The organism is Novosphingobium sp., from assembly GCF_049240505.1.
Taxonomy (GTDB): Bacteria; Pseudomonadota; Alphaproteobacteria; order Sphingomonadales; family Sphingomonadaceae; genus Novosphingobium.
This window is the reverse complement of sequence record NZ_JBMLSM010000093.1, coordinates 5,460-45,886: the sequence shown is the minus strand read 5'-3', so window position 1 is coordinate 45,886 and position 40,427 is coordinate 5,460. Positions and strand designations below refer to the sequence as shown.

The following is a 40,427-nucleotide window of genomic DNA, read 5'->3' as shown; positions in this document are numbered from 1 at the left end:
GCCAGATCATCTCGACCTTCTCGAAGAAGCCGGTGTTCGGCTACCTCGGCATGGCTTACGCGATGGTTGCCATCGGCGTGGTCGGGTTCATCGTGTGGGCGCACCACATGTACACCACCGGTCTCGACGTGAACACGAAGATGTACTTCACGGCCGCAACGATGGTGATCGCGGTGCCGACCGGCATCAAGATCTTCTCGTGGATTGCGACGATGTGGGGCGGCAGCCTTGAGTTCAAGTCGCCGATGGTCTGGGCGATCGGCTTCATCTTCCTGTTCACCGTGGGCGGCGTGACCGGCGTCGTGCTGGCGAACGGTGGCGTGGACGACAACCTGCACGACACCTACTACGTTGTGGCGCACTTCCACTACGTGCTGTCGCTGGGTGCGGTGACCTCGCTCTTCGCCGGGTTCTACTACTGGTTCCCGAAGATGAGCGGCCGGATGCACTCCGAGTTCCTCAGTCACCTGCAGTTCTGGGTGTTCTTCGTCGGCGTGAACCTGATCTTCTTCCCCATGCACTTCCTTGGGGTTCAGGGTATGCCGCGTCGTTATCCCGACTATGCGCTGGCTTACTCTTACTGGAATGAAATCGCCTCGAACGGCTACCTCATCATGGCTGCTTCGATCGTGATCTTCTTCATCAACATCGCTTACGCGTTCCTCGCCGGCAAGAAGGCTGAAGCCAACTACTGGGGTGAAGGTGCGACGACGCTGGAATGGACCCTGTCCTCGCCGCCGCCGTTCCACCAGTTCGAGACGCTACCGGTGATCGACGACACTGCTCACGCACACTGAGCAAGCTGTCGGCCAGCGGGCTGAAACAAGAGGGCCTCCGGGGAAATCCGGGGGCCTTTTTTGTTGCGGAAGATCGCGCAATAACGCCTCGTCCCGTTTTGCTTCCCATGAGCATCACCTGCGCGTATAGGCCCGGCCAATCATGGATTCAGCAAAGCCCCTTGGCCCGGATGTAGCCCTGCCTGCAGAGTGGCGCGATTTCTTCGCGCTGACCAAGCCGCGCGTGATGACGCTGGTGATTTTCAGCGGCCTGTGCGGTCTGCTGGCTGCGCCGGGCACTATTCACCCGGTCATCGCATTCACGGCGATCCTGTGCATCGCCGTGGGCGCGGGCGGGGCTGCGGCGCTGAACATGTGGTGGGAAGCCGATATCGACAGCGGGATGAAGCGCACTGCCGCCCGTCCGCTGCCAGCAGGCCGCATGGACCGTACTTCTGCGCGCGACTTCGGTGTGGCGCTTGCAGCGGGTTCGGTGATGGTCATGGGCCTCGGCGTCAATTGGCTGGCCGCCGGCATTCTTGCCTTTTCGATCTTCTACTACGCGTGGATCTACACCGTCTGGCTGAAACCGCGCACGCCGCAGAACATCGTGATCGGTGGCGGGGCAGGAGCGTTTCCGCCGATGATTGGCTGGGTTGCGGTAACGGGCGACATCACCCTGATGCCGGTCCTGCTGTTTCTGATCATCTTCATGTGGACACCACCGCACTTCTGGGCACTCGCGCTGTTCGTGCAGACCGATTACGCCAAGGTCGGCATCCCGATGATGCCGGTTGTTGCGGGCGAAAAGTCGACCCGGCGGCAAATCCTGATCTACGCAATCCTGCTGCTGCCGGTGACGCTGGCACCCTGGTGGATTGGCGGGACCGGTGCGATCTATGGCTGGTCGGCGCTTGCGCTCGGCCTGATTTTCGTGGCGCTTTCGGCCAAGGTTGGTCTGCGGGATGCCACACCGGATGATGCCATGCGGCCTGAAAAGCGGCTGTTTGCCTATTCCGTGCTCTATCTTTTCGTCCTTTTCGGCGTGCTGGCGGGGGACCGCATCGCCACTGTGCAAGGCTGGCAATGATGAACAATGCCCAAGACAATGCCCCGAATGCTGCCGGAGGCCCTGATCGTCTGTCCAAAGAGCAGACCGATCTCTATCGCGCGCGCCAGCGTGGGCGGAACAAGGTTCTCGGAATTGTGCTGGGGTCGCTCGCGATTCTGTTCTTCGCTATTTCGATCGTGAAGATCGCGGCACAGGCAACCGGAGCGCACTGACATGGCAACCACCGTTGTACCTGATACCGCCAAGAACCGCAGGGTCGGCATTCTTGCTGCTGGCGGCGCGCTTGCCATGTTGGGGCTGGGCTATGCCTCGGTGCCGCTCTATCGCCTGTTCTGCCAGGTTACGGGATACGGTGGCACGACGCAGCGCGCAGACGCCGTGACGGCGGCAGGGGTCAAGATCGCCGGGAAAGTCGTGACGGTCCGTTTCGATGCGAATGTCGCGCGCGACATGCCGTGGGAATTCAAGCCCATGCAGGTCAAGCAGGAAGTGCGCATTGGGGAGCGCCAGATCGCCCGCTATTACGCGCGCAATCTGGCAAACCGGAAGGTCACGGGTACGGCGATCTTCAACGTCTCGCCCGAACAGGCAGGCAAATATTTCAACAAGATCGAGTGCTTCTGCTTTACCGAGCAGACGTTGCAGGCGGGGCAGGATGTGCCGATGCCGGTGATCTACTATGTGGACCCGGCGATTCTCGATGATCCGGCAGCGAAGGACATCGAAGAGATCACGTTGAGCTATACTTTCAACGAAACGCACGAAAGCCTTGCTGCGGCGGCGCAAAAGCCTGTTTCGCAACCGATGGAAAAGCCTCTGGACCCGGCGCGAGCGCGGCGATAAAGGCCAATTTGAACTGCGCGCCGGGCGTAATGCCGGGCGATGCACATATGACCAGACCTGACTGGGGGATTTCGACGATCATGGCCGGCGCTAAGAACCACGATTATCACATTCTGCCGCCCGATATCTGGCCGTTCGTCGGCGCGATGTCGGCACTGACGATGGCCGTTGGCGGCGTCTTCTGGATGCACGAAATGGCCGGTGGCACTGCTGTGTTCCTGCTTGGCCTGCTGGGCGTGATCGTCACGTTCTTTTCGTGGTTCGGAAAGATCATCAAGGAAGCTCACGCGGGTGACCATACCCCGGTGGTGCAGCTTCACCAGCGTTACGGCATGATCCTGTTCATCGCTTCGGAAGTGATGTTCTTTGTTGGCTGGTTCTGGGCGTTCTTCGACTTTTCGCTGTTCCCGTCGGAACTGGCAGAGGTCGTGGCCGGCCAGTGGCCGCCCAAGGCGATCGAAGCGGTCATGGACCCGTTCGACCTGCCGCTGCTCAACACGCTCATCCTGCTTTGCTCGGGCACGACGTTGACCTGGGCGCACCACGCGCTGATCCACGGTGATCGCGACGGGCTGAAGAAGGGCCTCTGGGCAACGATCCTGCTCGGTGCGGTTTTCTCGGCCATTCAGGCTTACGAATACGGCGCAGCGCCGTTTGCGTTCGGCACCAACACGTTCGGTTCGTCGTTCTACATGGCGACCGGCTTCCACGGCTTCCACGTGATTGTCGGTACGATCTTCCTGATCGTCTGCCTGATCCGCGTCTACAAGGGCCACTTCACCCCGCGCCAGCACTTCGGCTTCGAAGCGGCAGCGTGGTACTGGCACTTCGTTGACGTGGTGTGGCTGTTCCTGTTTGTTGCGATCTATGTGTGGGGCAGCTGGGGCTATCCTACCCACTGATGAGCGATCATTCGTGAATCAGGGCGATAGCCAAGATACGAAAGGGCAGTCCGGGCTTACCGCGACTGCCCTTTTCGGTTTGTGTCCACGCTGCGCGACCAAGGGGGCTTGGGCCGGGCCGGGCGCGCTGGCGGCGCGATGTGGAGCCTGCGGGCTTGAGCTTGAACGGTATGAACCGCGCGGGCGTGCGATGTATCTGGTGGTTCTGCCGGTGACGATCCTGCTGGTGCTGGCAGCGCTGAAGCTGGACGAACTGGTGCAACTCCCGGTCTGGGCGTTGATCGCGCTGTGGGGTGTGATTGTGCCGCTGGTGGTGACCGTGGCGCTGCGCTTTGCCAAGGCAGCAGCGTTGATCGCGCGACTCGAGAAGGAAGGCCTGATCTGATGCGGCGCGTGCCAATTGTTTCGACGCTTATCGTGATTGGCGCGGTGCTGACCATGATCGGGCTTGGTGTGTGGCAATTGCAGCGACTGGATGAAAAGCAGGCGATGCTGGCCCGCTATGCCGCTGCGGTGGTTGATGGGGCCTCGGTCGCCTATCCTGCGGATGACAAGGCGGCGATCGAACTGGCGCTGTTCCATCGTGCGGAAGTGGATTGCCGGTCGATCTCCGGTCCGTGGAATTCGATTGCCGGGCGCAATGCGTCCGGGGAGACAGGTTATGTCCATCTCGCAAATTGCGCGATTGGCGGCGGGCAAACCGCGTGGGTGCAGGCTGGCTGGACCAAGAGGCCGCAGCACCCGGATTGGACCGGAGGCAAGGTCATAGGGCTGATCGCCCCTTATATTGATGGCACGGCGCGGCTGATCGCCGATCCACCTGCGCCGGGCTTTGCGAAGAGTGCGCGCCCCGATCCCGCCGATGTGCCCAACAACCACCTCGCTTACGCGGTGCAATGGTTCTTCTTCGCAGGCGTGGCGCTGATCATCTATGGTTTGGCTTTGCGCAAACGTTGGCGGGAGAGGTGAACGGCCCTCCCCGTTGATGGGGGCCGCAAGCTCTGTGCTTGGCCCTTCACCCCCACCCAACTCCGACTAGGCAGCAAGCTGCCAAGTCTCCGTATCCCTCCCCCATCGAGGGGGAGGGCTGGCCGTGCCAGAATCCTTGCCACATCGGTCTGTGGCCGCTAACCGCGCAAACCCATGAAGTACGTCAGCACACGGGGGCAGGCACCCTCGCTCGATTTTCAGGGCGTCACGCTCGCAGGCCTTGCCTCGGACGGGGGCCTTTATGTGCCCGAGACCTGGCCGCAGTTCAGTGCGGACGAGATCGCAGGCATGGCCGGGCTGCCCTACGCCAAGCTGGCGCAGACCATCATGCAGCCCTTTGTGGGTGATTGCCTGACGCCCGAACGGTTGTTGGAACTGTGTGAGCAGGCCTATGGCCGTTTCGCGCACGCTGGCGTCACGCCGCTGCGCCAGCTGGACGAGACGCAGTGGGTGCTGGAGTTGTTCCACGGCCCGACGCTGGCGTTCAAGGACGTGGCCCTGCAATTGCTCGGCCTGTTGTTCGAAGAATTTCTGGCGAAAGGTGACGATCACCTGACCATCGTCGGCGCGACGTCTGGCGATACCGGCTCAGCAGCGATAGATGCCGTGGCAGGGCGCGCGAAGGTCGACATCTTCATGCTCCATCCACATGGCCGCGTTTCCGATGTGCAGCGTCGCCAGATGACGACGGTGATTGCGCCCAACGTTCACAACATCGCCATTGATGGCAGCTTTGACGATGCGCAGGCGATGGTGAAGCGCATGTTCAATGATGCTGCGATGACCGGACGGTTCGGTATTGCGGCGGTCAATTCGATCAACTGGGCGCGACTGATGGCGCAGGTGGTCTATTACTTCTACGCCGCGCTGCAGCTGGGCGCGCCGCACCGCAAGGTTGCGTTCTCGGTACCGACCGGGAATTTTGGCGACGTGTTTGCGGGTTATGTCGCGGCCAAGATGGGCCTGCCTATCGAGCGGCTGATTGTCGCCACAAACGTCAACGACATTCTCCACCGCGCGCTGTCGAGCGGCGACTATTCGGCCAGCACCGTAACGCCGACGGCGGCACCGTCGATGGACATTCAGGTTTCGTCGAACTTCGAACGCCTGCTGTTTGATGGCTGCGGTCGCGATGGCGCTGCGCTTGCCGCGCAGATGAAGGCCTTTGAAGAAGCCAAGGCCATGCAGCTGACCAATGCGCAGCGCGAATCGGCGGCGGCGCTGTTCACGTCGGCCCGCGCCGATGCAGGCGATATGGCCAATGCGATGCGCTGGGCGTTCGAGGAATGCGGCGAGGTGCTCGATCCGCACACGGCCATCGGTCTTCACGCCGCGCGTGCGGCGGAAGGCATTCCGGCAGGCGTGCCGATCGTCACGCTGGCAACGGCGCACCCGGCCAAGTTCGTCGACGCGGTTGAGCGCGCTACCGGCGTCCGTCCCGGCCTGCCCGCGCGCGTGGGCGACCTGTTCGAGCGGGAAGAGCGCTGTGATCGCCTGCCTGGCGAATATGAAGCTGTTGCCGCTTATGTGGCCGAACGCGCGACGCTGAAACATGGCTGAACTCGATCTCCAGCCAAAGCTGATGGTTGGCGAGGGCTGGGCGGACTTTGCCCTGCTCGATTCCGGGCATGGGCGGAAGCTGGAGCAATACGGACGGCATCGCTTCATCCGCCCAGAGGCTCAGGCGATGTGGACGCCGCGCCTCACCGATTGGCAGGCCGATGGTGAGTTCGTACCGGGATCGGACGAGGATGGCGGCGGGCGCTGGGTATTCGATCGCCCGGTGCCACGCGAAGGCTGGGAACTGGGTTGGAACGATGTGCGGTTTACCGCATCGTGCACGCCGTTTCGCCATCTCGGCTTCTTCCCGGACATGGCCCCCGTGTGGGACTGGATGGGGGAGAGGCTGAATGGAAAAGACCAAGCGCAGACGCTGAACCTCTTTGGCTATACCGGCGTCGGTACGCTTGCGCTGTCGCAATACGGTCCGGTGACGCATGTCGATGCGTCGAAGAAATCCGTTGCGCAGGCGCGCAGCAACGCGCAGCTTTCGGGCATGGACAGCCGCCCGGTGCGCTGGATCGTTGACGATGCGGCCAAGTTTACCGCGCGCGAAGTGCGGCGTGGGCGGCGGTATGACGGGATCATCCTTGACCCTCCCAAATTTGGTCGCGGGCCTGATGGTGAGGTCTGGCGGCTTGAGGAAAGCCTGCCGGGGCTGGTGGCCGATTGTGCGCAGCTTCTGGATGCCGACAGCCGGTTCCTGTTCCTGACGGTCTATGCCGTGCGTATGTCCTCGCTTGCGATTGCCGGTCTGCTGGCCGAAGCACTGAAGGATCTGGGCGGCACGATTGAACACGGGGATCTGGCCATCCGCGAGGCGGGCGAGGGCGGGCGACATCTGCCAACCGCGATCTTCGCACGGTGGAAAAACTGAAACCCTTGCAGCGCGGTGGACTCGTCCGCGCGCCAGTGCCAAAGGCCGGACCATGACCGACAGCCTGATCCTTGAAGTCGCCAACCTCGAAACCGACGTTCTCACCGGGATTTACTCGGAAGAGACCGGGCGGCCGCAGCCGCTGCGCATCACCATGCGCGTCGGGCTGAAGTATCAGGATCGCTACACGCCTGACTGTCCGCTGGCGGCCAGCAAGAATTACATGGACCTCAAGTTCGCGGCGACCGAAGGCCTGCCCAAGGGGGTCCATTTCAAGCTGATCGAGGCCGTGGCAGACCACATCATCGAAACGCTGCTGTTGCAGGATGATAGGGTGACGTGGGTGGAAGTGAAGATCGTGAAGCTGGCGATCAGTGAGAACGGCGAAGAGATCGGCATTACCCTGAAGCGCGAACGACGCGGCGGGGCTTTCGCCTGATGGCCCGTCCGCTGGCGCTGATTACCGGAGGGTGGCGGCGGATCGGCGGGGCGATTGCGCGCAAGCTGGCAAGCGAAGGTTGGGATCTGGCGCTGCACGCGCACCGACCGGATACTTTCGACGCAGAGTTCAAGGCGCAGCTCGAATGGCTTGGTGCCGCCGTCCATCCGGTTGCCGGTGATCTGGAAGACCCGGCATTCCCGCCCGTGCTGATGGCGCAAGTGGCAGCCACCGCAGGCCGTTCGCCAGACCTTCTGGTCAACTGTGCTTCGCTGTTTCACGACGATACGGTCGATACCATCACGCCTGATGCGCTGGAGCAGCACTTCAGGGTGAACCTGTTTGCGCCGCTGCTGCTGACGCGCGCGTTTGCCGAAGCGCTGGGGGAGCGGACGGGGTCCGTGGTCAACATCCTTGATCAACGTGTGATCAATCCGGTGCCTGACCAGATCAGCTACACGATCTCCAAGCAGGCGCTCCACGCCTCGGTGCGTACATTGTCACGTGCGATGGCGCCGAAAGTACGCGTCAATGGCGTGGCGCCGGGCCTGATTCTGCCGACCGTCGATTACGATGCCGAGCAATGGCGGCGGCTTGAAGAGGTGATGCCGCTCAAGCGACTGCCGGGTGCGGATGAAATTGCCGATGCGGTCCACTATCTGGCCAGCGCCGCCTCGGTGACGGGGCAGACTTTGTTTGTCGATGCGGGCGCAAGCCTTGAATCTTACCCCCGTGACTTCGTATACATGGGCAAGTGAGCAGCGCATCGCCCTTGATTGACAGGTTCGCACGGCGAATCACCTACCTCCGGCTTTCGGTGACCGACCGGTGCGATCTGCGTTGCGCCTATTGTATGCCCGAACGGATGGAGTTTCTGCCCAAGGCCGAAGTGCTCAGCCTTGAAGAATTGCACCGCCTGTCGCTGCACTTCATCGCGCGGGGCGTGCGCAAGCTGCGGCTGACCGGGGGCGAGCCGCTGGTGCGGCGCGACATGATCGATCTGGTGCGGGCGCTTGGGCGCAAGCTGGGGGACGGGCTGGACGAACTCACGCTGACCACCAATGGAACGCGATTGGCCGAGTTTGCCGATGACCTGGCGGCTGCCGGCGTGAAGCGGATCAATGTGTCGCTCGATACGCTGGATCGCGCCGCCTTTGCCAAACTCTCGCGCCGCGACATGCTGCCGCAGGTGCTGGAAGGCATCGCGGCGGCAAAGGAAGCGGGGCTGAAGGTCAAGATCAACGCAGTTGCACTGAAAGACATCAACGAGGCCGAATTGCCCTCGCTGATCGCATGGGCGCATGGCGCGGGCCATGACATGACGCTGATCGAGGTCATGCCGCTGGGAGAGGTGGAGGGGGATCGCTTCGATCACTATCTGCCGCTTGATGCGGTGCGGCGCGATCTGGAAAGGCGCTGGACGCTGACGGCTAGCGATGCGCGTTCGGGTGGCCCCGCGCGCTATGTCGATATTGCCGAGACGGGCGGGCGACTTGGATTCATTACGCCGTTGACCGGCAATTTCTGCGATGGTTGCAACCGCGTGCGGGTGACGGCAACGGGGCAGCTTTACATGTGCCTCGGCGGAGAAGGGCGCGTCGATTTGCGTGCGGCGCTGCGTTCGGACGATCCCGATGGGGCTTTGGCCGAATGCTTTGCCCGCGCGATGGGGGAAAAGCAGCAGCGCCACAGCTTCGTCATCGACAAGCCCGGCGGCGCGCCTGCCGTTTCCCGCCATATGTCGACCACAGGCGGCTGATCCTGATGACGAAGCTGGTGTTCATGGGGCGTCTGGAAGACGTGGCGGGCACGGGCGAGATGTCCGTTGCGCCCGGTCCGGTGGAGCAGATACTTGCCGCGCTTGATCCGGCGCTGGCGGTGGAACTGCTGGGCGAGAAAGTGCGGATGGCCATCAACGGCAAGTTGCTGACCGACATGGGCGGCATCGTGCTGGGTGAAGGTGATGAGCTGGCGTTTCTGCCCCCGGTCAGCGGTGGCTGAGGTCCGTCTCGCGCTTTCGCCGTTCAATCCTGCGGCGGAGATTGCCGCATTCAATGCGCTCCATCCCTGCGCGGGTGGTATTGTCACGTTTCTGGGGCAAGTCCGCGATGGCGGTGGGGTAGAGGCGCTGGAACTGCAGCACTACGCGCCGATGACCTTGCCAGGCATGGAAGAACTGGCGCGCATAACGCAGACGCGCTGGCCGGTAGACGGTCTTCTGATTCTCCACCGCAGCGGCGTGATGTATCCGGGCGATGCTATCGTGCTGGTCTGCGCGGCGGCGCGCCACCGCCGGGATGCCTTTGCCGCGGCGGATTTCGCGATGGACCATCTGAAGAGCGAATCATGGTTCTGGAAGCGGGAGAAGACCGCGCAGGGCTGGCGCTGGATCGAACCGCGCACAGAGGACCGTGAGGATCTGTCGCGCTGGGGTAATACCAACCTGCAGTGATTCCGACCTATGAGGATTGCCTGTTTCCGTTTGCTGGCTAGGAGGAGTCGCAGCGGCGATGTGGTTCATCGTCGCAAGGCTGCGACGACGACCAGCGAGCGGGAACAGGCAACCCTGCGCCCCTTGGCGCAGTTTACCCTGAGCGGCTGGCTTGCCAGCCAGCCGAAGGGGGCGGTTTCTGGCGGCCCTCGGACAGCGGCGCGTCCTCGGTATGATGAACCACATCACCCCTTCGGACGCTTCTTGCCGAGAACCGCCAAAAACCGTCCTCATAGGTCGGGATCACTGCAGGTTGGTATTAGGCGCCAAGCTTTGTCTTGAGTTGGTCGATGCTCTGCGTTTCAGCTTGCACCAGCGCTTCCACTTCCACTCGCGCGGCCCGAACTGCCTTCAGATCGGCGTCCGAGCCATCCACCGCGCGGTTGCTGGCTTCCGCTTCAAGCCGGTCAAGATCGGCCAGCGGCAGGGCGACAAGCGAGCGCGCCGCCTCAAGACCGGCGAGCGCGACCGAGGCCACAGACCAGCTTTCGCTGCCTTTTGTGGAACCGCCTGCGGCGTTGATGGTGCGAGTCGCAGAAGGGAGGCGCGATTCGAATGTTGTGTGGCCCTCGGTGGCTTTCGCAACAAGCGAAGTGAGGCGCTCTTCAAGGCCTTCACTCATGATTGAGGGCGGCGGTGAAGCCGGACGGGCCGCTGACGCTGATTGGTAGGCATCCTCGGCTGGTCTGCGGGCGAGCGAAGGGAACTGGCTGCGGTCGGCGCAGCCGCCGATCAGCAGGGCAATTGCTGGTGCGGCCATTGCGGCAAGGGCGGGAATGCGCTTTATCATTCCCGCGCCATAGCATGACGGGCAACGCTCGCCAGCGTTCGCGTGCAGGGTCGGTGCAAAGAGGCCTGATTTCAGGCAAGATCGCATTGACACGAGGCCCGGCTTTGATTATCCGCGCCCTTCTTTCCGGGACCCTGCACATAGCGGGGAAACGGTGCTTTGCCCGTTGTCAGCGATTCGCAGGCGTAGGGCGCCTCATTTGGAATCGCCTCGGGCAACCGCAGGCTTTTGGAACGGATACACAGAACGATGTTCGCAATCGTGCGCACGGGCGGCAAGCAGTATCGGGTCGCCGCCGGAGACAAGATCGCGGTCGAGAAGCTGGCAGGCGAAGCCGGCGACAAGATCACGCTGGGTGAAGTCCTCCTCGCCGGTGAAGGCGATTCGTTGGCTGACGCCGCGAAGGTCACTGTTTCGGCAGAGATCATCGCTCAGGCGAAGTCGGAGAAGGTGATCGTGTTCAAGAAGCGCCGTCGCCACAACTATCGTCGCCGCAACGGTCACCGCCAGCAGATGACTCTGCTGCGCATCGTGTCGGTCGCCTGAGCGCAAACGGAATTCGGAGTAATCTGAGATGGCACATAAAAAAGCAGGCGGCTCTTCGCGCAACGGTCGCGACTCAGCAGGCCGCCGCCTTGGCGTGAAGAAGTTCGGCGGTCAGGAAGTGATTGGCGGCAACATCATCATCCGTCAGCGCGGAACCCGCGTGTACCCCGGTGCCAATGTTGGCATGGGTAAGGATCACACCCTGTTCGCGCTGGCCGAAGGCCGCGTGCGCTTCCACGCCGGAAAGCTTGGCCGCAAGTACGTGTCGGTCGATATGATGGCCGAAGCGGCAGAATAACCGGATGGTCATTCAAAGGGCCGTCCTGATGGGATGGCCCCGCCAGCTTTTCGGAGCTGGCCGATAGAGGGGGAGGGCCAGGCCCATCTCCCTCTTTTCATGTCTCCCTCGGACATCAACCCGCTTCCTCGCAATCGGACGCTTCTCGCGCCCGATCTGGCGCAGGGCGCAATACCTCTGTCACGTCAGCAGCTTAGTTGCGCGTTGGCAGAGGGGCCGAGAATGGAGACTTGAGATGTTCATTCGCAGCGAACGGTTGTTCCTGCGGCCGGGCTGGCCGGAGGATTGGGCCGAACTCCACGCCTTGATCGATGATGAGGCCGTGGTCCGCAACCTCGCGCGGGCACCGTGGCCCTATGGCCCTGACGATGCCCGCAACTTTGCCGCCCTTCCGCAGGCGGACAGGCATCCGCACTTTTTCGTGACGCTGCCTGGCGCCCACGGATCGCGGCTTGTCGGTTGTGTCGGGCTGGTAGAAGCCGGTGGCGATGCCGAACTGGGGTACTGGATCGCGCAGCGCCACTGGGGACAGGGCTATGCTACCGAAGCAGTGCGCGCCTTGCTTTCCTTTGCGCGGACGCTTGGACATCGGCGCGTGATTGCCACACCTTTTGCCGACAATGCGGCGTCTGCGCGCGTATTGGCCAAGGCCGGTTTCCGTCCAACCGGAGAAGTGCGCCAGTTACGCAGTCCGGCACGCAACGCGCCGACTGCGGCGCTTGTCCATGCCGTCAACCTTGTGGCACCGGTAGACGCCGACGGGCCTGAGGATGGCGGTTTCGAGCCGATGCGACGGGCAGCGTAATCAACAAAAAGGGCTTCCCGCAGGAAGCCCTTTTTCGTTCAGCCCCGCATCACGGCATCGGGAAATTCGCTGTCGGCCTTGCCGATCAATGCCCTGTCGTCATGCTGCCAAGGATGGAAGCCCGGCAGGAAATAGCTGAGCCATGCGGGCAGGATGCGACGGATAACGCCCGGCTTCCACAGCAGATAGGCCGCCAGCTTCCACTTCCATTTCGCGCCGGTCAGGCCATCCTGCGCCAACAGGTCCAGCGTGTCCTCCACGCGGTGGGTGATGAAGTTCTTGGTCACCACCACCATCATCAGCGATTTGACCTTCCACCGCTTCCACCGGCTCCAGTCGCGTGTGGCGTGCGCCCAGGTGTCATAGGCGACGCCCTTGTGTTCGATCTCTTCGATCGCGTGCCAGCGCCACATATTTGCAGCTTCCTCCTCAGCCCCGGCGAAATGCGCGGGGTTGGCAAGGAATTCGTGCGCCATCATCGCGGTGTAGTGCTCCAACGCCATCGTTGCAGCAAGGTTGAGGATGATGGGGCGGTCCTTGGTGAGCGCCAGCATCTCTTCAACGCGCTTGTCGATCCGCGCGATGTCATAGCCAGCGTTTTCCGCTGCGCGGTTGAACGCAACATGCTCGCGCGTGTGGTTGATTTCCTGGCGCACGAAGGCGCGGATTTCAGCTTCCAGCTTGGGCGGCACGCCATCGCGATGGGCTTTCACCGCTTCGATGAAGAACGCCTCGCCGCGCGGAAAGGTGGCCGACAGCGCATTGTGCCACGCTGTTGCGACCGGATCATTGTTCAGCCACCAGCGGCCCGCCGGTTCATTGCGGCCAAAGCGACGGTCGCGGATCGTGATCGTCAGGTCGGCGGGCGTAGGCGCAACCTTGCCGTTCGCGGCGCTGCGCTCTAGTGCGATAGTTTGGGTCATGGCTGTCATGGGTCACAATCTAGGCGTGCTTACATCAATGTCAATAAGGAAGCGTCTGCCGCCAGAAGAAAGCCGCATGGCCGCGCTCGAAGCCGCGCGCGCGTTGCTGGTCGAGACGGGGCCGCAGGCCGTGACGCTCAAGGCCGTGGCAGGGCGAATCGGGCGCACGCACGCCAATCTCCTGCACCATTTCGGGTCGGCAGCAGGTCTGCAAAAGGCGCTTGCGAAGCATCTGGCTGAAACCATCTGCGCCACGATCCGGGAAGCGGTGATTGCCAGCCGTTCCGGTATCGGCTGCCCGCGCGATGTGGTGGACCTGACGTTCGACGCTTTCGACAAGGAAGGCGCAGGCGCGCTCGCTTCGTGGATGCTGCTTTCGGGCAATGAAGATGCGCTCGATCCGATCGTTGATACGATCCACGATCTGGTCGTCGATCTCGACGAATATCAGTCCGGGGCACAGCGCAGCACCACGCTGGCGCTCACGCTGATGGCGCTGGGCGATGCGCTGATGGGCGGGCCACTGGCCCAAGCGCTCGATCTGCCGCGCACGGCTGCGCGGGACCGTGCCGAACAGATGCTGATTGAGGGGATTGCCGCGCAGGCTACTCAGGCGCCGTAAGCGACATCCATGCCGGGGCGAGGGCGGGTGAAATGTCCTCGACCCGCCGATGGTCCACGGCAAGGCCAAGATCGGGATAGGCTACCCTTTGTCGCGCCGGGTCCGAATCGGCCAGTGGCACGACCACCAGTCTGCGATTGACCTTCTGCCGCCAGTTCATCCGGGCGGTGTTTTCCTGCCCCACATAGCAGCCCTTGGTGAAGCTGACGCCGTTCAGGTCCACCGCGTTGCATTCCAGCCATAGAACGTCGGAATTGCCGAGTTCGGCCTGTCCTTCGGCCACACCGAGCGAAAGCCGATGCGCGCGCCACGCATTGTCTGCACCCTTGTCTTCCACAGAAACGGGCGCAATCCAGCGTTGGCCCAATGCGGCAAGGCGGGGGTCGGCCGCGCCACCATCACCAGTGTGTGCTTCCCAGAACACGCCAAGGTCTTCGGCCCGCTCGATGCCGATTTTCCGGCGCAGCCGGTAAAGCGTCAGCCGCTTGGCCAGCGCGTCTGCCTGCGCGGCTTCGCAATCGATCAGCAAGCCATCAAGCCCGTCCGGCCAGACGAGGAAATCGAACATCACCTTGCCTTGGGGCGTCAACAGGGCTGTCCATACCGGCAACGTGCCTTTGACGTCGTTGGTGACGAGGCCTTGCAGAAAAGCGGCTACGTCTTCGCCGGATTCCAGCGGCTTGAGACGAACAAGTGCGCGTTCGAACAGGCGGGAAGAGGTTTCGGTCATGGGCTGGTAGATAGGGAGTGCCACGGCTAAGGGGAAGGCCATGACGACCACGACTCTTACGATCCGCCGCCCTGACGATTGGCATGTTCACCTTCGTGACCGCGATGTGCTGGCGGGCGTTGCGCCCTATACCGCGCGGCAGTTCGCGCGCGCGATTGTCATGCCGAACCTTTCGCCACCGATGACCGATGTGGCGGGCGTTGCGGCCTATCGTGATCGGATTCTGGCAGCTCTGCCACAGGACAGCGATTTCACGCCGTTGATGACGCTGTACCTTACCGATTCGACCGACGTGGCCGAAGTCGAGCGTGGGTTTGTCGACGGCGTATTCGTCGCGGCCAAGCTTTATCCTGCACACGCCACCACCGGGTCGGCGCATGGCGTCACTGACATTCGCAATATCTATCCGGTGCTCGAAGTTATGCAGCGCATCGGAATGCCCCTGCTGATTCACGGCGAAGTGACCGATGCCCACGTCGATATCTTTGATCGTGAGGCTGTGTTTATCGAACGCACGCTGGCCCGGCTCGTGGCCGATATGCCGGACCTTCGCGTTGTGTTCGAACATATCACCACCGAAGAGGCCGCGCAGTTTGTGGAAAGTGCCGGACCGAACATCGCAGCCACGATCACGCCACAGCACCTGCACATCAATCGCAATGCCATGCTGGTGGGTGGGATCCGTCCGCACGCCTTCTGCCTGCCCGTGGCCAAACGCGAGAAGCACCGCCTTGCGCTGCGCAAACTCGCGACGTCCGGGTGCGGGCGGGTGTTTCTGGGCACCGACACAGCGCCCCATGCCAAGCACCTGAAGGAAGCGGCCTGCGGCTGTGCCGGCATTTTCAACGCGCCCTTCGCGCTGGAAAGCTATGTGACCGTGTTTGATGAGGAGGACGCGCTCGACAAGTTCGAAGCCTTCGCCTCGCTCAATGGACCCGCGTTCTATCGGATGCCCGTGAACGAAGGCACGATCACGCTGGAGAAAAGCCCGGTCGAAGTGCCTGAAGTCGTGGACTGCAACGGCACCATGATCGTGCCATTTCACGCAGGAGAAACGCTGGGTTGGCGTATCGCCTAACTGGCGTTGCGTGTCCGTTTCACCATGTCCCAGCTATAGAGCGCGATTGCCGTCCAGATCAGCGCGAAGCACGCAAGACGTGTAACGTCGAGCGATTCGCCAAACACTGTCAGCCCCAGAATGAAGCTGATGGTGGGCGCAAGGAACTGGACGAAGCCCAGCGTCGACAGCGGCAACCGACGCGCAGCAACGGCAAAGAGCAGCAGCGGAATCGCAGTTACCACGCCCGATATCAGCAGCATCGGCGTGATGTGGCCGCCCATGCCAAGGCTCGATCCTTGCGGGGAAATTCCTGCAATCCATACGATCGCCACGCCCGGTGCAACCAGCAACATCGTCTCGATCGTCAGGCCGGGCACCGCGCCCACCGGAGCTTTCTTGCGCACGAAGCCATAGAATGCGAAGGTGAAGGCAAGCGATAGCGCAACCGCCAGAGTATCCACCGCGCCGCCCAGCAGCAGCGCGATACCCGCACCAGCCAACGCCACCGCCGCCCACTGCACCCGCGTCAGCCGTTCACCCAGAAAGACTGTGCCCAGAACCACGTTGATCAGCGGGTTGATGTAATAACCCAGGCTCGTGGCGAGGACGTGACCGCTGTTGATTGCGATGACGTAGATCAGCCAGTTCGATCCGATGAGCAGCGCGCTCAACACGAGCAGGCCAAGCACATGCCGGCTGCCCAGCGCTGCATGCACATCTGGCCATTGTTTGCGCAGCGAAATGATCACGAGGCACACGGGCACCGTAAAGATCACGCGCCAGCCTACCAGTTCAAGCGGTGGCACCGGACGCAGAGCGTGGAAGAACAGCGGCAGCAGCCCCCAGCACACATAAGCAGCGAGAGCTGCGATGAGTCCTCTGCGCAAAGTCGTGGATTCGTTCATATTGTGCGCCCTGCCAGCAATGTGAGGCACGGCCAAGCCCCTCAATCCAATCGTTTCATCGGTGACCAGCTTCGACCTGTCGCAAAATCCGAATCTGACGCTGCGGTTGCTATCTGTTCAGGTTGACAGGCTTAAACCTTAACCAACGAAACAACAGGACCAGACTCCGAACGGTGCGGTCCTCTGAAATGAGGAGAACGATGATGTTCAACCTTAGGAATGCCGCGCTGGCCCTTGTCGCCGCCTCGACCGTCGCCACCGCAGTTCCGGCCGCCGCTGCCGTGCTGCCGCAGAGCCAGCCTGCCACTTCGATGAACACGCAGTGGAACGAGGGCTGGGATGGTGAGCGCTGGGAACATGGCCGTGATCGCCGCGATTGGCGCAATGATCGCTACTATGGCCGCGGCGATCGCAACTATTATCGCAGCAATGACCGCCGTTACTATGGTGGCGATCCGGTCTATCGCAACACCCGCGTGTGGCGCGGCAACGATGGTCGTTACTACTGCCGCCGTTCAAACGGCACGACCGGCCTGCTGATCGGTGGTGCTGCCGGTGCCCTGCTTGGCCGCGAGGTTGCAGGCAACTACGGTGACCGCACGCTGGGCGCGATCCTTGGTGCCGCTGGTGGCGCGCTGCTGGGCCGGGAAGTCGACCGTGGCGGTTCGCGCTGTCGCTGATTTGGGTCGTTAACACAAATTGACCGCCCTTCGGGTCGCACTGAAAGGTCGGCAAGGGAGCGCTCCACTGCGGTGGGGCGCTCCCTTTTTCTTAACCACGGTGCGCTAAGCGGGACTTATGCGTTTGCGCCGCTTCGCAATTCCCGGGCTTTGCCTTTCCCTCGCAGCTTGCGGTTCGCCGCAGGTCGAGCAGGATGGCGCGCCGCTGGATCCGGTCATGGCCGAGGCATTGCAGGGCCAACTCATGGTCGATCCCGACCTCAGCCAGCAGAACATGCGCAATCTGGCCATCGTGCCCGGCGGGCCGATTGACCCGGCTCTGCCTCTATCCGATCCGCAAGGTTGAACGGCTATTCGCTGCGTAGCCCGACGCCAATGCTGGCGCGCGGCTGTTCCATCTCGCTCGACGCGACCGGATAGGCGCAATAATCCGCAGCGTAATAGGCGCTGGGCCGGTGATTGCCCGAAAGGCCCACACCGCCGAACGGAGCAGCCGACGAGGCCCCGTTGGTCGGGCGATTCCAGTTTACCACACCTGCGCGGATGTTTGCCCAGAAACGGTTGTAATCCTGCGGATCTCCGCCAATCAGCGATGCAGAGAGGCCAAAGCGGGTGTTGTTGGCCTCGGCAATGGCGGCATCGAAATCATCGACTTTCACCACCTGCAGCAGCGGACCAAACAGTTCCACATCGGGCCGTTCGGCCACGCCGGTCACATCGATGATCGCGGGCGAAAGAAAGGGTAGATCTTCTTTCAATCGCACCATGTGCTTGATCGGACGACCACCGGAAGACAGCAGATAGACGAAACTCTCGGTCAGCCCATCCGCCGTGCGATTGTCGATCACCGGTCCCATGAACGGGGATGGTTCGTCGAACGGTGCGCCCACGATTATGCGGTCGGCCAGACGCTTCACTTCGCCGACAACCTCGTCATACATTGATGCCTTGACGATCAGCCGCCGCGCAGCGGTGCAGCGTTGCCCGGCGCTGGTGAAGGCCGATTGCACGATCAGCGTGGCCGCGTCCTGAACCTTGGGCGTGTCCCACACCACGATGGGGTTGTTGCCACCCATTTCCAACGCCACGATCTTGCCGGGGTTGGAGGCCAGCTTGCGGTTGATCGCTATCCCGGCGTGGGCCGATCCGGTGAATAGCACGCCATCGATGCCATCATGCGCGACCAGCGCCTGCCCCTCTGCCGGGCCACCGATCAGCACCTGCACGATTGCCGCCGAAATCCCCGCGCGGTGGAAGCATTGCGCCAGCAGTTCCCCGGTGGCGGGCGTCTTTTCCGAAGGTTTGAAAACCACCACGTTACCCGCGATCAGCGCAGGCACGATATGGCCGTTGGGCAGGTGCGCAGGGAAGTTATACGGCCCCAGCACGGCCATCACGCCATGTGGCTTGTGGCGCAGCGCTGCCGTGCCCTGCAGGGCTGAATCGAGCTTTCGCTGCGAAGTGCGGTCTGCATAGGCGCGGACCGAAATCTCCACCTTGTTGACTACGCTCTCAACTTCCGTGCGGGCTTCCCACATCGGTTTGCCCGTTTCGCGCGCGATTATCGTGGCAAGCTTGTCGGCATCCTTGCGCACTTCGTTGGCGAAGCGGCGGACCAATTCGATGCGTGTGGCCAGCGGCTGCGCCGCCCATGCAGGCCAAGCGCGCCGCGCGCGAGCGATCACATCGTCAACATCGCCAATCTTGCCACGCCAGACTTCGGCACCGGTGGCGGGTTCAAACGATACGATTTCGGCAGCTGCCACGGATAATGCCTGCTCTTCCAAAGGGTTTTCGCGAACAGTTGGTTCCAGTTTTCGGCCTGTACCGTAACGCTCCAGACCTTACTGATTAAACAATATTCATCTGCCGGGCCACCCTCGGCACACGATTTCACGCAGGCGTATGGCCCATTGGCCGCGGCTTTGCGCCCATCGCTTCTCCCATGCGCCGGATTGCCGCTACTTTTGCGTGCAGCGCCGACCAGTCGTCGCTTTCTGCAATTGGCTGCCAGATCGCTTCCACCTCATCGATCAGCATGGATTGCGGGCCTTCATCCGACCAGTAAGGATGGCTACTGTCGGTGGCGGTATAGGGTGCCAGCGCTTCTGCCAGCGCCCCATCGCCAAAAGTGCCGCGCCCCCCGCGATGGGTAAAGAAGAACGCATCCGGCCCGATGCCCTGCTCCACCATTGCTTTCTCGCACACGCCGATCAATGCCGTATCTTCGTCCAGCCCGCGTGGCTCCACGCCAAGACGCCAGAGCCACCGCCGCGTCATCGCCTGCTGGTAAAGCTCGGGGTATCGATTCAACGCCTCGATCAGCGGTGCGGCTTCTACCAGAGAGCGCAGTGCCACCGCCAGTTGCCCGCAGTTCCAATGGATCGCTTCTGGCTGGCGGCCATAGGCATAAAGCCCCGCATGGTCGAAATAAGCGGCGGTAAAGCCCGGCTCCCACTTTGGCAGCCAGCGCCACGGCCCATAGTCGAAACTTTCGCCGCTCACGTTCATGTTGTCGGAATTGAGCACGCCGTGAACGAAGCCCGCCACCATATAGCTTGCGGCCATGTCGGCCATGCGCTCCACCACCTGATTGAAGAATTGCACGGCAGGGTGGGGCGCATCGGGAAATTCCGTACCGGGGAAGTTTGCCAGGCAATAGGCGACCAACTGCCCCATCTCGTCTTCAAGCTGCAACGCGCCCAGCCGCTGGAACGTGCCGATACGAATATGCCCGTGGGACAGGCGCACCAGCACGGCAGAGCGGGTGGGCGAAGGCTCATCCCCCCGGAACAGCGATTCGCCCGTTTCGATCACCGAAAACGTGCGGCTGGTGTTCACGCCAAGTGCTTCGAGCATCTCGGTCGCCAGAACTTCGCGCACTGCGCCTTTCAGCGTCAGTCGTCCGTCGCCCGCGCGGCTCCACGGCGTTTGTCCCGAACCCTTCGTGCCAAGGTCCATCAACCGCCCGTCCGCATCCAGCATCTGCGCAAAGGTGAACCCGCGCCCATCGCCCAGATCGGGATTGTAAACGCGGAACTGGTGCCCGTGATAGCGCAACGCCAGTGGCCCCGGCGTATTGTCGGGCAAAGGCTCAAATCGTCCGAAATGGCGCAGCCAGTCGGCATCGCTCAGATCGGCAAGGCCAACCTCGCCTGCTGCGCGGTCATTACGCCAGCGCAGCCGGGTTTCGGGGAAATCTGCCGCCCGCACCGGATCGCCGATCCAGTCGGCCAAAGCCATGATGCGGGGGGCGGGGCGATAGATCGCGTCTTGCGGGAGCGCTGGCATCCGGCAATAGTGGAGATGCACAAGCCTGCCCGCAAGCAGGCCCCACCGGATTTCACGCGGAATATCGAAAGATCATGGCAACCTACGAAGATCGCTACTGGACCAGCAGCGACGGATTGCGCCTGCATTTCCGCAATTACGATGGCGATTCCACACGGCCTCCCGTGATCTGCCTGCCGGGGCTGACGCGCAACGCCCGCGATTTTGAAGATCTGGCCGCATCGCTCGGCGGCAAATGGCGGGTGATCTGCCCCGAAATGCGCGGGCGGGGCGATAGCGATTACGCCAAAGACCCGATGACCTACACGCCGCTGCATTATCTGCAGGATGTTGAGGCTCTGCTCGCGCAGGAAGGGATAGATCGCTTCGTTTCGATAGGCACTTCGCTTGGCGGCTTGCTCACCATGCTGCTGGCCATCAGCAATCCGCAGCGCATCGCCGGGGCCGTGCTCAATGATGTCGGTCCTGAAGTTTCACCTGCCGGGCTTGAACGCATTCGTGGCTATGTGGGGCAGGGGCGCAATTTCGAAACGTGGATGCACGCTGCCCGCGCGCTTCAGGAAAGCAGCGGCGATGTCTACCCCGATTGGGACATCACGCAGTGGTTGCGTTACGCCAAACGGATCATGGTGCTGGGCACCGGCGGTCGTATCGCTTTCGATTATGACATGAAGATCGCCGAACCGTTCGAAGCGCCCGAAGGCGCGACGCCGCAGGTCGATATGTGGCCGATGTTCGATGCGCTTGCCACCCGTCCGCTCACGGTCTTGCGCGGGCAGAACTCCGATATCCTCACGGCTGAAACCGCCGCGAAGATGGCCACGCGCCCGGGCGTCGAACTCGTTACGCTGCCGCGTATCGGCCATGCCCCTACGCTTGACGAACCCGAAAGCGTAGCCGCGATCGAAAGCCTGCTCGCGCGGGTATGACTGTTCCGGCAAAACGCCCGCTCAAGCTGCTGCACCTGCATTCCACCTTCGATGCAGGCGGCAAGGAGCGGCGCGTCGTTGCCCTGATGAATCGCTGGGCCAGACCGCCCTATGGCAACGGCATCGAACATCACATCGTTTCTGCCGTGCCTTCGGCAATGGCTGCGCAATCGCTCATCGACAAGCGCGTGAAGGCGTTCTTCCCGTTCGGCTTCCCACCATTGGCGGGGAAACTCCGCATTGGCCGCCTGCAACGCCTTGCCCGCGCGATGCAGGGTTTCGATCTGATCCTTACCTACAATTGGGGGGCGATGGATGCGGTGATGGCCCATGCCGTATTTTCGCCATCCATGAAGCTGCCGCCGCTGATCCACCACGAAGATGGCTTCAACGCCGATGAGGCGGGTGGGCTGAAGCGTCATCGCAACTGGTATCGGATGATCGCCCTGTCTCGGGCGAGCAGCCTGATCGTTCCCTCGCGTCAGCTTGAGGACATTGCGATCAAGGCATGGCGTCAACCGCGCGGGCGCGTCCGGCGCATTCCCAACGGCATCGATACCTCGCTTTATGCAAAGAAGCCTCGGCCTGATGTGCTGCCACGCCTTGTAAAACGCTCCGGCGAAAAGTGGCTGGGCACCTTGGCTGGCCTGCGCGCGGTCAAGAACCTGCCGCGCATGGTCCGCGCGATGCGCGATCTGCCGCCGGAATGGCATCTGGTCATTCTGGGCGAGGGACCAGAGCGTGAGGCGATTCTGGCAGAAGCCATCCGGCTCGAACTCGGTCACCGCGTCCACCTGCCGGGCCATGTTCCCGATCCGTCTGCGGCGGTCGGCCTGTTCGATATTTTTGCGCTCTCGTCTGACAGTGAACAGGCCCCGCTTTCGGTGATCGAAGCGATGGCGTCCGGGCTTGCCGTTGCCAGCCCTGCTGTGGGCGATGTGGCTGAAATGGTTGCCGAAGAGAACCGACCGTTCATCACGCTGCCAGGTGATGAAGATGCGCTGGCGGTTGCCGTGGCCACACTGGCCGGGGATGAGGCGCTGCGCCAACGCATCGGCAAGGCCAATCGCGTCCGCGCCGCAAAGGAATTCGATGAAGCGATCATGGCAAAGCGCTATGCTGAAGCCTATGCGCGGGTCTTGCCACGAAGCTGTTTCGACTGAAGCTGTTTCGACTGGAGCTGGGCGCGGCGCTTCAGCCAGCGTTCACGCTGCGATCCGCAAACAAGCAATTCGGTTGAAAAGGCGGTCCCATCCGCTAAACACCGCGCCAGACAAACGCTAGCAATCTTCCACCATAACCCCTGAAAGCGCTGCCTTGGCTCTCCGTCCTGATCGTCCGCAATCCCGTTCCGAACAACTGGCCGAACGCTCCGGCGCTCAGGGTGATGCCTTCCTGCGCGAAGTTGACGATGCCCTGCGCGAAGATCAGGTTCTCACCGCCTTCCAGAAGTATGGTAAACCCGTGGGTGCCGCGATCATCGCCGGTCTGCTCGGGCTGGGCGGCTGGCTGTGGTATGAAAATCACAGCAATACCGTGGCGGGCGAACAGGGCGAAGTGTTGACCCAGGCGCTCGACAAGCTGGAAGTGCGCAATCTCAAGGCTGCAAGCGAAGATGTCGCCCCGCTGTCGAAGGACGGTGGCGAAGGCTATAGCGCTTCTGCCAGAATGCTGCAGGCAGGGATCTTGTCCGAACAGGGCAAAACGGAAGAAGCTGCGAAGGCTTTTGCCGGAATCGCCGCCGATGCCCAGTTGCCACAGGCGTATCGCGATCTCGCCACGATCCGCGAAGTTTCGCTTACATTTGACAAGATCGGGGCCGAAAAGGTCGTCGAACGGCTCAAGCCACTGGCCGTGCCGGGCAACGCATGGTTCGGCAGTGCGGGCGAACTCGTCGGCATCGCTTATATGAAGCAGGGCAAGAACGATCTGGCGGGCGCAATGTTTGCGCAGATCGCCAAGGATGAAACCGTGCCCGACAGTCTGCGCCGTCGCACCCGCCAGATGGCAGGGCTGCTCGGCGTCGATGCGGTCGAGGATCCGGGCGCCGCTAAAGTGATCCAGCGCGCCACCGTCCCGGCTGCTAACTGATTTTTCCAAGGATACCATGCCGATGAAGTCCGAAACCACACTCCGCCCCAGCTTCCGGCGCGCATCGCTGGCCAGCGTGCTGGTCCTTGCGCTCGCGCTGGGCGGTTGCGGTATCTTCGGCGGCAAGGACAAGGCCAAGACCACGCCCACCGTGGGCCAGCGTCAGCCGATCCTCTCCAAGATCGAAGCTGGCACCAAGGTTGATGATTCGATTGGCCTGATCACCGTCGTCCTTCCCGCGCCGGAAGTGAACGCCGATTTCCCGCAGGGCGGCGGCAATGCCAGCAAGTCCTACGGCCATGCCTTCATCGGCGATTCGCCGCAGCGTGCGTGGACGGCCAGTATTCGCGGTTCGTCCGCCACACAGCGCCTTGCCGCATCGCCCGTGGTCGGCGGGGGGAAGCTCTATGCGATGGACACCGAAGGCACCGTTCACGCCTTTGATGCCACCACCGGATCGCGTGCATGGGAAACTTCGGTCCGCGCGGAAAAAAGCAACGCAAGTTCCACTTTCGGCGGCGGTGCTTCGTTCGATGATGGCGTCGTCTACGTCACTAACGGCGTGGGCGAAGTTGCGGCGCTCGATGCGGCTAACGGCAGCATCAAATGGCGGGTAAAGCCCGCTGGTCCGCTGCGTGGTTCGCCCACCGTGGCCTTTGGGCAGGTCATGGTCATGACGCAGGACAACCAGATCGTCACGCTCAACGCTGCCGATGGCGCGGTGCTGTGGAACGAAAATGCGTCGGTTGGCCAGACCAACGTGTTCGGCGTCGCTTCGCCTGCCGCAGGGCAGGGCACCATCGTCGCGGGCTATTCCTCGGGTGAACTGGTTGCCTATCGTTATGAGAACGGTCGCCAGCTCTGGGCCGATGCGCTCGCGCGCACCAGCATTGCCACCTCGGTTTCGACGCTGACCGATATCGATGCCGATCCGATCATCGAGAATGGCCGGGTCTATGCGCTGGGGCAGGGCGGGCGCATGGCCGCTTACGAACTCGTCACGGGCCAGCGTATCTGGGAACTCAACCTTGCAGGAATTTCCACGCCCGCCATCGCAGGCGACTGGATCTTTGCGCTGACCGATGAAGCCAAGCTGCTGTGCATCGCCAAGTCCAACGGCAAGGTCCGCTGGATGACGCAGCTTCAGCGCTTCAAGAACGAGAAGAAAAAGAAGAACCCGATTCTCTGGACCGGCCCGGTTCTGGCAGGCAATCGCCTGTGGGTCGCCAATTCGCGCGGTGAAGTGATGACCGCTTCGATCACGGATGGCACCACCAGCGCCTTTACCGAACTCGGTTCGGGCGTCAGCCTTGCTCCGGTGATCGCCAACCAGACGCTCTACATCCTCGACGACGGCGGAAAGATCAGCGCTTTCCGCTGATCGCAAACGCTTTCCTAACCCTTGGGGCATAGGGATGTGCGCATGAGCGCGCGTCCATCCCTTCCGCCATCAGACGTCTCCGCAGGCGTCGGTCTTGCGGGTCTTGCAGGCCTGTTCTTCTGGGTCATGGTCTGCCGCTTCTGGCCGCAGATCGTCGATACCTTCGGCTTTGCTGCCCCGCACGAGGTCATGGACGGTCCCGGCGCCGCGATGATGGCGCTGCTCTTTTCCGGCACCGGCATGGTCGGCTGGTCCTTGTTGGTGGACAAGGTGCACCTGCGCCCGTCGACCGGCATCAACTGGACCACCCCGCGCCCCATCCGCGAAATTCTCGATATTTCGATGACCAAGATCGCCGGGCTGTGGGCCACGTGGGCCGTGATCGGCTTCGCCTATTGCCTCGGTCGCTGGTACTGGCGCGGGCAATATGTCTTTGCGATGGACGTGCTGGAAACGGTCGTCCCGTTCCTGTTCCTTGGTGCGGTGCCTTATGTGATCTGGCTCGATCGCGTGCTGGTGAACCCGCGCGACGCCTCATGGCATTTCGGCGCGATGCTCATCGGACGCGAACCGTGGGAGGCCGAAGAGGTCAAACGGCATGCCCTTTCATGGCTGGTCAAAGGCTTCTTCTGCGCCTTCATGATCTCCATCGTGCCCGGCGGCTTCGGCGCGGTGGTGCGCTTTGACTGGAGTCACGCTCTCCACGATCCCGTAGAGTTCGCCACGCTGCTGATCGAAACGATGTTCATGATCGACGTGCAGATCGCGATGGTCGGTTATCTCGTGACGATGAAACCGCTCGATGCACAGATCCGCACGGCCAACCCGCATCTTGCGGCATGGGTCGCTGCGCTGATCTGCTACCCGCCGTTCATCCTGATGGGCGGCGGCGGCGTGCTGGATTACCACTGGAACGGCGCGGAATGGCCGCATTGGCTCGAAGGGCACACTACCCTGTTATGGATATGGGCCGTTGCGCTGGTGTTCCTCACCGGCATCTATGCCTGGGCTACAGTCGCGTTTGGCCTGCGCTTCTCGAACCTGACCTATCGCGGCGTGCTGACGAACGGCCCCTACCGCTTCACGCGCCACCCGGCCTATCTGTCAAAGAACGCCTACTGGTGGCTCGCCGGCTTGCCGTTCCTGACGACCAGCCATTCATGGGTCGATGCAATCCGCAACACCGCGCTTCTGGCGATGGTCAGCGGCGTCTATTATTGGCGCGCACGGACCGAAGAAAAGCACCTTCTCGCCGAAGATGCCAAGTACCGCGAATACCACGCATGGATGGCGCAGCACGGCCCGATCACCAGCGTCTTGCGCAAGCTCACTCGCGCGATCACACCCAAAAGGCCGGTTGCTCAGCCCGCAGAGTAAGCGTCAGACTTCGACGCCCTCGTCGCTCTCGAACATGCGGATGCGGCGGTCATGCAGGCCCAGCGTCGCGCGTTCTTCTGCCCACACCTTCATGTGCGGAGCGCCGAAATGCGCTTGGAGCGCAGCCCTGTCGCGCCACTTTTCGGCAATGTGGATCAGTTCGGGATCAAGCACATCCTGCCCATAGGCATACTGGATGCAGCCATCCTCGGCCAGTGTTGCCGCAATGACCTTTGCCATCATGGGCCGGATTGCTTCGATATTCTCCGCCGGAACGCGGACCGTGCCCATCACGATGATCATGGCTGCAAATCTCCTTCTGCCCCGGCGTGATGGCAGTGCGTCAGTCTGACCGCAAATCCACAATGCGGAACGCTTTCGTCCCGCGCGGCGGGATCAGAAGCTTTTCTCACCATAGACCTGCGAAAGATCGCCGCCCCAAACGCCGTTATAAAGGCCCAGCAACCGTTCTGCCGGAGTCTTGCCGGTGGAAATGATCTCGTCGAGCGGCTGGAGATAGCCCGTCTCATTGTCGCCCGCCTCGTTCAGCATAGCGCGTGCCGAAAGCCCGCCGCGTGCAATCGCCAGCACTTCTGCCGCGATATCGCGCAACTTGCCACCACCGGGCAACGCAGCATCCAGCCCCAGCTTCGGCACTTCGGCGCGCAGCTTCTCGCGCCCTTCCATGTCCCAGCCCTTGACCAGATCCCACGCCGCATCCAGCGCGGTCTGGTCATAGAGCAGGCCCACCCAAAGCGCGGGCAGCGCGCAAATGCGGCTCCACGGCCCGCCATCGGCGCCCCGCATCTCAAGGAACGATTTCAGCCGCACTTCGGGGAAGGCGGTGGAGAGGTGGTCCACCCAGTCCGATGCCGTCGGCTTCTCGCCGGGCAGCACCGACAGCTTGCCATCCAGGAAATCGCGGAACGAAAGCCCCGAAGCGTCGATGTATTTGCCATCGCGGAACACGAAATACATCGGCACGTCGAGCATGTAATCGACATAGCGTTCGTAGCCGAAACCCTCATCGAACACGAACGAGAGCATCCCCGTGCGCGCCGGATCGGTATCGGTCCAGATGTGGCTGCGATACGATAGAAACCCGTTCGGCTTGCCTTCAAGGAACGGTGAATTGGCAAACAGCGCCGTCGCCAGCGGCTGCAGCGCAAGACTCGTGCGGAACTTCTGCACCATGTCCGCCTCGCTCGAATAATCGAGGTTGGTCTGGATCGTGCAGGTCCGCAGCATCATGTCCAGGCCCATCGATCCCACGCGCGGCATGTGCCGCAGCATGATGTCGTAGCGCCCCTTGGGCATGATCGGCAGTTCTTCGCGGGTCTTGTCGGGCCACAGGCCAAGGCCAAGATAGGCCAGCCCCAACTTGTCGCCGATGGATTTGACCTGCGCCAGATGTCGCCCGGTTTCCGCACAGGTCTGGTGCAGGTTTTCCAGCGGCGCGCCTGAAAGTTCCAGCTGCCCGGCAGGTTCAAGGCTCACCGTGCCGTCCGGCCCGGCCATCGCGATGACGTTGCCGCCCTCCATGATTGGCTCCCAACCATATTCGGTCAGCGCCATCAGCAGATCACGGATGCCGCCCGGCTCGCCATAGGACGGCGCACGCCGATCTTCGGTGCGATAGACGAACTTTTCGTGTTCGGTGCCGATCCGCCACGCAGACTTGGGCTTTTCGCCCTTCTGCATGGGGGCCACGAGCATGTCGCGGCTTTCGATGATGGGATCGTTGCGATCTGAAACTTGCCGCGTGCTCATGCGCGCCGAGTTAATGTGCCAGACAGCTTTATACCAGTGTTATTCGTGAGAACCTTTGTTGCAAATCAGACCGGAATCGCGCCTGCTCAAATCCAGTCGCCGTTCAGCCCCATCCACAGCGCCATTCCAGCGATCGCAGCCGTTTCGCCACGCAGGATACGCGGTCCCAGTGCAATCGCCACCGCTGCCGGATGCGTCCGGATTGCGGCTCGCTCCGCCTCGTCAAAGCCGCCTTCCGGCCCCACCAGCAACGCCGCCGCCCCTTTCTGTGCGGCAAAGGCCTCCGCCACCGGCGTCCCGCCATTCTCGTCAGCAAAGAACAGTGCGCGCCCCTGGGGCCAATCGCGCAGCAAGGCCTCCAGCTTCACCGTTTCGCCCAGCGCGGGCAGAGCGGTGCGAGCGCATTGCTCTGCTGCTTCGACCATGATGGTCCGCGCGCGTTCGGGATTCAGCTTGTCTGCCACGCAGCGCCGCGTCACCACCGGCACCACGCGGCCCGCGCCCAATTCGGTGGCCTTTTCCAGCACCAGATCGAAGTTCGGCTTCTTCAACAGCGCGGCGCAAAGCCAGAAGTCGGGCACGTCCTCGCGCGCCCGCAACAACCGCTCCACCTCCAGCATGACCGTGCGCTTGCCCGCCTCGGTCACGCGAGCCAGCCATTCGCCCGTCACGTTGTCGCACAGGATCACCGCATCGCCGGGGGTCACGCGCATGACTTTGCCCAGATAATGCGCCTGCCCTCCTTCGATTTCCACGCGCAGCCCATCCGACAGCGGCATTTCAACGAAAAGGCGAGGGGCCGACTTTGGCGGCCATGCGGGCGTTGCAGGCATGATTTGGCCCCTAGCGCAATTTGCCCCGCGCGGTAAGGCTTCTGCCATGATCGACACAGCGCCCGCGCAAATCGTCCCCGACAGCGAGCACAAGGGCCTTGTCGCCCGCCTGCCGCAACCGTGGCGCAACTTCGCGCTGCTGGCGCGGTTTGACCGTCCCATCGGCTGGTGGCTGCTGTTCTGGCCTTGCGCGTGGGGCCTGTTCCTTGGCGGCGGAACCTCGCGCTGGGCCATCCTCGCATGGATGCTCCTGGGGGCCATCGCCATGCGCGGCGCAGGCTGCGTCTATAACGATATCGTCGATGCCGATCTTGACGCACGCGTTGCCCGCACCGCGCTGCGTCCCATCGCCAGCGGTGCGGTTACCAAGCGCGCTGCATGGGGCTGGCTGCTGACGCTTTGTGCAGTCGGCCTTATCGTGCTGTTACAACTGCGCTGGGAAGCCCAACTCGTTGCGTTGGGCAGTCTCGCACTCGTCGCTGCCTATCCTTTCATGAAGCGCATTACCGGCTGGCCTCAGGCGTGGCTGGGCCTCGTCTTCACATGGGGCGCGCCGGTCGGCTGGGTTGAGGCGACAGGCTTTGAACGCCTTGCCCCTCTGGCCGCGCTCTACGCCGGATGCTGGGCGTGGTGCATGGCCTATGACACGATCTACGCCTTGCAGGATCGTGAGGACGACGCCCTTGTTGGCATCGGTTCCTCCGCCTTGTCTTTCGGGAAGCATGTCAGGGTCGGCGTCGCGGCGCTTTATGCTCTGGCACTGGCGGGGTGGGCCGGGGCGATCTGGCTTGCCCGGCCCGATCCGCTGGCGCTTCTGGCTCTGCTTCCGGTGGCGCTGCACCTCGTCTGGCAAGTCGCCACGCTCAAGGAAGATGGCGTCGATCCGCTCACCAAATTCCGCTCGAACCGCACGGCGGGGCTGCTGATGGCCGCCGCGTGCTACGTTGTCGGAGCTGCTTGAGCGCCAAACAGGGCTTCATGCCGCGCGCAGATTGCAGGCCATAGCGTAGCCGCTTCGGGCACGTTCAGCCCGAACAGGTCGCGCAGCATATCCACCAGTTCACCCGCCGAACCCACTTCGCGCCGCACTTCGCCCTGCGCCGCCACTTCGGAAAGCACTTTGCCGCGCAGCGCCAGATAGCGTTCGCCTGCCCGCCGCTGCACCGCCAGATTCTGCACAAAGACCGAAGCGGGATCGCTGCATTGCCAATCACATAGCGCCGAAAGCTGCCCCTCTTCCGCAGGTTGCGCGCGGAAGTCATAAGACATGGCACTGTTTCCCTGTCCCACGGTAATGCGCCAGTATCCGTCTTCGATTGTCCCAAGACTGATCGGGAAGGGCGGCTGCATCCACGTTCCTTCCTCCAGCGGCACCGACGCCTCCAGCCAACTCCCGAACCCGACATCCACCAGCCTCGGTCCGTCGCTTTCCACCAGCAGGCACAGATGCGTCCCCATCGCCGCGTCGCCGCGCACCTGCCGCATCACGCCCGCGCTCATGCGCATAACGTCGAACCCGATCGCCGCCAGCGCTGCAGCCAGCACGCCGTTGTGTTCGTAACACCACCCGCCACGCCGCGCTTCCACCAGCTTGGCAAAGGCGGCGGCGGGATCGATGGTCAGACGCTGGCCCATCTGCACGTCGATGTTCTCGAACGCGATAGCCCGCACATGCGCACGGGCGATGCCGTCCAGCGTTTGCAGATCGCGGCGCGGCGTTTCGCTGAAACCGATCCGCGCCAGATAGGCGTCAAGCTGCGCCTGCGTCAGCGGTTCAACCGCCATAGCTCACCACCTCGAATTCGATGCCGTCCCAGTCATAGAAATAGAACCGACGACCCGGCGCGTAATCCGCGTGGTTGAATGGCTCCAGTCCCGCTGCGATCACGGTCTGCTCGGCGGTATCCAGATCGTCAACCTCCACACCGATGTGCTGCAATGGCACGCCTTTCTCGAAGCGTTCGGTGGACCCGCCGGGCGGGGCGTAGAACACCAGATATTGCGCGTCATTGCCCAGATGAATCGAAAAGCCATCGTCAATGGCAGGCCCCCGCCAGCGTTCGTGCCATCCGCACAGACTGGTGAAAAAGGCGGCAGAGCGTTCAGGATCGCTCACGCGGATGTTGACGTGTTCGAGGCGGGCTGCGGGCATCAATCAGGTCCTTTTCGGCTGAATTTGCGAATCGATGCTTGCGAACATGCAACCTCAAGCTAACTTGAGATCAAGCCAAATCGGTCGCAGCCTGAAAGAGAGTGCCCATGCACCGCAACGATCTGATCCCCATCGGCGCGCTTGCACGCCGCACTGGCCTCGCCGTTTCCGCGATCCGCTATTACGAAGATCGCGGCCTCGTTACCTCGATCCGCACCGGCGGCAACCAGCGCCGGTTTCTTCGGTCAGACATCCGGCGGCTCAGTTTCGTGCAGATCGCGCAGAAACTGGGGCTGGGCTTGGCAGAGATCGAACGCGAACTCGCCGCTCTGCCGCAAGGCCGCACGCCCAACGTGATGGACTGGCAAAAGATCAGCCGCTCGCTCCGCAAGGAAATCGACAGCCGCATTCAGTTGCTGACCCGCACCCGCAACAAGCTCGACGAATGCATCGGCTGCGGCTGCCTCAGCCTGGAACGCTGCGCGCTTTACAACAAGGAAGATCGCGCGGCAGCGGGCGGGCCGGGGCCGAGGTATGTGCTGGATTAACCTGCTGTCTCAAGCAGTTCCACAGCACCGCCAAGATCTACACTGACGAGGCGGGAGACGCCGCGTTCAACCATCGTCACGCCGAACAGGCGGTGCATCCGGCTCATCGTGACCGCGTTGTGGGTGACGATGAGATAGCGGGTGCGGGTTTCGGCGGCCATCGCGTCGAGCAGGTCGCAGAAGCGTTCGATGTTGGCGTCGTCCAATGGGGCGTCCACTTCGTCGAGGACGCATATTGGGGCGGGGTTGGTTAGGAAGAGGGCGAAGATCAACGCTACTGCTGTCAACGCCTGTTCGCCGCCGGACAGAAGAGTCAACGATTGCAGCCGTTTGCCGGGCGGTTGTGCGAAGATTTCGAGGCCCGCTTCCAGCGGATCGTCGCTGTCCACCAGCGCGAGATGCGCCTCACCGCCGCCGAAGAGGCGGGCGAAGAGGCGGCGGAAGTGGCCGTCGACGGCTTCGAATGCGGCGCGCAGCCGTTCGCGCCCCTCCCGGTTGAGGCTACCGATCGATCCTCTAAGCCTATGAACAGCCTCGGTAAGTTCGGCCTGCTCGGCAACGGATGTGCCGTGGCGTTCCTCAGCCTCCGCCAATTCGTCAGCGGCGACGAGGTTGACCGGTCCGATGCGTTCGCGTTCCGCTGTCAGCCGGTCCATCGCGGCGGATTCCTCCCCGGCGCTGGCGACTTCGGCGGAATTGAAGCCGAAGCGTTCGGGCAGGAGCGGGGGTGGGCACTGGAACCTTTCTCCTGAGATTCCAGCCATTTCCTGCCGCCGCGCGTCCTCGTTCTCGGCGCGGGCGACGGCGCCGGCGCGGGATTCTCGGGCGGTGGCGAGGGTTTCGTTGGCGAGGGAGAGGGCGCTATCTGATTGTTTTGAGGCGATTTCTGCTGTGGTCAGCGCCGTTTCAGCAGCCGTGAGATCGGTGGCAAGGCGGGCGCGGATGCTTTCGCCTTGCTCGATCTCCGTGATCAAACCCTTTGGTTTTGCTGCAGAAATTGCGCGTTCGGCGTCAAGTTCCTCACGCCGTCCGGTCATTTCCGCGAGGCGCTTGGCGGCATCGCCAGCGCGGGCCTGCCATGCGCGGATGTCGCCACGGATGCCCGCAAGTCGTTCTTTTCCAACGGCAATCTGCTGGTCGAGCGAGGCCGCTGCGGCTGTCGTCGATTGCAGGGCGCTGCGGGCGGCATCGTTGCGGGCGCGGGCGGCTGCGAGCGTGGCGCGGCCTGCTTCGGGGTCTGGCAGCGCGCTGCGCCTGTCCTCAGCGGCGGAAACTTCGGTCTGCGCCGCTTGGCGTTGGTCTGCAAGGTCTGCTTGAGTCCTTGAAATTTCGGCCTTTCTTTGATCGAGGCGTGCCCGTGCCGCCTCTGCCGCATCCAAAGCACGCAGCGCCGCACGCTCGGAATCCGACGCTTCCGTGATGGATTTCTGAACTGCACCTAGATGCACAGAGACGGCACCTAGACGCTCCTGCACGCCTTCAAGCGCGCTTTGCGCGGCGCTGACAGCCTCTTTGCGTGCAGGCAGAATTGCCTGCAATTCCGTCAGACGATTTTCGGCTTCCAAAGCTGCCGCTTCAGCCGCGCCTTCGCCGCGTGCGACAAACCCATCCCACCTTCTGAGCCGTCCAACTTTGGTGACCAACCATTCGCCGGGCTGAAGGATTTGTCCATCATCGCTGTCGCTCACGCGCACGAGTGCAAGGCGGGCGGCAAGTTCGGGCGGGCACTGCGGCAGGCGGTGAGCAAGCGAATCCGCCAGTGGTTCGGGGGCGTTCGCTCCGGTCCAGAAGCGACCTTCGGCCTCTGCCGGGGCAGGTCCGACCGGGGCGCTGGCGTCGCGGCCCAACACGGCGGCGAGCGCGCGTTCATAGCCCGGCGCGGCGCGGGTTCCGGCGATGGCGGATTGGCCCAAACCTTTGGCAAGGCGGGCTTTCTCACGCGCGGCCTTGTCACGCGCAAGAGCATCGGCCTCGCGCTCTATGCCGGAAAGGTCGGCGCGGGCCTGAGCAAGCGCGTTGCTGGCGGCATCGCGCTCTGCCGAAAGCGATTCTCGCTGGGCCGTCAGGGTGGCGCGCTGCGTTTCGGCAGCTTCGATAGCGGCAGCAGCTTGCGCCCGTTTTGCTTCTGCGTCAGCGATTTGCGCGGCGGGATCGGCCTCGCGCGCCAACGCTTCGGCCTGCTGGGCGATCCGCGTTGCATCGGCGTCGAGCCGAGCAAGGCGCTGGCGGGCGGCGGCAACGGCGGCTTCGGCAACGCGCCATTCGGCATCGATCCCGGCCTGTTCCGCCACGCGCTGCGCCAAGGCGACTTCGGCGGCGCGGGCGGCGCGGTCGGCGTCGTCGGCAGCGGCGGCGAGAACCGGGCGGCGGGCCGTGTCTTCTGCCAGTAGGCATTCTGCGGCCGTCAGATCCTGATCGAGCTTTGCCATTGCAGCGACAGCGTCTTCGGTCAGCTTGTCGGCACTGGCGCGGTCCTGTTCGATCCGCGCAAGCTGGCGGTCGATGTCAGACACGCGCTGTTCGGCGGCTTCCAACTGCGCGGTGAGTGCCGCCAAGCGCTGGCCGTGCGCGGCGGCATCCTGCCTGCGGTCGAACAGTTCGTCGCGCGCCTCTGCCAGCGTGGCGGCTGCCTTGTGCTGCGCGGCCTGTGCCTGATTGGCGAGGAGGGCAGCGGCTTTTACCGCATCTTCCGCTGCCGTGGCCTGCTTGCGCGCAGCGTCTGCTGCTGCGGCGGCATCGCGCCAGCGGGCAAAGACGAGACGGGCTTCGGAAAGGCGGATTTTTTCGCTGACCGCCTTGTAGCGTTCGGCGGCTCTCGCCTGCCGTCTAAGTGTGGTGATCTGGCCTTCGAGGCCGGAAAGCAGGTCTTCCAGCCTTCCAAGATTGGTTTCGGTGGCGCGGAGTTTCTGTTCCGCATCGCGGCGGCGGACGTGGAGGCCAGCGATTCCGGCAGCCTCTTCGAGCATCATGCGACGTTCGGTAGGCTTGGCGGCAATGACAGCGGCAATGCGGCCTTGGCTGACCAGCGCCGGGCTGTGCGCGCCGGTGGCGGCATCGGCGAACACCAGCGCCACGTCCTTGGCCCGCACGTCCTTGCCATTGACGCGATACGCGCTGCCCGCCCCGCGTTCTATGCGGCGGACGACTTCGAGTTCGGCACCGAACGGCCCGTCAGGGTCGGTTTCGGCGGTGAGCATCACTTCGGCAAAGGCGCGGGCAGGCCGCGTGGCGGTGCCTGCGAAGATCACGTCTTCCATCCCGCCACCGCGCATCGACTTGGCCGAGCTTTCGCCCATGACCCAGCGGATCGCTTCGAGCAGGTTGGATTTGCCGCAGCCGTTGGGGCCGACGACGCCGGTCAGGCCGGGTTCGATGCGCAGTTCGGCAGGCTCGACAAAGCTCTTGAAACCGGAAAGTTTCAAGCGTTTGAAGTGCACTGCCTACGCCCCCCGGCCGCTACGCCTGCCTTAGCGTGCGCCCGCCTTCTGCAACATGGGCTCCAGTTCCTGCCAACTGGCAACGCCCGTCTTGTTGCCGTTGATGAAGAACGTGGGAGTGCCGGTGATGTCGAACTCCTTGCTCCACTTTTCGTTCGCTTCGGCCAGTTTGGTCGCCTTTGCGGTATCGGCAAGGCAGGTGGCTCCTTGCGTGGCGGCAACCCCGCGTGAGGCGAAAAATTCGCTCATGCCGGAAACCTGCGCAATGCCGCCGAAGCGCTTTTCCGGCGGCAATGCCGAAACCTGTTCGAGCGCGGCGTTGTTCGCCTGAAGATTGGTGAACATCTGCGGCTGCCAGCCCCAGAACTGTTCGGCCAGCGGAATCACCGCTTCGGGCGCGCCGCAGGTAGCGAGAAGGACGGAAGGCATATCGAGAGCATTCAGGAGGAACAGGCGCAATTCATAGGAGACGCGGCCCGACGCGATGTAATCGTCGCGCAGCTTGGGGAAGCCCTTTTCCGAAAACTCCGCGCAGTGCGAACAGGACAGTGCGCCGAATTCCATCAGCTTGATCGGTGCATCCGGGTTGCCCATCACGTATCCGCCATCGGCATTGACCGAGAAGGTTTCGGCCCACGATTTGCCTGCGGGGGCGGGAATCTTGGCAATGGGTTCGCTGCTGGCGACTTCACCGGTGGCAGCTGCGTCCTTCTTGTCACACGCGGCGAGGCCGAGTGTGAGGGGCAGGGTGGCAAGCAGAAGAGCGCGGGCGAATTTCATCGTCTGTATGTTCCCGTTTCTGGCGGTTTGGAGCGGACGCTAGCGGATTGTCGGCGCGGTTTGAAGGGGTGTGGGGTGGGGGTTGTGGATGGTTTTTGGTGCGATGGTGGTGTGCGGTTAGCTCGGCTTGCGGGGATGATCCTTCGACAGGCTCAGGATGAGCGGTCGAAGTGGGTATAGGGAGACTGGGCAGACGGCAGGCAAGGTGCGATTCCACCAAATCCGCTCATCCTGAGCCTGTCGAAGGATGTATTCGTCGGCTAACCTCGCCGTCATGGCTTTCTACGCTTATTTGCTGCGTTGTCGTGATGGTTCGTTTTACGCAGGCCATACGGATGATCTTGAATTCCGCCTCGGTCAGCATCAGTCGGGAGCCTATGAAGGATACACATCAAAGCGTCGTCCGGTGACGCTGGCGTGGTGTGAAATGTTTGCCACGCGAGATGAGGCATTCGCCGCCGAGCGGAAAATCAAAGGTTGGAGCAGGGCCAAAAAAGAAGCGCTGATCGCGGGCGATTGGGATCGGATCCAGATATTGGCGCGAAATCGGCAGGCCCGAGATGACGCTTCGACAGGCTCAGGATGAGCGTCCTTCGACAGGCTCAGGATGAGCGTCCTTCGACAAGCTCAGGACGAGCGGGTTCTTGTGTCAGTTGGCTGAAGGTTACTTCGTTCGCGCCAGGATTTGCGGGCGTAGGGTGTCCCAGTTATGGGTGCCTGCCAGCAGCACGCCGTCAATCATGAAGCTGGGAGTGCCGGTAACGCCGAGTTTTTCGACCGCATCGTTGGTCTGCTGGGCCAGCTTGTTGGCCAGCGGTTCGTTGGCGAGGCAGCGATCGAGGGTCGGGCGGTCCACGCCCCTTGCGGCCATGAACTGATAGAACTTGAAGTCCGAGGCGATGGCGCGGGTGCGGGTGGCGAAGGGGCCGGTGGTCCAGCGCTGGCGCTGGGCGGCGGTTGAATTGGCAAGGGGGCCGATCCATTGGGGTTGCGCGCGCATGAAGGCGGTGTGCGTCTGAAAAAAGCGGTTGGCGGGCACGCAATTGGTGATCAGCGCCACGGTAACGTCAACCGGATCGCGCACGAAATTGCGCACTTCGACCGCGCCCTTGCCGGGGCCGACCATGCCGAGCTTCAACTGCCCTTCGGATTCCACTTCGAATGCCGAGCAGTGAGGGCAGGTGTAGCTTACGAACTGCACCAGACGCAGCGGGGCCTTGGGATTGCCGAGGACATGATAGCCTTCGGGCGTGACCGATGCTGCGACGGTCCAGTTGGTGCTGCCAGCGGGTCGTGTCGGCTTTGTTTGTCCTGTCAACGTAAGCAGGGCAACGGTGGCCAGAGCGGCAGTTGCGAGTTTGCGGTTCATCCGACTTTCTTCCCCCCGGTTGCACTGTCGAGACTGCGAGCGAGCGATTCAAGCACGGTGCGCAGTTCGGGATCGCCGATATCGCGCAACGAATCCCCCAGTTCCATTGGAATCGGCTTCAACGATGGCGGCGCGGCGCGCGTTGCTTCTTTGGGTTTGGGAGCCTGAACCGCGCCTTGCCGGATTTTGACTTTCGCCACGGCGTTATAACCGAAGAAGCGGTTCACCCGGTCCATGATTTCGGGGATCACATGCTGGATCAGCGGGGCGTGGGCCGGGCTGACCAGCAGTTGCAGGATGCCTTCGGACTTTTCGCCGGGGGGGAAGCGGATCGATTCGGGCATACAGTGCCGTGCGTTACGTTCGCCCACGATTTCGGGCCAGCGCGTGACGACGCTGGACTGCACGAAGCCGAAGCGGCGGAATGCGGTGCGACCGATGGCTGGCATCAGATCGGCGATCTGGCGCGCTTCGCCGCCGCGCGGGCGTTCAAAAGGTTTGAACGCGGGTTTTGCGGCAGGCTTTGCAACCTTGGCAGCTTTGGGTTTGTCCGCGTCCGAAGGGGTGGTTTTCATATCGCCTTGCGCCATGCCATAGGTGGGTGATGCAAGCCAGAGAGGATGCGGCAATCACATTCGATCCTGAAGCAATCGCGCCGCGTCTGCTCGATTGGTATGACGTTCATGCGCGGCGGTTGCCGTGGCGCGTGTTGCCGGGCGGGGAGGGTGCGGATCCTTACCGGGTCTGGCTTTCCGAAGTCATGCTGCAGCAGACCACGGTGGCGGCGGTGGGGCCGTATTTTGCGAAATTTCTGGAGCGCTGGCCGACGGTTGATCACTTGGCGGGGGCTGACGATGCCGATGTGATGGCGGCGTGGGCTGGGCTGGGATACTATGCGCGGGCGCGCAATCTGCTGGCCTGCGCGCGGGCCGTGGCGGAGATGGGCGGCGCGTTTCCCGATACGGAGGAAGCCTTGCGCGCGCTGCCGGGGCTTGGGGATTACACGGCGGCGGCGGTGGCGGCGATTGCCTTTGGGCGACGCGCCGTGGTGGTGGATGCCAATGTCGAGCGCGTGGTCGCGCGGCTGTTTGCGATTGATGAACCTTTGCCGGGTGGGAAGGCGGCGATCCGGCTTGCGGCGGGGCAGGTAACGCCTGACGAACGCGCGGGTGATTTTGCGCAGGCGATGATGGATCTGGGGGCGACGATCTGCACTGCGCAGAAAGCGGACACAACATGCACCGGGGGCTGGCCGAGGGCGCGCCGGAGCGTTTGCCGGTGAAGGCGGCGAAAAAGCCGAAGCCTGTGCGGCAGGGGCGGGCCTACTGGATCGAGCGCGATTGTGAAGTGCTGCTGGTGCGCAGGCCGGGGCGGGGAATGCTGGGCGGGATGCGTGCGCTGCCTGACGATGGCTGGTCGGCCAAGGGAGATGGGGCGGCACTGCTTGATGGAGAGTGGCGCGGTGCGGGGATTGTGCGGCATGGCTTCACGCATTTCGATCTTGAATTGCAATTGATGCTTTGCGTGTTGGCGGAAGCGACTAGTCTGCCGGATGGAGAATGGTGGCCGGTTGCCGAGATTGAGGCGGCCGGGCTGCCGACCGTGTTCGCCAAGGCGGCGCGGCTGGCGATTGCTGAGAGGATTGGCTGAAGATGCGGGATTTGGCGGTATCGCGCAGGGCGCTGCTGGGATCGTTCGGGGCGCTGGCGGGAACGGTACTGCTGCCGCGCATGGCATTTGCCAGCGCTGCGGCAGAAGCGCGTTTTCCGGCGGTGACGCGGATGCTGGATGGCTATGTCGGTTCAGGCAAGCTGCCGGGGATGATCGCGGCGCTGGGCTGGGGCGCGGGTGAGGCTCCGCTGGACGTTGCGCGGGGGAGCCTGGCCAAGGGTGAGGCGCCCCCGCTGGATATGGACAGCCTGTTCCGCATCTATTCGATGACCAAGCCGATCACTGGCATGGCGGCGATGATGCTGGTGGATGAAGGCAAGCTGCGGTTGGACCAGCCCATCGCCGATCTGCTGCCCGCGTTTGGCAAGATGATGGTGCAGGTGACGCCCGATGGTTCGATCACGGACTTGCGGCCTGCCAAGGCGCAGATCACGGTGCGGCACCTGCTGACGCACACGGCGGGGCTGGGCTATTCGATCATCCAGAAAGGACCCATCAGGGACGCCTATATCAACGCAGGGCTGGTGCCGGGGCAGGCGAGCCGGATGCCGCTGCCGGGGATGGATGCGCCCAAGCCGTTGAAGAGCCTTGCGGAATTTGCCGATGTGCTTGCCACGATGCCGCTGGTTCATGAGCCGGGGAGCGTGTGGAGCTATTCGGTGAGTCTGGACCTGCTGGGGCGGGTGATCGAGGTGGCTTCGGGCAAGCCTTTCGATTCCTTTCTGGCGGAGCGGGTGTTTGGTCCGAGCGGGATGACATCGACGTGGTTCCGCGTGCCGGAAAGCGAAGCTGGGCGGCTGACGACGAACTATGCAGCGGTGAGCGGGATGCTGCTGCCGGTCGATCCCGGCAAGACCTCGATCTATCTGGATCAACCGCCCTATCCGTTTGGCGGAGCGGGGCTGGTGTCTTCGCCGCGCGATTATGACCGGTTCCAGCGGATGCTGCTGGGCTTTGGTACGATCGATGGCAAGCAGGTGATGAGCGAGGCGGCGGTGCGGTTGGGCACGAGCAATCTGCTGCCTGTGGGGACCGACCTTTCCAAGGCCTTCATCAAGGGCAACGGCTTTGGCGCGGGCGGTTCAGTCGGGCTGGGCGAGGATGCGGGGACCTATGGCTGGGCAGGGGCTGCGGGCACGGTGGGCTTCGTGAACTTCCGGGTGGGGCTGCGCGCGGGGTGCTTTACGCAATACATGCCGTCCGATGCATATCCGGTGCACAAGGAATTCGCGCAGGCCGTTCTGGCTGATGTGACGGGCAAGAAGGCGGCGGCATGATGGATACGACAATAGCATTCGCAGGCGGCGGGCTGGACCGGGCCGACCATATCCGCGCCGACGTCGAAAAACTGGGCGTGCTGATGAACTGGCGCGCACGGTTGTTGAAGCTGGACGGGATCGACCCGGTGATCGCGCCCGATGGCGGGCTGGAATGGGGCACGCTGGCCGATGCGGACCCGGCGGCTGAACTGGTGTTCCTGGGGTTGAGC

45 protein-coding genes and 2 pseudogenes are annotated in these 40,427 nt (G+C 62.9%); 32 read left to right on the top strand and 15 right to left on the bottom strand.

What is annotated here, in order from left to right:
* The 14 genes from ACOVQ0_RS07985 to ACOVQ0_RS07920 form a co-directional block, all read left to right on the top strand.
* Positions 1-797 (top strand): cbb3-type cytochrome c oxidase subunit I (locus ACOVQ0_RS07985; protein ID WP_421882578.1); only part of this gene is annotated, 797 nt, incomplete at its 5' end.
* Between the two features lie 142 nt (positions 798-939).
* Positions 940-1,866, top strand: a complete 927-nt coding sequence (locus ACOVQ0_RS07980; RefSeq protein WP_421882576.1) for a heme o synthase — start codon at positions 940-942, stop codon at positions 1,864-1,866.
* A complete protein-coding gene (locus ACOVQ0_RS07975) occupies positions 1,863-2,060 on the top strand; it encodes a hypothetical protein (protein ID WP_421882573.1) in 198 nt (65 codons plus the stop codon). Before ACOVQ0_RS07980 ends, ACOVQ0_RS07975 begins: the two co-directional genes overlap by 4 nt.
* Before the next feature lies 1 nt (position 2,061).
* A complete protein-coding gene (locus ACOVQ0_RS07970; RefSeq protein ID WP_421882570.1) occupies positions 2,062-2,691 on the top strand; it encodes a cytochrome c oxidase assembly protein in 630 nt (209 codons plus the stop codon).
* A gap of 80 nt (positions 2,692-2,771) precedes the next feature.
* A complete protein-coding gene (locus ACOVQ0_RS07965) occupies positions 2,772-3,593 on the top strand; it encodes a cytochrome c oxidase subunit 3 (protein WP_421882588.1) in 822 nt (273 codons plus the stop codon).
* A 13-nt stretch (positions 3,594-3,606) separates the two neighbouring features.
* Positions 3,607-3,978 carry a DUF983 domain-containing protein gene (locus tag ACOVQ0_RS07960; RefSeq protein ID WP_421882567.1) on the top strand — a complete coding sequence of 124 codons (372 nt, stop codon included), beginning with the start codon at positions 3,607-3,609 and terminating at the stop codon, positions 3,976-3,978.
* The gene (locus tag ACOVQ0_RS07955; RefSeq protein WP_421882564.1) at positions 3,978-4,562 is read left to right on the top strand and encodes an SURF1 family protein; all 585 of its coding nucleotides are present in this window, start codon (positions 3,978-3,980) and stop codon (positions 4,560-4,562) included. The genes ACOVQ0_RS07960 and ACOVQ0_RS07955 overlap by 1 nt, the downstream gene beginning before the upstream one ends.
* A 174-nt stretch (positions 4,563-4,736) precedes the next feature.
* Entirely contained in the window at positions 4,737-6,143 is a 1,407-nt protein-coding gene (gene thrC / locus ACOVQ0_RS07950) for a threonine synthase (RefSeq protein ID WP_421882561.1), read from the top strand.
* Positions 6,136-7,020 carry a class I SAM-dependent methyltransferase gene (locus ACOVQ0_RS07945; RefSeq protein WP_421882559.1) on the top strand — a complete coding sequence of 295 codons (885 nt, stop codon included), beginning with the start codon at positions 6,136-6,138 and terminating at the stop codon, positions 7,018-7,020. The genes thrC and ACOVQ0_RS07945 overlap by 8 nt, the downstream gene beginning before the upstream one ends.
* Before the next feature lie 52 nt (positions 7,021-7,072).
* Positions 7,073-7,459, top strand: coding sequence for a dihydroneopterin aldolase (locus tag ACOVQ0_RS07940; protein ID WP_421882557.1), 387 nt, complete (start codon positions 7,073-7,075; stop codon positions 7,457-7,459).
* Positions 7,459-8,217, top strand: coding sequence for an SDR family oxidoreductase (locus ACOVQ0_RS07935; protein ID WP_421882554.1), 759 nt, complete (start codon positions 7,459-7,461; stop codon positions 8,215-8,217). Before ACOVQ0_RS07940 ends, ACOVQ0_RS07935 begins: the two co-directional genes overlap by 1 nt.
* The gene (gene moaA / locus ACOVQ0_RS07930) at positions 8,214-9,218 is read left to right on the top strand and encodes a GTP 3',8-cyclase MoaA (protein ID WP_421882551.1); all 1,005 of its coding nucleotides are present in this window, start codon (positions 8,214-8,216) and stop codon (positions 9,216-9,218) included. The genes ACOVQ0_RS07935 and moaA overlap by 4 nt, the downstream gene beginning before the upstream one ends.
* Positions 9,219-9,223: 5 nt before the next feature.
* Entirely contained in the window at positions 9,224-9,460 is a 237-nt protein-coding gene (locus ACOVQ0_RS07925; protein ID WP_421882548.1) for a MoaD/ThiS family protein, read from the top strand.
* Positions 9,423-9,911: a molybdenum cofactor biosynthesis protein MoaE gene (locus ACOVQ0_RS07920; protein WP_421882545.1), complete on the top strand. Its 489-nt coding sequence runs from the start codon at positions 9,423-9,425 to the stop codon at positions 9,909-9,911. Before ACOVQ0_RS07925 ends, ACOVQ0_RS07920 begins: the two co-directional genes overlap by 38 nt.
* Positions 9,912-10,209: 298 nt before the next feature.
* Here the strand turns inward: ACOVQ0_RS07920 and ACOVQ0_RS07915 are convergent, their stop codons facing one another.
* The gene (locus tag ACOVQ0_RS07915; protein ID WP_421882542.1) at positions 10,210-10,740 is read right to left on the bottom strand and encodes a hypothetical protein; all 531 of its coding nucleotides are present in this window, start codon (positions 10,738-10,740) and stop codon (positions 10,210-10,212) included.
* 249 nt (positions 10,741-10,989) lie between these two features.
* Here ACOVQ0_RS07915 and rplU point away from each other — a divergent pair, with 249 nt between their 5' ends.
* The 3 genes from rplU (at position 10,990) to ACOVQ0_RS07900 (ending at position 12,389) form a co-directional block, all read left to right on the top strand.
* Entirely contained in the window at positions 10,990-11,286 is a 297-nt protein-coding gene (gene rplU / locus ACOVQ0_RS07910; protein WP_011444588.1) for a 50S ribosomal protein L21, read from the top strand.
* Positions 11,287-11,314: 28 nt separating this feature from the next.
* Positions 11,315-11,584 carry a 50S ribosomal protein L27 gene (gene rpmA, locus ACOVQ0_RS07905; protein ID WP_168852511.1) on the top strand — a complete coding sequence of 90 codons (270 nt, stop codon included), beginning with the start codon at positions 11,315-11,317 and terminating at the stop codon, positions 11,582-11,584.
* A 235-nt stretch (positions 11,585-11,819) separates the two neighbouring features.
* Entirely contained in the window at positions 11,820-12,389 is a 570-nt protein-coding gene (locus ACOVQ0_RS07900; RefSeq protein WP_421882538.1) for a GNAT family N-acetyltransferase, read from the top strand.
* A 38-nt stretch (positions 12,390-12,427) separates the two neighbouring features.
* On the opposite strand, the gene ACOVQ0_RS07895 is transcribed toward ACOVQ0_RS07900, so the two are convergent.
* Complete coding sequence (locus ACOVQ0_RS07895) at positions 12,428-13,312, bottom strand: metal-dependent hydrolase (RefSeq protein WP_421882585.1); 885 nt, start codon at positions 13,310-13,312, stop codon at positions 12,428-12,430.
* A gap of 37 nt (positions 13,313-13,349) precedes the next feature.
* Between ACOVQ0_RS07895 and ACOVQ0_RS07890 the strand changes: the two genes are divergently transcribed.
* On the top strand, positions 13,350-13,934 hold the full coding sequence (locus tag ACOVQ0_RS07890; protein WP_168852509.1) for a TetR/AcrR family transcriptional regulator: 585 nt from the start codon (positions 13,350-13,352) through the stop codon (positions 13,932-13,934).
* On the opposite strand, the gene ACOVQ0_RS07885 is transcribed toward ACOVQ0_RS07890, so the two are convergent.
* Complete coding sequence (locus ACOVQ0_RS07885) at positions 13,918-14,664, bottom strand: YgfZ/GcvT domain-containing protein (protein WP_421882535.1); 747 nt, start codon at positions 14,662-14,664, stop codon at positions 13,918-13,920. The genes ACOVQ0_RS07890 and ACOVQ0_RS07885 overlap by 17 nt on opposite strands.
* Before the next feature lie 40 nt (positions 14,665-14,704).
* Here ACOVQ0_RS07885 and pyrC point away from each other — a divergent pair, with 40 nt between their 5' ends.
* Entirely contained in the window at positions 14,705-15,742 is a 1,038-nt protein-coding gene (pyrC, locus tag ACOVQ0_RS07880; RefSeq protein WP_421882532.1) for a dihydroorotase, read from the top strand.
* Here pyrC and rarD read toward each other — a convergent pair.
* On the bottom strand, positions 15,739-16,629 hold the full coding sequence (gene rarD / locus ACOVQ0_RS07875; RefSeq protein WP_421882529.1) for an EamA family transporter RarD: 891 nt from the start codon (positions 16,627-16,629) through the stop codon (positions 15,739-15,741). The genes pyrC and rarD overlap by 4 nt on opposite strands.
* A gap of 203 nt (positions 16,630-16,832) precedes the next feature.
* Between rarD and ACOVQ0_RS07870 the strand changes: the two genes are divergently transcribed.
* Complete coding sequence (locus tag ACOVQ0_RS07870; RefSeq protein WP_421882581.1) at positions 16,833-17,309, top strand: glycine zipper 2TM domain-containing protein; 477 nt, start codon at positions 16,833-16,835, stop codon at positions 17,307-17,309.
* A 118-nt stretch (positions 17,310-17,427) separates the two neighbouring features.
* Entirely contained in the window at positions 17,428-17,655 is a 228-nt protein-coding gene (locus ACOVQ0_RS07865; protein ID WP_421882526.1) for a hypothetical protein, read from the top strand.
* Between the two features lie 4 nt (positions 17,656-17,659).
* Here the strand turns inward: ACOVQ0_RS07865 and astD are convergent, their stop codons facing one another.
* On the bottom strand, positions 17,660-19,075 hold the full coding sequence (gene astD, locus ACOVQ0_RS07860; protein WP_421882523.1) for a succinylglutamate-semialdehyde dehydrogenase: 1,416 nt from the start codon (positions 19,073-19,075) through the stop codon (positions 17,660-17,662).
* Between the two features lie 127 nt (positions 19,076-19,202).
* Positions 19,203-20,600, bottom strand: coding sequence for a protein adenylyltransferase SelO (locus ACOVQ0_RS07855; protein ID WP_421882520.1), 1,398 nt, complete (start codon positions 20,598-20,600; stop codon positions 19,203-19,205).
* A 74-nt stretch (positions 20,601-20,674) separates the two neighbouring features.
* Here ACOVQ0_RS07855 and ACOVQ0_RS07850 point away from each other — a divergent pair, with 74 nt between their 5' ends.
* The 5 genes from ACOVQ0_RS07850 to ACOVQ0_RS07830 all read left to right on the top strand — a co-directional run bounded on the left by ACOVQ0_RS07850 (position 20,675) and on the right by ACOVQ0_RS07830 (position 26,378).
* Positions 20,675-21,529: an alpha/beta fold hydrolase gene (locus ACOVQ0_RS07850; RefSeq protein ID WP_421882517.1), complete on the top strand. Its 855-nt coding sequence runs from the start codon at positions 20,675-20,677 to the stop codon at positions 21,527-21,529.
* A complete protein-coding gene (locus ACOVQ0_RS07845; protein ID WP_421882515.1) occupies positions 21,526-22,692 on the top strand; it encodes a glycosyltransferase family 4 protein in 1,167 nt (388 codons plus the stop codon). The genes ACOVQ0_RS07850 and ACOVQ0_RS07845 overlap by 4 nt, the downstream gene beginning before the upstream one ends.
* Positions 22,693-22,846: 154 nt before the next feature.
* Positions 22,847-23,620, top strand: coding sequence for a tetratricopeptide repeat protein (locus ACOVQ0_RS07840; RefSeq protein ID WP_421882512.1), 774 nt, complete (start codon positions 22,847-22,849; stop codon positions 23,618-23,620).
* A gap of 22 nt (positions 23,621-23,642) precedes the next feature.
* Positions 23,643-25,001 (top strand): PQQ-binding-like beta-propeller repeat protein, encoded by a 1,359-nt coding sequence (locus tag ACOVQ0_RS07835; RefSeq protein ID WP_421882509.1) that lies wholly within the window; start codon positions 23,643-23,645, stop codon positions 24,999-25,001.
* Between the two features lie 42 nt (positions 25,002-25,043).
* Positions 25,044-26,378 carry a methyltransferase family protein gene (locus ACOVQ0_RS07830; RefSeq protein ID WP_421882506.1) on the top strand — a complete coding sequence of 445 codons (1,335 nt, stop codon included), beginning with the start codon at positions 25,044-25,046 and terminating at the stop codon, positions 26,376-26,378.
* A gap of 3 nt (positions 26,379-26,381) precedes the next feature.
* Here ACOVQ0_RS07830 and ACOVQ0_RS07825 read toward each other — a convergent pair whose 3' ends face one another.
* The 3 genes from ACOVQ0_RS07825 to ACOVQ0_RS07815 form a co-directional block, all read right to left on the bottom strand.
* Positions 26,382-26,681, bottom strand: a complete 300-nt coding sequence (locus ACOVQ0_RS07825; RefSeq protein WP_421882503.1) for a putative quinol monooxygenase — start codon at positions 26,679-26,681, stop codon at positions 26,382-26,384.
* Between the two features lie 93 nt (positions 26,682-26,774).
* Positions 26,775-28,148, bottom strand: a complete 1,374-nt coding sequence (locus tag ACOVQ0_RS07820; RefSeq protein ID WP_421882501.1) for a glutamate--cysteine ligase — start codon at positions 28,146-28,148, stop codon at positions 26,775-26,777.
* Between the two features lie 86 nt (positions 28,149-28,234).
* A complete protein-coding gene (locus ACOVQ0_RS07815; protein ID WP_421882498.1) occupies positions 28,235-28,981 on the bottom strand; it encodes a 16S rRNA (uracil(1498)-N(3))-methyltransferase in 747 nt (248 codons plus the stop codon).
* A gap of 46 nt (positions 28,982-29,027) precedes the next feature.
* On the opposite strand from ACOVQ0_RS07815, the gene ubiA reads away from it, so the two are divergent.
* Complete coding sequence (gene ubiA / locus ACOVQ0_RS07810; protein ID WP_421882495.1) at positions 29,028-29,942, top strand: 4-hydroxybenzoate octaprenyltransferase; 915 nt, start codon at positions 29,028-29,030, stop codon at positions 29,940-29,942.
* Here ubiA and ACOVQ0_RS07805 read toward each other — a convergent pair.
* Together ACOVQ0_RS07805 and ACOVQ0_RS07800 are read right to left on the bottom strand one after the other, a co-directional pair.
* A complete protein-coding gene (locus ACOVQ0_RS07805) occupies positions 29,921-30,766 on the bottom strand; it encodes an arylamine N-acetyltransferase family protein (protein WP_421882492.1) in 846 nt (281 codons plus the stop codon). The two genes, ubiA and ACOVQ0_RS07805, sit on opposite strands and share 22 nt — an antisense overlap.
* The gene (locus ACOVQ0_RS07800) at positions 30,756-31,133 is read right to left on the bottom strand and encodes a VOC family protein (RefSeq protein ID WP_421882489.1); all 378 of its coding nucleotides are present in this window, start codon (positions 31,131-31,133) and stop codon (positions 30,756-30,758) included. The genes ACOVQ0_RS07805 and ACOVQ0_RS07800 overlap by 11 nt, the downstream gene beginning before the upstream one ends.
* A gap of 107 nt (positions 31,134-31,240) precedes the next feature.
* Here ACOVQ0_RS07800 and soxR point away from each other — a divergent pair, with 107 nt between their 5' ends.
* Positions 31,241-31,681, top strand: coding sequence for a redox-sensitive transcriptional activator SoxR (soxR, locus tag ACOVQ0_RS07795; RefSeq protein ID WP_421882486.1), 441 nt, complete (start codon positions 31,241-31,243; stop codon positions 31,679-31,681).
* Here the strand turns inward: soxR and smc are convergent.
* On the bottom strand, positions 31,678-35,118 hold the full coding sequence (smc, locus tag ACOVQ0_RS07790; RefSeq protein WP_421882484.1) for a chromosome segregation protein SMC: 3,441 nt from the start codon (positions 35,116-35,118) through the stop codon (positions 31,678-31,680). The genes soxR and smc overlap by 4 nt on opposite strands.
* 30 nt (positions 35,119-35,148) lie before the next feature.
* On the bottom strand, positions 35,149-35,898 hold the full coding sequence (locus ACOVQ0_RS07785) for a thioredoxin domain-containing protein (RefSeq protein WP_421882481.1): 750 nt from the start codon (positions 35,896-35,898) through the stop codon (positions 35,149-35,151).
* Between the two features lie 274 nt (positions 35,899-36,172).
* On the opposite strand from ACOVQ0_RS07785, the gene ACOVQ0_RS07780 reads away from it, so the two are divergent.
* Complete coding sequence (locus ACOVQ0_RS07780; protein ID WP_421882478.1) at positions 36,173-36,484, top strand: GIY-YIG nuclease family protein; 312 nt, start codon at positions 36,173-36,175, stop codon at positions 36,482-36,484.
* 78 nt (positions 36,485-36,562) lie between these two features.
* Here the strand turns inward: ACOVQ0_RS07780 and ACOVQ0_RS07775 are convergent, their stop codons facing one another.
* A complete protein-coding gene (locus ACOVQ0_RS07775; protein ID WP_421882476.1) occupies positions 36,563-37,267 on the bottom strand; it encodes a DsbA family protein in 705 nt (234 codons plus the stop codon).
* Entirely contained in the window at positions 37,264-37,842 is a 579-nt protein-coding gene (locus tag ACOVQ0_RS07770; protein ID WP_421882473.1) for a DUF721 domain-containing protein, read from the bottom strand. Before ACOVQ0_RS07770 ends, ACOVQ0_RS07775 begins: the two co-directional genes overlap by 4 nt.
* Before the next feature lie 29 nt (positions 37,843-37,871).
* On the opposite strand from ACOVQ0_RS07770, the pseudogene ACOVQ0_RS07765 reads away from it, so the two are divergent.
* From ACOVQ0_RS07765 to ACOVQ0_RS07755, 3 genes and pseudogenes are all read left to right on the top strand, one after another.
* Positions 37,872-38,917, top strand: a pseudogene (locus ACOVQ0_RS07765) (A/G-specific adenine glycosylase).
* A gap of 2 nt (positions 38,918-38,919) precedes the next feature.
* On the top strand, positions 38,920-40,215 hold the full coding sequence (locus ACOVQ0_RS07760) for a serine hydrolase domain-containing protein (protein WP_421882470.1): 1,296 nt from the start codon (positions 38,920-38,922) through the stop codon (positions 40,213-40,215).
* Positions 40,212-40,427 (top strand): annotated as a pseudogene (locus tag ACOVQ0_RS07755) (NADH pyrophosphatase); the annotation flags it as partial. The gene ACOVQ0_RS07760 and the pseudogene ACOVQ0_RS07755, both read left to right, overlap by 4 nt.

Excerpts from the sequence above, each read along its gene's own strand:
- ACOVQ0_RS07980 (WP_421882576.1), top strand. The coding sequence starts at position 940 with ATGGATTCAGCAAAGCCCCTTGGCCCGGATGTAGCCCTGCCTGCAGAG.
- ACOVQ0_RS07975 (WP_421882573.1), top strand. The coding sequence starts at position 1,863 with ATGATGAACAATGCCCAAGACAATGCCCCGAATGCTGCCGGAGGCCCT.
- ACOVQ0_RS07970 (WP_421882570.1), top strand. The coding sequence starts at position 2,062 with ATGGCAACCACCGTTGTACCTGATACCGCCAAGAACCGCAGGGTCGGC.
- ACOVQ0_RS07965 (WP_421882588.1), top strand. The coding sequence starts at position 2,772 with ATGGCCGGCGCTAAGAACCACGATTATCACATTCTGCCGCCCGATATC.
- ACOVQ0_RS07955 (WP_421882564.1), top strand. The coding sequence starts at position 3,978 with ATGCGGCGCGTGCCAATTGTTTCGACGCTTATCGTGATTGGCGCGGTG.
- thrC (WP_421882561.1), top strand. The coding sequence starts at position 4,737 with ATGAAGTACGTCAGCACACGGGGGCAGGCACCCTCGCTCGATTTTCAG.
- ACOVQ0_RS07945 (WP_421882559.1), top strand. The coding sequence starts at position 6,136 with ATGGCTGAACTCGATCTCCAGCCAAAGCTGATGGTTGGCGAGGGCTGG.
- ACOVQ0_RS07940 (WP_421882557.1), top strand. The coding sequence starts at position 7,073 with ATGACCGACAGCCTGATCCTTGAAGTCGCCAACCTCGAAACCGACGTT.
- ACOVQ0_RS07935 (WP_421882554.1), top strand. The coding sequence starts at position 7,459 with ATGGCCCGTCCGCTGGCGCTGATTACCGGAGGGTGGCGGCGGATCGGC.
- ACOVQ0_RS07925 (WP_421882548.1), top strand. The coding sequence starts at position 9,224 with ATGACGAAGCTGGTGTTCATGGGGCGTCTGGAAGACGTGGCGGGCACG.
- ACOVQ0_RS07920 (WP_421882545.1), top strand. The coding sequence starts at position 9,423 with ATGAGCTGGCGTTTCTGCCCCCGGTCAGCGGTGGCTGAGGTCCGTCTC.
- ACOVQ0_RS07915 (WP_421882542.1), bottom strand. The coding sequence starts at position 10,740 with ATGATAAAGCGCATTCCCGCCCTTGCCGCAATGGCCGCACCAGCAATT.
- rplU (WP_011444588.1), top strand. The coding sequence starts at position 10,990 with ATGTTCGCAATCGTGCGCACGGGCGGCAAGCAGTATCGGGTCGCCGCC.
- rpmA (WP_168852511.1), top strand. The coding sequence starts at position 11,315 with ATGGCACATAAAAAAGCAGGCGGCTCTTCGCGCAACGGTCGCGACTCA.
- ACOVQ0_RS07900 (WP_421882538.1), top strand. The coding sequence starts at position 11,820 with ATGTTCATTCGCAGCGAACGGTTGTTCCTGCGGCCGGGCTGGCCGGAG.
- ACOVQ0_RS07895 (WP_421882585.1), bottom strand. The coding sequence starts at position 13,312 with ATGACCCAAACTATCGCACTAGAGCGCAGCGCCGCGAACGGCAAGGTT.
- ACOVQ0_RS07890 (WP_168852509.1), top strand. The coding sequence starts at position 13,350 with ATGTCAATAAGGAAGCGTCTGCCGCCAGAAGAAAGCCGCATGGCCGCG.
- ACOVQ0_RS07885 (WP_421882535.1), bottom strand. The coding sequence starts at position 14,664 with ATGACCGAAACCTCTTCCCGCCTGTTCGAACGCGCACTTGTTCGTCTC.
- pyrC (WP_421882532.1), top strand. The coding sequence starts at position 14,705 with ATGACGACCACGACTCTTACGATCCGCCGCCCTGACGATTGGCATGTT.
- rarD (WP_421882529.1), bottom strand. The coding sequence starts at position 16,629 with ATGAACGAATCCACGACTTTGCGCAGAGGACTCATCGCAGCTCTCGCT.
- ACOVQ0_RS07870 (WP_421882581.1), top strand. The coding sequence starts at position 16,833 with ATGTTCAACCTTAGGAATGCCGCGCTGGCCCTTGTCGCCGCCTCGACC.
- ACOVQ0_RS07865 (WP_421882526.1), top strand. The coding sequence starts at position 17,428 with ATGCGTTTGCGCCGCTTCGCAATTCCCGGGCTTTGCCTTTCCCTCGCA.
- ACOVQ0_RS07855 (WP_421882520.1), bottom strand. The coding sequence starts at position 20,600 with ATGCCAGCGCTCCCGCAAGACGCGATCTATCGCCCCGCCCCCCGCATC.
- ACOVQ0_RS07850 (WP_421882517.1), top strand. The coding sequence starts at position 20,675 with ATGGCAACCTACGAAGATCGCTACTGGACCAGCAGCGACGGATTGCGC.
- ACOVQ0_RS07845 (WP_421882515.1), top strand. The coding sequence starts at position 21,526 with ATGACTGTTCCGGCAAAACGCCCGCTCAAGCTGCTGCACCTGCATTCC.
- ACOVQ0_RS07835 (WP_421882509.1), top strand. The coding sequence starts at position 23,643 with ATGAAGTCCGAAACCACACTCCGCCCCAGCTTCCGGCGCGCATCGCTG.
- ACOVQ0_RS07830 (WP_421882506.1), top strand. The coding sequence starts at position 25,044 with ATGAGCGCGCGTCCATCCCTTCCGCCATCAGACGTCTCCGCAGGCGTC.
- ACOVQ0_RS07825 (WP_421882503.1), bottom strand. The coding sequence starts at position 26,681 with ATGATCATCGTGATGGGCACGGTCCGCGTTCCGGCGGAGAATATCGAA.
- ACOVQ0_RS07820 (WP_421882501.1), bottom strand. The coding sequence starts at position 28,148 with ATGAGCACGCGGCAAGTTTCAGATCGCAACGATCCCATCATCGAAAGC.
- ACOVQ0_RS07815 (WP_421882498.1), bottom strand. The coding sequence starts at position 28,981 with ATGCCTGCAACGCCCGCATGGCCGCCAAAGTCGGCCCCTCGCCTTTTC.
- ubiA (WP_421882495.1), top strand. The coding sequence starts at position 29,028 with ATGATCGACACAGCGCCCGCGCAAATCGTCCCCGACAGCGAGCACAAG.
- ACOVQ0_RS07805 (WP_421882492.1), bottom strand. The coding sequence starts at position 30,766 with ATGGCGGTTGAACCGCTGACGCAGGCGCAGCTTGACGCCTATCTGGCG.
- ACOVQ0_RS07800 (WP_421882489.1), bottom strand. The coding sequence starts at position 31,133 with ATGCCCGCAGCCCGCCTCGAACACGTCAACATCCGCGTGAGCGATCCT.
- soxR (WP_421882486.1), top strand. The coding sequence starts at position 31,241 with ATGCACCGCAACGATCTGATCCCCATCGGCGCGCTTGCACGCCGCACT.
- ACOVQ0_RS07785 (WP_421882481.1), bottom strand. The coding sequence starts at position 35,898 with ATGAAATTCGCCCGCGCTCTTCTGCTTGCCACCCTGCCCCTCACACTC.
- ACOVQ0_RS07780 (WP_421882478.1), top strand. The coding sequence starts at position 36,173 with ATGGCTTTCTACGCTTATTTGCTGCGTTGTCGTGATGGTTCGTTTTAC.
- ACOVQ0_RS07775 (WP_421882476.1), bottom strand. The coding sequence starts at position 37,267 with ATGAACCGCAAACTCGCAACTGCCGCTCTGGCCACCGTTGCCCTGCTT.
- ACOVQ0_RS07770 (WP_421882473.1), bottom strand. The coding sequence starts at position 37,842 with ATGAAAACCACCCCTTCGGACGCGGACAAACCCAAAGCTGCCAAGGTT.
- ACOVQ0_RS07760 (WP_421882470.1), top strand. The coding sequence starts at position 38,920 with ATGCGGGATTTGGCGGTATCGCGCAGGGCGCTGCTGGGATCGTTCGGG.